General features: G+C 48.2%; 52 protein-coding genes and 3 pseudogenes (1 of these 55 running past the window's edge). 34 read left to right on the top strand and 21 right to left on the bottom strand.

Annotated features, from left to right (window positions below; translation table 11 throughout):
• From H6G00_RS33755 to H6G00_RS33715, 9 genes are all read left to right on the top strand, one after another.
• Nucleotides 1-894: the end of a BamA/TamA family outer membrane protein gene (locus H6G00_RS33755; protein WP_190800080.1), read on the top strand. The gene continues 1407 nt to the left of window position 1, outside the view; only the last 894 of its 2301 coding nucleotides appear in the window; its start codon lies off the left edge, out of view; the stop codon is at nucleotides 892-894.
• 90 nt (nucleotides 895-984) lie between these two features.
• Nucleotides 985-1875, top strand: coding sequence for a UDP-3-O-acyl-N-acetylglucosamine deacetylase (gene lpxC / locus H6G00_RS33750; protein WP_190800079.1), 891 nt, complete (start codon nucleotides 985-987; stop codon nucleotides 1873-1875).
• A gap of 82 nt (nucleotides 1876-1957) precedes the next feature.
• Nucleotides 1958-2470, top strand: a complete 513-nt coding sequence (gene fabZ / locus H6G00_RS33745; RefSeq protein ID WP_190642883.1) for a 3-hydroxyacyl-ACP dehydratase FabZ — start codon at nucleotides 1958-1960, stop codon at nucleotides 2468-2470.
• A gap of 62 nt (nucleotides 2471-2532) precedes the next feature.
• The gene (lpxA, locus tag H6G00_RS33740; RefSeq protein ID WP_190800078.1) at nucleotides 2533-3360 is read left to right on the top strand and encodes an acyl-ACP--UDP-N-acetylglucosamine O-acyltransferase; all 828 of its coding nucleotides are present in this window, start codon (nucleotides 2533-2535) and stop codon (nucleotides 3358-3360) included.
• 14 nt (nucleotides 3361-3374) lie between these two features.
• Nucleotides 3375-4529: a lipid-A-disaccharide synthase gene (gene lpxB / locus H6G00_RS33735; RefSeq protein ID WP_190800105.1), complete on the top strand. Its 1155-nt coding sequence runs from the start codon at nucleotides 3375-3377 to the stop codon at nucleotides 4527-4529.
• A 204-nt stretch (nucleotides 4530-4733) separates the two neighbouring features.
• Nucleotides 4734-5123 carry a hypothetical protein gene (locus tag H6G00_RS33730; RefSeq protein ID WP_190686482.1) on the top strand — a complete coding sequence of 130 codons (390 nt, stop codon included), beginning with the start codon at nucleotides 4734-4736 and terminating at the stop codon, nucleotides 5121-5123.
• A gap of 221 nt (nucleotides 5124-5344) precedes the next feature.
• Nucleotides 5345-5545, top strand: a complete 201-nt coding sequence (locus H6G00_RS33725; RefSeq protein ID WP_190800077.1) for a hypothetical protein — start codon at nucleotides 5345-5347, stop codon at nucleotides 5543-5545.
• 368 nt (nucleotides 5546-5913) lie between these two features.
• The gene (gene nadA, locus H6G00_RS33720; protein WP_190800076.1) at nucleotides 5914-6888 is read left to right on the top strand and encodes a quinolinate synthase NadA; all 975 of its coding nucleotides are present in this window, start codon (nucleotides 5914-5916) and stop codon (nucleotides 6886-6888) included.
• A 100-nt stretch (nucleotides 6889-6988) separates the two neighbouring features.
• Nucleotides 6989-8197, top strand: a complete 1209-nt coding sequence (locus tag H6G00_RS33715) for a 4-hydroxy-3-methylbut-2-enyl diphosphate reductase (protein WP_190800075.1) — start codon at nucleotides 6989-6991, stop codon at nucleotides 8195-8197.
• 93 nt (nucleotides 8198-8290) lie between these two features.
• Here the strand turns inward: H6G00_RS33715 and upp are convergent, their stop codons facing one another.
• Nucleotides 8291-8926 carry a uracil phosphoribosyltransferase gene (upp, locus tag H6G00_RS33710; RefSeq protein WP_190642877.1) on the bottom strand — a complete coding sequence of 212 codons (636 nt, stop codon included), beginning with the start codon at nucleotides 8924-8926 and terminating at the stop codon, nucleotides 8291-8293.
• Between the two features lie 282 nt (nucleotides 8927-9208).
• On the opposite strand from upp, the gene H6G00_RS33705 reads away from it, so the two are divergent.
• The gene (locus H6G00_RS33705) at nucleotides 9209-10111 is read left to right on the top strand and encodes a permease-like cell division protein FtsX (RefSeq protein ID WP_190642876.1); all 903 of its coding nucleotides are present in this window, start codon (nucleotides 9209-9211) and stop codon (nucleotides 10109-10111) included.
• Nucleotides 10112-10131: 20 nt separating this feature from the next.
• Here H6G00_RS33705 and H6G00_RS33700 read toward each other — a convergent pair whose 3' ends face one another.
• The gene (locus H6G00_RS33700; protein ID WP_199318867.1) at nucleotides 10132-10812 is read right to left on the bottom strand and encodes a pentapeptide repeat-containing protein; all 681 of its coding nucleotides are present in this window, start codon (nucleotides 10810-10812) and stop codon (nucleotides 10132-10134) included.
• Between the two features lie 235 nt (nucleotides 10813-11047).
• Nucleotides 11048-11626 carry a leucyl/phenylalanyl-tRNA--protein transferase gene (gene aat, locus H6G00_RS33695; protein WP_190800074.1) on the bottom strand — a complete coding sequence of 193 codons (579 nt, stop codon included), beginning with the start codon at nucleotides 11624-11626 and terminating at the stop codon, nucleotides 11048-11050.
• Nucleotides 11627-11776: 150 nt separating this feature from the next.
• Between aat and H6G00_RS33690 the strand changes: the two genes are divergently transcribed.
• Nucleotides 11777-12106, top strand: coding sequence for a hypothetical protein (locus H6G00_RS33690; protein WP_190642874.1), 330 nt, complete (start codon nucleotides 11777-11779; stop codon nucleotides 12104-12106).
• A 27-nt stretch (nucleotides 12107-12133) separates the two neighbouring features.
• On the opposite strand, the gene H6G00_RS33685 is transcribed toward H6G00_RS33690, so the two are convergent.
• The 3 genes from H6G00_RS33685 to H6G00_RS33675 all read right to left on the bottom strand — a co-directional run bounded on the left by H6G00_RS33685 (nucleotide 12134) and on the right by H6G00_RS33675 (nucleotide 16457).
• On the bottom strand, nucleotides 12134-12646 hold the full coding sequence (locus tag H6G00_RS33685) for a pentapeptide repeat-containing protein (protein WP_190642973.1): 513 nt from the start codon (nucleotides 12644-12646) through the stop codon (nucleotides 12134-12136).
• Between the two features lie 106 nt (nucleotides 12647-12752).
• Nucleotides 12753-14993 (bottom strand): polysaccharide biosynthesis tyrosine autokinase, encoded by a 2241-nt coding sequence (locus tag H6G00_RS33680; RefSeq protein ID WP_190800073.1) that lies wholly within the window; start codon nucleotides 14991-14993, stop codon nucleotides 12753-12755.
• Between the two features lie 6 nt (nucleotides 14994-14999).
• The gene (locus H6G00_RS33675) at nucleotides 15000-16457 is read right to left on the bottom strand and encodes an SLBB domain-containing protein (protein ID WP_190800072.1); all 1458 of its coding nucleotides are present in this window, start codon (nucleotides 16455-16457) and stop codon (nucleotides 15000-15002) included.
• A 473-nt stretch (nucleotides 16458-16930) separates the two neighbouring features.
• On the opposite strand from H6G00_RS33675, the gene H6G00_RS33670 reads away from it, so the two are divergent.
• From H6G00_RS33670 to H6G00_RS33595, 16 genes are all read left to right on the top strand, one after another.
• Nucleotides 16931-18133, top strand: coding sequence for a glycosyltransferase family 4 protein (locus H6G00_RS33670; RefSeq protein WP_190800071.1), 1203 nt, complete (start codon nucleotides 16931-16933; stop codon nucleotides 18131-18133).
• A gap of 413 nt (nucleotides 18134-18546) precedes the next feature.
• Nucleotides 18547-20388 (top strand): heterocyst formation ABC transporter subunit HepA, encoded by a 1842-nt coding sequence (gene hepA / locus H6G00_RS33665; RefSeq protein ID WP_190642871.1) that lies wholly within the window; start codon nucleotides 18547-18549, stop codon nucleotides 20386-20388.
• Nucleotides 20389-20545: 157 nt separating this feature from the next.
• Nucleotides 20546-21823: a polysaccharide pyruvyl transferase family protein gene (locus H6G00_RS33660; RefSeq protein WP_190800070.1), complete on the top strand. Its 1278-nt coding sequence runs from the start codon at nucleotides 20546-20548 to the stop codon at nucleotides 21821-21823.
• Nucleotides 21824-21998: 175 nt separating this feature from the next.
• Nucleotides 21999-22949, top strand: a complete 951-nt coding sequence (locus H6G00_RS33655) for a glycosyltransferase (protein ID WP_190642869.1) — start codon at nucleotides 21999-22001, stop codon at nucleotides 22947-22949.
• Between the two features lie 360 nt (nucleotides 22950-23309).
• Nucleotides 23310-24344, top strand: coding sequence for a glycosyltransferase family 2 protein (locus H6G00_RS33650; protein ID WP_190800069.1), 1035 nt, complete (start codon nucleotides 23310-23312; stop codon nucleotides 24342-24344).
• A 63-nt stretch (nucleotides 24345-24407) separates the two neighbouring features.
• The gene (locus H6G00_RS33645) at nucleotides 24408-25403 is read left to right on the top strand and encodes a glycosyltransferase (protein WP_190800068.1); all 996 of its coding nucleotides are present in this window, start codon (nucleotides 24408-24410) and stop codon (nucleotides 25401-25403) included.
• Between the two features lie 107 nt (nucleotides 25404-25510).
• Nucleotides 25511-25660: a hypothetical protein gene (locus tag H6G00_RS33640; RefSeq protein WP_190686504.1), complete on the top strand. Its 150-nt coding sequence runs from the start codon at nucleotides 25511-25513 to the stop codon at nucleotides 25658-25660.
• Nucleotides 25661-26104: 444 nt separating this feature from the next.
• Nucleotides 26105-27247: a glycosyltransferase family 4 protein gene (locus H6G00_RS33635; protein ID WP_190800067.1), complete on the top strand. Its 1143-nt coding sequence runs from the start codon at nucleotides 26105-26107 to the stop codon at nucleotides 27245-27247.
• Nucleotides 27248-27485: 238 nt separating this feature from the next.
• Complete coding sequence (locus tag H6G00_RS33630; protein WP_190800066.1) at nucleotides 27486-28448, top strand: glycosyltransferase family 2 protein; 963 nt, start codon at nucleotides 27486-27488, stop codon at nucleotides 28446-28448.
• Between the two features lie 37 nt (nucleotides 28449-28485).
• Nucleotides 28486-29541: a glycosyltransferase gene (locus tag H6G00_RS33625; RefSeq protein ID WP_190800065.1), complete on the top strand. Its 1056-nt coding sequence runs from the start codon at nucleotides 28486-28488 to the stop codon at nucleotides 29539-29541.
• Between the two features lie 12 nt (nucleotides 29542-29553).
• On the top strand, nucleotides 29554-30822 hold the full coding sequence (locus H6G00_RS33620) for a glycosyltransferase family 4 protein (protein WP_190800064.1): 1269 nt from the start codon (nucleotides 29554-29556) through the stop codon (nucleotides 30820-30822).
• Nucleotides 30823-30956: 134 nt separating this feature from the next.
• Complete coding sequence (locus H6G00_RS33615) at nucleotides 30957-32078, top strand: glycosyltransferase family 1 protein (RefSeq protein WP_190800063.1); 1122 nt, start codon at nucleotides 30957-30959, stop codon at nucleotides 32076-32078.
• A complete protein-coding gene (locus tag H6G00_RS33610) occupies nucleotides 32075-33307 on the top strand; it encodes a glycosyltransferase family 4 protein (RefSeq protein WP_190642861.1) in 1233 nt (410 codons plus the stop codon). The genes H6G00_RS33615 and H6G00_RS33610 overlap by 4 nt, the downstream gene beginning before the upstream one ends.
• Before the next feature lie 33 nt (nucleotides 33308-33340).
• Entirely contained in the window at nucleotides 33341-34510 is a 1170-nt protein-coding gene (locus tag H6G00_RS33605) for a glycosyltransferase family 4 protein (protein WP_190800103.1), read from the top strand.
• A 95-nt stretch (nucleotides 34511-34605) separates the two neighbouring features.
• A complete protein-coding gene (locus H6G00_RS33600) occupies nucleotides 34606-36000 on the top strand; it encodes a hypothetical protein (protein ID WP_190642860.1) in 1395 nt (464 codons plus the stop codon).
• A gap of 253 nt (nucleotides 36001-36253) precedes the next feature.
• On the top strand, nucleotides 36254-36643 hold the full coding sequence (locus H6G00_RS33595) for a sulfur transferase domain-containing protein (protein WP_199318866.1): 390 nt from the start codon (nucleotides 36254-36256) through the stop codon (nucleotides 36641-36643).
• A gap of 99 nt (nucleotides 36644-36742) precedes the next feature.
• Here the strand turns inward: H6G00_RS33595 and H6G00_RS33590 are convergent, their stop codons facing one another.
• From H6G00_RS33590 to H6G00_RS33545, 10 genes and pseudogenes are all read right to left on the bottom strand, one after another.
• A complete protein-coding gene (locus H6G00_RS33590) occupies nucleotides 36743-38326 on the bottom strand; it encodes an ATP-binding protein (protein ID WP_190800061.1) in 1584 nt (527 codons plus the stop codon).
• A gap of 5 nt (nucleotides 38327-38331) precedes the next feature.
• Nucleotides 38332-40188, bottom strand: a complete 1857-nt coding sequence (locus H6G00_RS33585; protein WP_190800060.1) for a PAS domain S-box protein — start codon at nucleotides 40186-40188, stop codon at nucleotides 38332-38334.
• A 476-nt stretch (nucleotides 40189-40664) separates the two neighbouring features.
• Nucleotides 40665-40928 carry a DDE-type integrase/transposase/recombinase gene (locus H6G00_RS33580; protein WP_277882029.1) on the bottom strand — a complete coding sequence of 88 codons (264 nt, stop codon included), beginning with the start codon at nucleotides 40926-40928 and terminating at the stop codon, nucleotides 40665-40667.
• A gap of 82 nt (nucleotides 40929-41010) precedes the next feature.
• Nucleotides 41011-41829, bottom strand: a pseudogene (locus tag H6G00_RS36960) (IS6 family transposase).
• A gap of 185 nt (nucleotides 41830-42014) precedes the next feature.
• The gene (locus H6G00_RS33570; RefSeq protein WP_190800058.1) at nucleotides 42015-42755 is read right to left on the bottom strand and encodes a DevA family ABC transporter ATP-binding protein; all 741 of its coding nucleotides are present in this window, start codon (nucleotides 42753-42755) and stop codon (nucleotides 42015-42017) included.
• Between the two features lie 29 nt (nucleotides 42756-42784).
• Nucleotides 42785-43450: a GAP family protein gene (locus H6G00_RS33565; RefSeq protein ID WP_190640995.1), complete on the bottom strand. Its 666-nt coding sequence runs from the start codon at nucleotides 43448-43450 to the stop codon at nucleotides 42785-42787.
• Nucleotides 43451-43470: 20 nt separating this feature from the next.
• The gene (gene devC / locus H6G00_RS33560; protein ID WP_190640996.1) at nucleotides 43471-44637 is read right to left on the bottom strand and encodes an ABC transporter permease DevC; all 1167 of its coding nucleotides are present in this window, start codon (nucleotides 44635-44637) and stop codon (nucleotides 43471-43473) included.
• A 20-nt stretch (nucleotides 44638-44657) separates the two neighbouring features.
• Nucleotides 44658-44858, bottom strand: a pseudogene (locus H6G00_RS33555) (response regulator transcription factor); the annotation flags it as partial.
• Between the two features lie 86 nt (nucleotides 44859-44944).
• Entirely contained in the window at nucleotides 44945-46117 is a 1173-nt protein-coding gene (locus H6G00_RS33550) for an ABC exporter membrane fusion protein (protein WP_190640998.1), read from the bottom strand.
• 86 nt (nucleotides 46118-46203) lie between these two features.
• Complete coding sequence (locus tag H6G00_RS33545) at nucleotides 46204-46860, bottom strand: TMEM175 family protein (RefSeq protein ID WP_190640999.1); 657 nt, start codon at nucleotides 46858-46860, stop codon at nucleotides 46204-46206.
• Nucleotides 46861-46952: 92 nt separating this feature from the next.
• On the opposite strand from H6G00_RS33545, the gene H6G00_RS33540 reads away from it, so the two are divergent.
• The 3 genes from H6G00_RS33540 to H6G00_RS33530 are packed head-to-tail and all read left to right on the top strand — an operon-like array spanning nucleotide 46953 to nucleotide 48981.
• On the top strand, nucleotides 46953-48215 hold the full coding sequence (locus tag H6G00_RS33540) for a sensor histidine kinase (protein WP_199313840.1): 1263 nt from the start codon (nucleotides 46953-46955) through the stop codon (nucleotides 48213-48215).
• Nucleotides 48193-48834, top strand: coding sequence for a response regulator transcription factor (locus H6G00_RS33535; RefSeq protein ID WP_190684219.1), 642 nt, complete (start codon nucleotides 48193-48195; stop codon nucleotides 48832-48834). Before H6G00_RS33540 ends, H6G00_RS33535 begins: the two co-directional genes overlap by 23 nt.
• A gap of 9 nt (nucleotides 48835-48843) precedes the next feature.
• Nucleotides 48844-48981 (top strand): hypothetical protein, encoded by a 138-nt coding sequence (locus tag H6G00_RS33530; RefSeq protein ID WP_190800111.1) that lies wholly within the window; start codon nucleotides 48844-48846, stop codon nucleotides 48979-48981.
• A gap of 34 nt (nucleotides 48982-49015) precedes the next feature.
• Here H6G00_RS33530 and H6G00_RS33525 read toward each other — a convergent pair whose 3' ends face one another.
• Nucleotides 49016-49177, bottom strand: coding sequence for a hypothetical protein (locus H6G00_RS33525; RefSeq protein ID WP_190800057.1), 162 nt, complete (start codon nucleotides 49175-49177; stop codon nucleotides 49016-49018).
• A gap of 185 nt (nucleotides 49178-49362) precedes the next feature.
• Here H6G00_RS33525 and H6G00_RS33520 point away from each other — a divergent pair, with 185 nt between their 5' ends.
• Complete coding sequence (locus H6G00_RS33520; RefSeq protein ID WP_347278262.1) at nucleotides 49363-51027, top strand: deoxyribodipyrimidine photo-lyase; 1665 nt, start codon at nucleotides 49363-49365, stop codon at nucleotides 51025-51027.
• Nucleotides 51028-51052: 25 nt separating this feature from the next.
• Here the strand turns inward: H6G00_RS33520 and H6G00_RS33515 are convergent, their stop codons facing one another.
• Nucleotides 51053-51388 carry a hypothetical protein gene (locus tag H6G00_RS33515; RefSeq protein ID WP_190800056.1) on the bottom strand — a complete coding sequence of 112 codons (336 nt, stop codon included), beginning with the start codon at nucleotides 51386-51388 and terminating at the stop codon, nucleotides 51053-51055.
• Nucleotides 51389-51409: 21 nt separating this feature from the next.
• Here H6G00_RS33515 and H6G00_RS33510 point away from each other — a divergent pair, with 21 nt between their 5' ends.
• Nucleotides 51410-51667, top strand: coding sequence for a hypothetical protein (locus H6G00_RS33510; RefSeq protein WP_190800055.1), 258 nt, complete (start codon nucleotides 51410-51412; stop codon nucleotides 51665-51667).
• Nucleotides 51668-51800: 133 nt separating this feature from the next.
• Here the strand turns inward: H6G00_RS33510 and H6G00_RS33505 are convergent, their stop codons facing one another.
• The gene (locus H6G00_RS33505) at nucleotides 51801-54167 is read right to left on the bottom strand and encodes a hypothetical protein (RefSeq protein WP_190800054.1); all 2367 of its coding nucleotides are present in this window, start codon (nucleotides 54165-54167) and stop codon (nucleotides 51801-51803) included.
• 246 nt (nucleotides 54168-54413) lie between these two features.
• Between H6G00_RS33505 and H6G00_RS33500 the strand changes: the two are divergent.
• A pseudogene (locus H6G00_RS33500) lies at nucleotides 54414-55101 on the top strand (IS1 family transposase).
• Between the two features lie 60 nt (nucleotides 55102-55161).
• Here H6G00_RS33500 and H6G00_RS33495 read toward each other — a convergent pair.
• Both H6G00_RS33495 and H6G00_RS33490 read right to left on the bottom strand, forming a co-directional pair.
• Nucleotides 55162-55551, bottom strand: coding sequence for a hypothetical protein (locus H6G00_RS33495; RefSeq protein WP_190678403.1), 390 nt, complete (start codon nucleotides 55549-55551; stop codon nucleotides 55162-55164).
• A gap of 503 nt (nucleotides 55552-56054) precedes the next feature.
• A complete protein-coding gene (locus H6G00_RS33490; RefSeq protein ID WP_190800053.1) occupies nucleotides 56055-56687 on the bottom strand; it encodes a TetR/AcrR family transcriptional regulator in 633 nt (210 codons plus the stop codon).
• 89 nt (nucleotides 56688-56776) lie between these two features.
• Here H6G00_RS33490 and H6G00_RS33485 point away from each other — a divergent pair, with 89 nt between their 5' ends.
• Complete coding sequence (locus H6G00_RS33485) at nucleotides 56777-57562, top strand: SDR family NAD(P)-dependent oxidoreductase (protein WP_190678407.1); 786 nt, start codon at nucleotides 56777-56779, stop codon at nucleotides 57560-57562.
• Nucleotides 57563-57671: the final 109 nt, after the last annotated feature.

The following is a 57671-nucleotide window of genomic DNA, read 5'->3' as shown; positions in this document are numbered from 1 at the left end:
ACTGACCCGTGGATTGCGGGTGATCCCTATCGCACTTCCTACACCGTGAACTTGTTTAACCGCCGATCGATCTCGCTGATTTTTGACGGAGGAGAGAACGAGGTTGAGCTAGAGAATGGCGATCGCCCCCGTGTGCAGCGTTTAGGAGGAGGCGTTAGTTTCAGCCGTCCCCTGGATGAATGGCTGGGATTAGAGAACTGGAGAGCCTCTGCGGGCTTGCAATATCAGCGTGTCTCCCTTCGCGATGGAGATGGAGAAATTACCCCACGAGACGAGCTGGGCAACTTGCTCAGCTTTAACGACGACGGCACCGATGATCTGCTGATCTTCCAGCTTGGACTTGCTCAAGATTTGCGAGACAACCCACTTCAGCCGACTAGCGGCTCTTTGCTACGCCTAAGCACCGAGCAAACCGTCCCTCTCAGTGGCATTCTGTTTAACCGCTTGCGGGCGAGCTACAGTTACTACATCCCGGTAGACTACACCAACTTTACCGAAGGACCAGAAACCTTAGCGCTTAACCTTCAGGCAGGAACTATCTTCGGAGATTTACCTCCCTATGAAGCTTTCTCTCTGGGCGGCACTGATTCTGTCCGAGGCTACGATTCAGGGGAATTGGGCAGTGGTCGTAGCTTTGTTCAAGCAACGGCTGAATACCGTTTTCCGATCTTCGCAATTGTAGGTGGAGCACTGTTTGTCGATGTTGGCTCTGATCTGGGTACCGGAGACAATGTACCGGGCGAGCCAGCCGAAATTCGAGACAAACCTGGGTTTGGTTTTGGCTATGGTGTAGGGGTTCGGGTTCAGTCTCCCCTGGGCGCGATCCGAGTTGACTACGGCTTCAATGACGAGGGTGACAGCAGGCTGCACTTCGGCATTGGGGAAAGGTTTTAGGAAGGATGAGGGATGAAGGGTAGGGTGAGGGAACCAGCAGTGTTCACACCTACTCTTCCCGGCTCCCTACCGTTCGATGAGGGATGAAGGATGAGGGAAATACGGGTGCAGCAGCTAGAACGTAATCCTGAGCGGTTAGTTGAGACTTCACTACAGCACACATTGGCGACCGGGTTTGAGCGGTCAGGGGTCGGTTTGCATTCGGGTTTGTCAACCCATGTCCGGGTCTTGCCTGCGCCAGCGGGAGAGGGGCGCTACTTCGTTCGTGTCGATCAGGCAGGGTTACCCCGCATTCCGGCAAATATCACTGCGGTGAGTCAAACTCTCCTCTCTACAGAGTTGGTCAGTGGGGAGGCTAGCGTTCGCACGGTGGAGCATTTGCTGGCAGCGCTGGCTGGGATGGGAGTTGACAATGCTCGGATTGAAATCGACGGGGCAGAAGTGCCGCTATTGGATGGGTCAGCCCGAGAGTGGGTGGAGGCGATCGCCCACTCTGGTCTAGTTGCCCAGTCTGATCCCCGTTCAGTCTATACGCTCAAGGAACCGATCTGGGTTCACCAGGGCGACGCATTTGTTGCGGCGATACCTGCTCCAGCCTTGCGTTTTACCTACGGCATTGACTTTGACTTGCCTGTGATCGGCAATCAATGGTATAGCTGGACACCAGCCCAAGAAAGTTTTGCAGAGGCGATCGCCCCTGCCCGCACTTTTGGACTGGCGCACCAAATTGAGCAGTTGCAACAAAATGGGTTAATCAAAGGCGGTAGTCTAGAAAATGCGCTGGTTTGTGGAACTGAAGGATGGTTAAACCCACCCCTAAGATTTTCAAATGAGCCAGTGCGTCATAAACTTTTAGACTTAGTAGGGGATTTAAGTTTGTTGGGAATCTTTCCCCTTGTCCATGTTCTAGCCTATAAAGCTAGCCACAGCCTGCACACCCAACTCGCTCGGCTTGTGGCCCAAAATTTTCTGCCCAGCTAGCATCGTTTTAGCGGTGTTGTGAGCAGTTTTCTTTTGCAGTTCTCTTCTAACAAAGCCCTACTTAACCGACCTAACCGAATCCATGTCTACATTAGTTGACGTTCACACACCGACTCCTCTCACAACCGACGCGGAACAAGAGGTGGTAAATCGCCAGCCTAAAAAAGTGTTTACCCTAGAAGAAATTCAGCAACTTCTGCCACACCGCTATCCGTTTTCTCTGGTTGATCGAATCATCGATTATGTGCCTGGCGAACGAGCCGTAGGCATCAAAAACGTCACTTTTAACGAACCCCACTTTCAAGGACACTTTCCTGGGCGACCGATCATGCCCGGAGTGTTAATTGTCGAAGCGATGGCCCAAGTAGGTGGCATCGTTCTCACTCAGCTTCCGGATGTACCCGAAGGCTTACTGATGTTTGCTGGCATCGATAAAGTCCGCTTTCGCCGTCCCGTTGTGCCTGGAGATCAGCTGATCATGACGGTCGATTTGCTTGTCGTGAAGCGACGACGGTTTGGCAAAATGCAGGGACGGGCTGAAGTTGACGGTCAGTTGGTTGCAGAAGGCGAACTGATGTTTTCTCTAGTGGATTAATTGACATAGAAAGTGAATAAAAAGCTGAAAGCGATAGGCTGAAAGCGACTGGAGACCAGCCCTTGACTACTTTGATTCATCCAACTGCTGTAATTCATCCTGGTGCCGAGCTGCACCCCACTGTCAAAGTGGGGCCGTACAGTGTGATTGGGGAAAAGGTAATCGTTGGTGCGGAAACCGTGATTGGGGCACATGTTGTCCTGGATGGCTGGACAGAAATTGGGGAGCACAATCAGATTTTTCCTGGAGCTGTCATTGGGACTGAGCCGCAGGATTTGAAATATGACGGCTCCCTGAGTCTGGTCAAGATTGGCGATCGCAACCGAATTCGAGAATATGTCACCATCAATCGGGCAACTGGAGCGGGGGAAGCTACCATTATCGGCAGCGATACCCTGCTGATGGCCTATGTCCATGTTGGTCACAACTGCATCATCGAAGACCAGGTGATCATTGCCAACGCAGTTGCCTTGGCTGGTCACATTTACATTGAGTCTAAAGCCAGAATTAGCGGCGTACTGGGGATTCACCAGTTTGTCCGCATCGGTCGTCTCGCTATGGTTGGCGGCATGAGCCGAGTTGACCGAGACGTGCCTCCCTACATGCTGGTCGAGGGAAACCCCTCGCGTGTGCGATCGCTTAACCAGGTCGGCTTACGGCGGGCAGGACTAGCCGAGGCAGATGACGGTAAAGTCTTGCAGTCGCTCAAAAAAGCCTTTCGCATGATCTACCGCTCTGGACTCACCCTTAATCAAGCGATCGAACAATTTGACCTGCTGCCCGACAACGAACACCTCCAACACCTGCGCCAATTTCTGATCGCAGCCCAAGTGAAAGGACGACGCGGACTGACTCCAGGGCGAGGGGGAAAGGGCAAGGATGAAGGATGAGAGATGACAGGCAAATCCGTATCTTTATCAGTACGGGTGAGGTCTCTGGCGATCTCCAGGGCGCATTGCTGGTAAAAGCTTTGCGAGATCGGGCTAAGCAAAGTGGGCTAAACCTGGAGATTCTCGCATTGGGCGGAAAACGTATGGCAGCGGCAGGGGCAACTCTGCTAGGCGACACTAGCGCCATTGGCTCGATCGGAATTTTTGAATCTTTACCCTACGTCCTGCCCACCCTGCAAATGCAGCGGCGAGTGAAGCGCTATTTGCGCCAAAATCCGCCTGACCTGGTGGTCATGATTGACTATCTCGCCCCTAATTTGGGAATTGGCAGCTACGTAAAGCGGCATTTTCCCCAGATTCCTGTGGTTTACTACATTGCGCCGCAGGAGTGGGTCTGGTCGTTGGGCGCAAACAAAACAAAACGCGTGGTAGAACTTGTTGATCGGCTACTGGCAATTTTTCCAGAAGAAGCCTGCTACTACGAAAAGTGGGGAGCCGATGTCACCTGGGTAGGGCATCCTCTGGTTGACCGGATGCAGTCAACACCCAGCCGATCGCAGGCGCGAGAAGCTTTGGGAATAGCGCCCGATCAGGTGGCGATCGCCCTCCTCCCTGCCTCTCGCCACCAGGAAGTGAAGTATCTGCTGCCTGTCATCTTTGAAGCCGCTCGTCGCATTCAGGCACAACTGCCGCACGTAGAGTTCTGGGTGCCGCTGTCGCTTGAGGCATATCGCCGTCCGGTTGAGCAAGCGATTCAGACTTACGGTTTACGAGCAACTCTAGTGACTGAACAGGTGCAAACCGTCTTTGCTGCAATGGATCTGGCGATCGCCAAGTCGGGAACGGTCAACCTGGAGCTTGCCCTGCTCGACATTCCGCAGGTCGTGCTGTATCGGGTTAGTCCTCTCACCGCCTGGATTGCCCAAAACATTCTAAAATTCAAAATCCCGTTCATGTCGCCGCCTAACCTAGTCGAGATGCAGCCTATCGTGCCAGAGTTACTTCAGGACGATGCGACCCCAGAGAGCGTCACCCACACCGCCCTGAAACTGCTGCAGCCAGAAGCCAGGCAGCAAATGCTAGCAGACTATCAGAAGATGCGTCAGGCTTTAGGGGAACCGGGAGTGTGCGATCGCGCTGCCCACGAAATTCTCAGCCTTGTACTTTAGTCATTAGCTGCACATCGCGCCACTGCAACCTATTCAGAAGGCGATCGTCAGATTTACTCTGTAGCCTCTTTTTAGAGAAACGTTATTACGCGACAAAACGTAAAATCAAGCAAGCTCTGCGCCAGTGAGTGACTGATTGTTCTACTGGTGAGTGCGATCTTGACAGATACCAACCGTCACAGCACTTAGGGTGCTGATTAAGCCATGAAATCTATCCTCTTCTCTACCACTTTAATTGCATCCCTTGCGTTGATTCCTGCGGGAGAAGCCGCTGCTCAACTCATTCCTCAACCCTGGGTGTCGGTCGGTAGCCGCAATGACGAAACTACCTTTTCAATTGGTGCAAGAGCCTTAAACCTGGGAGTCGAGTTTGGGCTGGGAACTGAGGACTCAACCGGAGTTGATGCCCTGGCATTTGTGAATCTGCCCCTGATCGATCAGGTTTCTCCCTACGTCGGTTTAGGACTTTACTCAGAAGACCAGGGAGTTGCTGTTTCTGGTGGAGTCCAGATTAACCCCACCGACAATCTTATCTTAGGTGCAGGCTACCACTCCATTCGAGGAGTGAATGGGCAAGTCGGCTTTAGATTTTGAGCGCTGACCTATTGCGCTCCCTCAGCAGCGTGAGTTGCTACAGCGGATGTTTAACTTCTATCACTGAGTCTTTGCAAAAACTTGAATTTTGAAAACAAGGCTTTATGCAGTGATATAGATCACCTCTGTAGAAGGAAATAATCACACAAAAGCTGCACCTCAATCACGTCTGATTTGTTCCGAATGACCGATAGTTTTAACATCGCTTAATCTCTAGCCAGATGCAGACTCAAGCCTCCGTTTACCAGATCCCTTTGGAAGATTTGGTTGAACAAATTTTGTTTTCCCGCAAAATCACTCGCGTTGAAGAGAGCCGTCTTGTCTCTGCTTTATCTCAAAATGCTTTAGCAGAAGAGCAGCGAGCGTTAATTCATCGAGTGCTATATGGCTTGCGTCACGATCTCCTGCAAGTCGTAGATTGAACCCGCAAAAAGTTTAGAGGGCTGATTCCTCTTGCAATTCATGCTCCTGAGGCCACGCCATGTGCGTGGCTGTTTTGTTGAATGGAGCACTCGAATATTGGTATTTCAAGACAAAACTCCCACCCTTCACTCTTCCTGCACCTAAGCTGCGTGTAGAAGGATAAGGAATGCGAACTGGTGCCTATTTACTGGACTTTGGGCAATGAAATGGGTAAAGCAGTCCTGTCCATCCTGCGGCTGGTGTGTGGGCTGGGATCTCTGCGGATTCACTTCAGGATTTTGGAGCAGGAATAGTCATGTTGTTTTTGGTAAAAACAACTATAATCAGGAGGCTTCCGAGTTCACTCTACTAACAGCGTTTTTTTACTGTGTTCACTACTGCACCGTCTAAACTCGACCAAAACCAATTGTCTGCCTTGCCTCGTGACTTGTTTCAGGCAATTCAAACCTTAAAGCGAGAATTAAATGCTGTGGTCTTGGCTCACTACTATCAAGACCCCGATATTCAGGACATCGCAGACTACATTGGAGATTCATTAGGGCTGTCTCAACAAGCGGCTAACACCAACGCCGAGGTAATTGTTTTTGCCGGAGTTCACTTCATGGCAGAAACCGCCAAAATTCTCAACCCCAACAAGCTTGTGCTGTTGCCTGACCTGGATGCAGGATGTTCCCTAGCAGATAGCTGTCCGCCCGAGTCCTTTGCCGCCTTCAAAGCAGCCCATCCTGATCATCTTGTAGTTTCCTATATCAACTGCACGGCTGAGATCAAGGCAATGAGTGACATCATTTGCACTAGCTCGAATGCCGTCCAGATCGTTAACCAGATTCCCAAAGATCAGCCGATTATTTTTGCGCCCGATCGCAACCTGGGACGCTACGTCATGGCAGAAACAGGGCGCGACCTGGTGCTCTGGGACGGGGCTTGCATGGTACACGAAAACTTTTCTGAAAAGAAAATGGTGCAGCTTCAAGTTGCTCACCCGTCCGCCGAGGTAATCGCTCACCCTGAATGTGAACCTGCTGTTTTGCGCCATGCTTCCTACATTGGCTCGACGACTGCGCTGTTGAAGTACGCTCAAAAAAGCTCCAAGCAGGCATTTATTGTGGTGACAGAATCGGGGATCATTCACCAGATGCAGAAACAGGCTCCCGATAAGCAGTTCATCCCTGCCCCGCCAATGAATAGCTGCGCTTGCAACGAGTGTCCTCACATGCGACTGAATACTCTGGAGAAGCTCTATCTGTGCATGAAAAATCGCACACCCGAAATTACTCTTCCAGGCGATATTCAGGCTGCAGCACTGCGTCCAATTCAGCGAATGCTGGAAATGAGTGTGTAGGAACTGTGAGTTGCTAGGCATTCTGCCTTGTGTCAGGTGGACAATGCCCACTAAAGTTGAGGTAGCTTTATTCGTTAGGTGTAGTTTGTAGGGAGATGGTATGGATACAAAAGCTTTTAAGCGATCGCTCAATGCGTCGGAGCAGTACCATCGCAAAGGATTTGGTCACGAAGCCGAAGTCTCTGGTCAAATGCAGACCGAGTATCAGAGCGATCTGATTCAGCAAATTCGCGACAACAACTACACCTTAAATCGGGGTGATGTGACGATTCGGTTGGCCGAGGCGTTTGGCTTTTGCTGGGGTGTGGAGCGAGCTGTGGCAATGGCTTACGAAACGCGCCAGCACTTTCCTACGGAGCGGCTCTGGATCACTAACGAGATTATTCACAATCCTTCTGTGAATCAGCGCTTGCGAGATATGCAGGTGGGCTTCATTGCGGTGAACGCAGGTCAAAAAGACTTCTCGGTGGTTGATCGGGGAGATGTGGTGATTTTGCCTGCTTTTGGCGCTAGCGTTCAGGAAATGCAGCTGCTCAATGACAAAGGTTGCACCATCGTCGATACGACCTGCCCCTGGGTATCAAAGGTCTGGAATACGGTTGAGAAGCACAAAAAAAGTAGCCACACCTCGATCATTCACGGTAAGTACAACCACGAAGAAACGATCGCCACTAGCTCTTTTGCCAGCACTTACCTGATTGTCTTGAACTTGGCAGAAGCCCAGTATGTCTGTGATTACATCCTGAACGGGGGCGATCGCCAGGAATTCATGGAAAAGTTTAACCGCGCCTGCTCCGTTGGATTTGACCCCGACAAAGATTTGGAGCGAGTTGGCATTGCTAATCAGACCACTATGTTGAAGGGAGAAACCGAGCAAATCGGCAAGCTGTTTGAACACACCATGCTGAAAAAATATGGCCCTACGGCACTCAACCAGCATTTTCTCAGCTTTAACACGATCTGTGACGCAACCCAGGAACGGCAAGATGCCATGTTTGAGCTGGTGGAGGAACCGCTCGACCTGATGTTAGTCATTGGCGGCTACAACTCGTCTAACACGACTCACCTCCAGGAAATCGCAGTCGAGCGGGGCATTCCCTCGTACCACATTGACAGCGCCGAGCGGATTGGCCCGGGCAATCGGGTTGAACACAAGCCGCTGCATCAAGATCTGGAGGTCTACGAAAACTGGCTGCCAGAGGGCAAAATTGTGGTCGGCGTTACATCTGGGGCTTCGACTCCCGACCGCGTTGTGGCAAACGCGATCGAGAGGATTTTTGAACTAAAGTCGGTTGGGGCGATCGCTTAAATTGGGGGATTTGTGAGAGGTTTAACCCCCTGTAGGGGCAGGTTTTGCCAGAGTTTTTGCACCAAGGCGATCGCTTTAGGGCTAAACCTGCCCCTACTTGGTGCCAAAGAGTCGATCGCCTGCATCCCCCAGCCCAGGCAAAATGTAGCCATGCTCGTCTAGTTTGTTGTCGATTGCTGCCGTGTAGATCGGCACATCTGGGTGCTGGCTATGGAAATGGCGAATTCCCTCTGGGGCAGCCAACAGACAGACAAACTTGATGGAGTTGGGATTCGTCTCCTTTAAGCGATGCACGGCTGCGACTGCTGAGTTTCCAGTCGCCAGCATCGGATCGACGACGAGAATGTCTCGTTCTTCAATGTCTTGCGGCACCTTAAAGTAGTACTCAATCACCACCAAAGTTCGAGGATCGCGATATAAGCCAATGTGCCCCACTCTTGCCGACGGCATCAACTCCAACATGCCGTCCAAAATTCCTTGCCCTGCCCGCATAATTGAGACGAGCACCATTTTCTTTTCTGGAGCTAAAATCGGGGCATCCATCGGTGACATGGGTGTTTGAATGCGCTCGGTCTTCAGCGGCAAATCACGGGTGACTTCATACGCCAGTAGCATACTAATTTCTTTTAGCAGCGCTCGAAATTTGGCTGTACTGGTTTCAACCCGTCGCATTAAAGTCAGCTTATGCTGGATCAGTGGATGGTTAATTACAGTCACTTCAGCAGCCATAAATGCACTCCTCGACAGACGGATTCAATCACACTACCTGAATCTAATCCTGTTTCTACAGAAGGCTGAATATTTTGGAATATGCAACCTTCAAGAGAATTGGTACAACCAATTTACGGGTACTGCTAGGAGACAATTTTTGACCGTTTTACGAAAAGGTCAAGTTGGTTTACTCTATGAATTTGTTCAATAGGTACGAATCCTAAGTTGTGAATTTTGAAGACCCTTTAAACTCACAATTTCTGAATTTAAACCTCATAACTCTCAAGCGGAGGCTATTGCGTGCTGCAATTTCTCACTAAATCAGATTACCTGCTGCGTGAAACCCTACTGGGGTTGAAACGGGGCGGCTGGATGAACTGGGCAGCGATTAGCACGGTTACGGTGCTGCTGTTTCTGTTTGGTGTGAGTCTTCAATCTTCCTGGCAGCTTGAGAGTTTGCTCAACCAGTTTGGTAGTCAGCTTGAGGTGTCGGTTTATTTAGAAACCGGAGTTCAGGCAGACACATTAAAACCTCTGATCGAGGCTATGCCAGAAGTTTCTGGAGTGGCAACAACCTCCAAAGAGCAAGCCTGGGAAGCACTGGTCAAAGATATGGGAGTTTCAGACATCCAAGGAGCTACCCAGCAGCTAAACGGCAACCCGCTTGTGGATGAAATCAAAGTCAAAGCTAGGGATTCAGAACAAGTGCCTGCTCTGGCTGAAAAGCTGGCTGTGATGCAGGGAGTCGATGAAGTGCAGTATGTGGATGAGGCAGTCAAGCGCATTGCCCAACTCAACCAGGGGCTAAACTGGGTCAGCCTTGGCGTGACCGCCATCCTGACGATGACGGCGATCGCTGTCATCACCACAACCATTCGCCTAATCGTGATGGCGCGTCGGCGTGAGATTGAGGTGATGCAATTAGTGGGTGCAACCACAACCTGGATTTATCTGCCGTTCATTCTCCAGGGAATTGCCTTTGGAATTGCTGGAGCCATCATTTCGTGGGGCTTAATTGCGGGTGTACAGCAATTTATCAACCATTTGCTAGCCCAACAGCCAGAGTTTATTCAATTTTTGACCAACAGCTTAGATTTAAGCCGTCAGCAGACTATCCTACTGCCCCTAGCACTACTACTTTTGGGAAGCACCGTAGGGTTGATGGGTAGCTTGTTCGCAGTGCGTCGCTTTGCCTTACGTTAGAACGCCCCTTGTCCTGTGAACTATTTTTTGGTGGATTGTTGATTGACTTTTCCATCAGGCATCACAGCACCTTCTAAGTTTGCACCACTCAGGTTTGCACCACTCAGGTTTGCACCACTCAGGTTTGCACCGCTCAGATTTGCGCCAATCAGACTAGCTCCAGCCAAGTTAGTTTTGATTAGACTAGCTCGACTGAGATTTGCGCCACTCAAGTCAGCGTGGCTAAGGTTAGCTTTAACTAGACTGGCGCCTTCTAAGTTTGCGCCAATCAAGTCAGCGTTACTCAAATTTGCGCCAATGACATTTGCGCCAGCCAAGTCGGTGCCAATCAGATTTGCTTCTTTGAGGTTTGCCCCGCTCAGGTCAGATTCTCGGGTACCTGACTCACTCAAGTCAGCGTTGGACAGGTCAGCGTTGCTAAAGTCAGTTTTGATGAGGTCACTGTTGCTGAGGTCAGCTTCATCTAGAATGGCTTCGCTAAAGTCAGCTTTGATTAAGTCGCCGCCCCGGAAATTAGCATCGGTTAAGTCAACGCCGCTGAAATTGTGTCCTCTGAGGTCAAGACCACTAAAGTCAACGCCAACAAAATCGGGCCTGACCTGGGGATTCTCCTCTCGCCAGCGATTCCACAGAATGGTGTCTTCTTGAAATAAGGCAAGCTGCTCTAGATTTGCCATTGCGATCGCCCTTTCCTCACTCAAAGTTGATGGCTAATAGCGTCTTAAGCCAAATGGATTTAAACACAAAAATTCCTTGTGCTCATCATCACAAGAGTGCTATGCAATTCACATCTCCCGCTGGAGTGATCGGAAAATGGCTCTCAGGGCTGGAGTAAGGAATTTCAGATTAGAAAATCTGCTGCATGCATGGTAGCGCGGCTCAGCCGCGCTACCATGCATGCTTGGAAAAGTGATTCGTGCAGAAGGTCTAGAGAATTCAGACCAGAGAGCAGTGATGGGGGAGGGCTTGCTTGAGCAGATTTTTGTACTCTCGATTGCCGATGTAGTAGGCTCCAAATCTCTCCAGGTGAGGGTTCATCATTTGAGCGTCAAACAAGTGAAAATGACGCGATCGCAATCTCTCTACCAGCTTCACCATTGCCACCTTAGAGCCTTCGGGAATAGCGAAAAACATAGACTCTCCAATAAAAGCCGCACCGATCACAATGCCGAGAATACCCCCTGCCAGGCGATCGCCCTGCCAGGTTTCAAAACTGTAGGCGTAGCCAGCTTTGTAGAGCGCGAAGTAAATTTCTCGCAGCTCTGGTGAAATCCAGGTTGTTTCCCGATTGGCACAACCGTCAACCACCGACTCAAAGTCCTGATTGACAGCAATAGTAAAGCGATTTTGGTTAAGCACACGCTGGAGCGATCGCGGATATCGAAATCGTTCATCCAGTGGAATCAGTGCTCGCTCTCGACTGGAATACCAGCTCAAGTTTCTGCCCGTCTCATCGGCCATCAAAAAGCAGCCCTGAGCATATCCTTGAACAATGGCAGAAAGGTCAAAATGCATGGTTTATTCCTCACTCATGCCAAACTGCTGCTAGACGCCGTTGATTGTCGATGGAGTGATGAATGCATCCCCGGGATTGTTATATAGTGATCACAAATCCTGACTGGTCATTCTAACTCAGCAGGAAAGCCCTCCACTACTTGCTTGACTATGGCTGAGCCAATTTCACCCATTACCCTGCCGCCGCCTCAAGATGCTCAACAAGAGGGACAGTGGCTCCAGGAAACTTTGCACCAATGGCTAGACCACGAGTTTATTCCAGAACCCGTCAATCAAGACATTGCTAAACGCGCTGCCCAAGTGTTTGTGCGTCAGCGGATGGAAGGAGAAAACGATGTCGGCTCCTTGGTGATCGCCATCCTGACGGAGATGCAGGCATTTGACTTTTCTAAAAGTTTTTATAGCGAATTCGCCGTTGCCAACGCAGTCAGCGATCTGCTGCTAGACAGCCTAGGAATCGATCGCTGCTGCGGACAATAAAAATCTTGCTCAGACCTGACAATCGACTTAGCGACAGCCCAAAGACTCTCGCGTGTCCACGCCCGTTACTGGATTAGAGCCACGAGCCGTTTCACAGAGGGCCATCGCCTGCTCTCGGTCAAGTAGCGCAAAGCTAAAGTCAGCCCCCGTGACCTTCGCGCCGCGAAAGTTTGACTTGAGCATCATCGCAGAATCAAAAATTGCATCACTCAAATCTGCCTCTGCAAAATCGGTAATGTAGGCAATGCCATCGCTGAAGTTTGCGCCATGAAAATTAGCATGATTTAGTGCAGACCCGTTAAACACTGCGCCTCGTAAATCGGCATTGCTAAAGTTGGCTTCCTTTAAGTTGGCGTTGCTGAATTCTGCTTGCAGCAAGCTCTGCCCCGAATAGTCTTTGGTGGTTGCATCGGCATCATCATAAGCCCGAATCGCTGCAGAACTGGCAGCTAGAGCTGGCATCGGCGACAGAGCAACTAGTGTGACTGCAACCAATGTTAATAGGGTTAGAACAAGTCTAGGAAGATGCTGTAAACGCATGGCAGGTAGATAACGCGGTCGAGTGACTTCATTAAAGTTAACATTTTGATGCGTCACCTGTTGCAGGTTCTACAACAACTTTTCCAGTGCAGCGTCATAGTTTCCCCTAATTTTGCTGTCCGGGATGGGATGGTTCAAGGATTTCACCAACCCCTTCCTGAGGAACGTAGGACACTGGTGAGTAGGGTGTTTTGACTCGATCTTTAGAACCGTTTGCCACTGCGCCTAAAACCGATACGCCAGCAATTCTCAAGTCTTCTAAAGCCTGCTCTAGCGAAGAACGCTTGAGCTTGCCGAGGCGCGAGACGAGCACCATACCGTCAGCCCGAGCGGTCAACAGCAGCGCGTCCGAGTAGCCTAATAGCGGCGGTGTGTCATAAATGACTAGGTCAAATGTTTTATGAAATTCTTCCATTAGGCTTTGCATTCGGCGGGAAGCAAAGAACTTGGGTGGGTCGGGTGGAGCCGAACCTGCCGTCAGGACAAACAGGTAGTCTTCTTTGGACAATCGCTGAATCGCCTGATAGGGAGTAACGCTAGCAGAAATCAAATCGGTTAGCCCTCGTGTGTTGGCTACGCCCAGTTGCTCATGTAGGCTGGGACGGCGCAGGTCGGTGTCAACCAGGAGAACTCGCTGCCCCATTGCGGCAGCAGCTTGAGCCAAAAAGACGGCGATTGTGGATTTGCCGCTATTAGAAACGGCAGACCCGATGACGAGCGATCGCACTGGAGCATCAGGATTGAGCAGGCGAATGTTAGTCCACAGCGAGCGAAACGCTTCCACAAAAGCTGGGTCAATCGGACGATGCCCATTGCCATTACTCAACGCACCTCGGCTCATCTGCAACGACTGAGCGATGACATGAGTTGCGCTAATTGAGTCTTCCAAATCTTCGTAGTGAGGGATGACCCCCAAAATGGGCAGTTTGGTGACATCCTTGATTTGCTTAGGTGTGTAGAGGAAGTCACTCAGTTTGTCGAGCAGTAAAGCCGTGCCGATGCCGATCAGTAAACCTAAAACGATACCCAGAGCCGCGTTCCGAGTAACACTTGCCGATACGGGGCTGGGTTCACCAGGTGGAGTCAATATCTGCCAGGGAATCTCTTCCTGAGCGGCATCAATCCGTAGAGCTTCTCGCTGCGCTAAAAATAAACTTAGGTTGTCTGTGGCGATCTGCAGTTCGCGCTGAATGTCTGTGTACTGGCGACTCACTTCAGACAGTTGGTCAATTCTCACATTAATATTGCCGATCGACTCGCTCAAAGCCTGATCGCGGGCTTCGAGTTCCTGAATTCGGCTTCCAACCTGCTCTAAAACTCGCTGTCCTTCCTGGCGCAGTAGCGGATAAAGGCTCTCTCGCTGATCTGCAAGTACCTGCATTTCCTGGCTATTTTCTCGGAACAAGGCTGAACCTTGAGCCATCTGGCTATTAACATCCAAAATCAGGTCTAGCAGCTTTTGGTAGCGAGCATTTTGAGTTAGAGCAGATGAGGCATTTGCGTCAGCTGACTCTGCCAGTTCGCGCTCTAAGTCTGCATAGAGCGATCGCGCCTGCTGTAACTCTAATCGAGTCTCCAACTGTTGGTTCGTGAATGCGCTCGTCTGACCAGACAGCTCACCTCCCCTAGATTCAGGGTCAATCAGATTGTTCTCCTGCCGCAAAACCTGTAACCGTTGCTGCTGCTGATTTACCTGTTCCTGCAATGGATCAAGCTGTGCTTCGATAAAGTCCAGTCCTGTGCGAATTTCTGCCTGCCGTTCTTCAAGGCTGTAGTCTAAATAAGCTTCAGAAACTTCAGTAAGCGCGGCTCGCACTAGCTCAGGATCAGGATGCTGATAGCCAATTACCAGAATGTTTTCTGCCGTCACCGAGATGCTGAGACTATTGATGAAGGCACCGTAGTTTAGTCCAGGAAACTGTCCTTCAAGGTCTTCAACAATCGGAGCGATGACTTTAGGGCTTTGCAGAACTTTGAGTTGAGTGTCGGTTATTGCAGGTTGGTCAGAGTTTGGCCGCGTTCTGCGACGGCTCAAAGAGTCAGGATTATTAGAGAGAACTTCTGTCTCTACACTCACAGGCTTGACTAGAATCTCCATACCCGCTTGGTAGACGGGGGTATCGGTTAAAGCCTTGAACACGGCTGCGGCTGTAATTGCGGCTGCGATACCCAAAATTAGCAGTGCTTTACGCCGGAGAGCGCCTACAGTCTGAGTGAGATCTAACCCGCCTTCATCCCCACCATCAGCTTGAATCGCGTCAGCCGGAAGTATCCGTTGAGAATATTGGTCAGCCTTCATCTTTGCCCCCGCAAATGAGTAAATCGTGTCGCCAGCAGTGAGTTCCAAACCGCATCAATCGAAGATCCTGAAAGGAGCACCAAGGATAGAGAAAAATCGATCCAGAGGTGTCAAGATCGTGCCTAACGTATCCGAAATGCTGGCTAAGTTAGAGCGCCCAACAATAACAACATCGTTGTTTTGCAAAATCGGGTTTTCTTCGCTAATTCCCTGAGCAAAATCGACGGGAATTCGCTCTTCCCTCACCGTGCCATCGGGGTTGAGTCGCACGAGTCGCACGGTGCCTCTGCGGGCACGAGTATTAAATCCGCCAGCCGAGAGGATAGCTTGATTCATCGGGGTATTTGGTGGAATCTCGACCACTCCTGCCTCAGTAACCTCACCCACAACCGTTACCCTGATGCTGTCTGGTGAGAAGCTAGCGCTACCGTAAAGCGCTGCATCTTCTGGGCTTACGACAGTCGCTACGGGCACGACGATAGTGTCCCCCTCCTGCAAAACAGCATCTTGCCGCAAATCCCCTTCGAGCAACAGCGCTCGCAGGTCGATTTCAAACACCTGTTCTTCACCTGCGCTGGTGGGTCTGCGAACTTCGATGCGTCCGATGTCAGCCATCGATTTGATGCCGCCCGCAACCTGAATGGCGCGGGTCACGGTGGGAGGGCGACCTGTGACGTTTAGCCCACCCGGAACGCCCGCTTCAGAGGTTCTAGCAGTACCCGTGACGGTGTAGGTACCGGGGCGAAACACTTCGCCAACAACTGCAATATTGACGGCAGGGCTTTCTTCTGGGGCAAAGCTAGCAGAGGCGAGGCGAGAGGTTTCTTGTAGATCGATTTGATCGGCGGTAGGGATGTAGATGGTGTCGCCGTCACGCAGTGCTAGGTCATAACGCAGATCGCCTGTTGCCAATAGCTGTCGCAAATCTACGCTGATAATCTGCTCGGTGCCAGAGCGTTGGGGGCGGCGAATTTCAACCCGTCCAATGTCGGCAGCGAGGGTAGGTCCTCCAGCTGTTTGTAAAGCCTGGGTGACCGTTGGAAACTGGGTATCTTGACGCGGAACGGTGTAAGAACCGGGACGGTTGACTTCACCAGCAATGCCAATTTGGAAGGGACGGGGCACTAGCAGGGTAAGTGTGACGAGGGGGCGTCTGAGAAATTCGCTATAGGCTGCTGAAACCACATCGGCTGCCTGACTGACAGTTAGCCCTTGAACTGAAACGAGTCCTGAAACGGGAAGGTTAATCGATCCATCGATTAAAACTTCAAATTCGCCGCTATATTGGGGAAGCTGAAAGGTGTCAATGCGGATGCGATCGCCTGGACCTAAGGTGTAGCCCTGGTCTGTTTGAGCGGGGTTGGGAGGCAGAGCAGAACGGTTGGTGTTGTTTAGAGATGGTAGCTGAGCAGCAGCAGGAGCAATGGGGGCGATCGCCATCAAGGCAAACAACATCAGCCCTGCTGTAGACTTTGTCCACCTGAGTAAATCTGTAGAGCGCGTATACAACATAAATCTTGTGTAGGTCCAGTGTGCAGAAGCTGTTGCAATAGTCATGCTGCTGTGATAGTCGTATGGGCTAGCCTTAGTGTTTCCGATAGACTCACAACTCGATTTAGGACAGGCGAACGTATCTGAATACCTTCTAATCTTTACAGTGATACACACTGGTATCCGGTTGATTCCCCCCGCTTTGCCAAGGAATTTGATAGATTCCTCAAAGAAAAAAGCTAGATGTTAAATATTAGTGAATTCACAGAAAAAACGTTCTTTTAGAAAGAATCTTCATCTAAAAGTTATTCGTAGGTATTGTCTAATTTGAAAATAAAATTAGGTGCAGATGTAAAGCGTTTGCGTCTAGTAGTTCAACCCTAGTCATAAGTAAATGAAAAAATTAAAAACCAAAGGAATGCTTCAGTTAATAGCTTCCTGGTTTTTATTAAAGATATTTAACTGTGGCTGCTTATTTAGTTATCGTGCCATCAATGGTAAAACCTAATATCCTTGTCGTTTGCCGTAGTTTCTTACCCCAAGCAGGTGGAATCGAGGAATATGCTTATAACCGTTGTTTACAAGACCCTGAACGGGTTGTTGTAGCAACGATGGCTTGTGATGGAGACCAGGCATTCGATCGTCTCCAGCCTTTCCCAATTCATCGCTGGCTTGTTCCAAAGTGGGTGCAGTCACCCCGTGGTTTAGGCAGCGTTCGTCTGACTAATTTCTGCCGACAGGTTGTGAGAATGACTTATTCCTGTTGGTTTGCAGTCAAGCTATTTCGTCGCTATCGCTATGACTACATCGAGTGGTGTCATGGATATGAATTCTCGGTGCTTTTGTTTCTAAGCTATCTGCTGCCGATTCAATTTTTTGTATATTTGCATGGAGATGATGTTCTCGAAATTGCTCAAAAACCACTGTCTAAACTACTCTTTAATTTATTACTCAAACGGGCTAAAGGAGTAGTTTGTAATAGCTCTTTCACGCAAGCCTTTCTTAAATCAAATTTTCATTGTGATGCATCCATTCACGTGATACATCCCACCGTTAGACCTGAGAAGTTTGGCTGTATAAACGCAGATCAACTTCACGCTTTGCGTTGCCAAATGCGGAAGAATTGCAATATTCCTGAAACAGCAGTTGTCATTTTGTCAGTAGGACGATTAGTGCGCCGCAAAGGTTTCGATCGCATCATCAAAAACTTACCCAACCTGCTGGCAAATCAGCTAGATGTTCATTATTTAATCTGTGGACAGGGATGGATGGAGGAAGAGCTAAAAGCCCTCGCCACAGAACTAAATGTGCAGGATCGCGTTCACTTTTTGGGATATGTAACTGACCAGCAGCTAGCAGGTTACTACGCCGCCTGCGATTTCTTTTCGATGCTTACCTTCTTTGATGAACAAGCCCACAGTATTGAAGGTTTTGGCATTGTTTACCTGGAAGCCGCTTATTTTGGTAAACCTGTTCTCGCTTCGAAGGCGGGTGGTGTAGAAGATGCTGTCATTCACGGTGTTACAGGTTTGTTGGTAAATCCCAACTCTACGGCTGAAATTTCTAAAACATTAAGTCAGTTGTGCCAGGATCAACGGTTGCGGGAACAACTCGGACAAAGCGCAAAGGCGCAGCCAGCAGCTAAAAACCTACATCGTTTGCTCTATGCAACGGATACCGTTTCTACAGGAAGCTGAATATTCTGGCTAATTTGACCTTTTATCTTGAGTGCGATCGCCTCCTCCGGACGAATCTCACAAAATTCACAAAGATCTAACAGAGAGCTGAGCAGCTCTCCTTAGGGGTTGCTTTGTCTAAAGCCAGCTACAGGCTGAAACATAAGGTTTTCTAGAGCAGAAACCCACCAGGTTGCACTCTTCCTCCGTAAAGATATCCGGAAAAGCCTGTAACATCTCGAAAACTTGATTCAGGATTACCATCTGGAACAAACGTCAAACGCTTCTGTTCATCAGATAAGAATTCAGGTCGGTTTTCCCTGTTACTTCTAATCAACTAGTGCTGCAAATAAACCAATGCTGCAAGGCTTCTAGTCTCTCCCAATCCCCAGCGCCAGCCAATCTTCAGTGCAGTCAAGTAGATAGTTTTCTCCATGAAATACCAACTTCCTCCAACTTTGCGTCGGATCATCAAAACAACCGGTTTTTGGAAAGATAACAAGTTGATTTTGCGAGAAATCAAGAAATTTCCGCATCTGATTTTTCTGGTTCTTATTTTTTCCTTACTAACGGCCGTTTTTGAAGGATTTGGTATTAGCTTTCTACTCACGTTCTTGCAAAACTTGGTAGAGCCGAATTCAGAACCTTTGCAAACTGGAATTCAGTGGATTGATGTCTGGATCTTGGGCGTTAATGCATCGCCGTTAAGCCGTCTTTATCGCATATCAGGCTTAATCTTGCTCTCGACTCTGTTTCGTGTCCTGTTTGGCTATCTTAGTGCCATCTATGGAGATTTTGGCAGAATCAAGCTAATCAATAACTTGTATAAACAGGTTTTTGAGCAGCTACAGGCAGTCAGCTTACGTTTCTATGGACAAACAAAGGCTGGTGAACTGTTGAACACTATGACTGCTGAGGTTTCTCAGCTTCAAGAAGCTGTTTCAACATTCACTGCTATATTCGTTAGATCGATGGTTGTGGTTGCCTACAGCATACTGGCTGTGGGCATTTCCTGGGAACTCACTGTAATGGCAGTCCTACTTTTCGGTTTAGCAGCAGCGGGAATAGCATCTCTAAACGGCTGGGTGCGAGAGTCTAGTTTCCCAGAGTCTAGAGCTAGAGGCAGACTAACTTCCACCGCAGCGGAGTTTATCAACGGAATTCGGACGGTACACGCCTTTGGAACTCAAGAGTTTGAACGGCGACGGTTTTACGAGGCGAGTGACAATGTAGCGGCGGCGGCGAAGGTCGCCACGACTCGCTACGCAGTTGTGAAGCCGATCGCAGAAGCCATTGCCAGTGTTGTTTTAATCGGAATTCTAGTTTTAGGAATCAGCGTTTTTGTCAACAATGGAACCCTGACAGTCGCCTCACTCCTCACCTTCATCTTTATTGTGATTCGAGCTGCTCCCGCAATTCAAGAAATTAGCGGGCGGTTTTCTGCAATCAGCCGCTTCCAAGGTCCGATTCAAAGTATCGAGAATCTGTTAAGCACTGAAAACAAGCCTTACCTACAGGCTGGACACATTCAGTTTAGAGGGCTGCAACAGGCAATTGAGTTTGTTGGGGTTGATTTTGGCTATGATGCTGAATCGTCTGTGTTGAAAGATATCACGCTAACCATTCCTAAAGGTCAAACAGTTGCTCTGGTTGGTGCATCGGGTGCCGGAAAATCAACGCTGGCAGACTTGGTCATCCGATTCTATGACCCCACGCGAGGCAAAATTCTATTTGATGGAATTGACCTACGAGAGCTAGAGATTAATTCGGTTCGTCATCGGATGGCAACGGTGAGTCAAGACACTTTTATCTTTAACTCAACCGTTCACAGTAATATTGCCTACGGTTTAGATAACATCAGTGAAGCAGAGGTGCTAGAAGCAGCCCGACTAGCGAATGCTGTGGAGTTTATCCAAAAGATGCCGGAAGGATTGGATACAGTGTTGGGCGATCGCGGTGTGCGGCTCTCTGGTGGACAAAGACAACGGATTGCGATTGCCCGTGCCTTGCTGAGAAACCCTGAAATCTTGATCCTCGACGAAGCAACAAGTGCTTTGGACTCAGTTTCTGAACGACTCATTCAAAAGTCTCTGGAAGAGTTATCTGTGGGACGGACTGTGATAGCGATCGCCCACCGCTTATCAACCATCATGAGAGCGGACCAAATCATTGTCTTAGAACAAGGTCGTATTGTTGAGCAGGGAACTTATCAAGAGCTTCTGAGCTTGCAAGGCAAATTGTGGAAATATCACCAGATGCAGCACGAAGCGAGTTAGCTAGAATCTGTTGATTTTACACAATCTGTTGATTTCGATAAATAGCAGAGACAATTAGCATTCTGCTGGTGGTAATTGAGCTAGAGAAGAGCTAGCCAAATACAACTAATCCAGATTTGAGCGCGGTTACCTTGTAGTTTCACCACGTTAATTCATCATGAGAATTCTTGTAGAGCAGAGCGGTTATGAATTGAAGAATATGGGTGATTTAGCCATGCTACAAGTTCTGGTTGCACGGCTACATAAAATCTTCCCCGGTGCCCTAATCCACGTATTTACAACTGCTCCAGAAATTCTTCATGAGTATATTCCCAACGCACAACCCGTATCACCATTTGGTCGTGAAATGCGGTTTTCCCCGTTGATTCATCAAGTTCATGGAGTGTTGCCCAAGGGGGTTGCTAAGAAGTGGCTTGCGTTAGAAGACCTGATCTGGAGCCTCTTCCCTTCGTTATCACGTTCATACGTCAAATTCAAACTACGCAAGGTTCCAGACAAAGTAAAGGATGTCGAAACCTTTCTGGATGTAATTTCTAAGGCTGATTTAGTTGTTGCATCAGGAGGAGGATACATCAATGATGAGTTTGGGAATCATGCAAATTTTGCTCTGGAAACTCTAAAACTCGCCACGAAGCTAGGCAAACCCACTGCTATGTTGGGGCAAGGATTTGGACCACTTCAGAACCGCGAGTTATACGCTACGGCTAAAGCTACTCTCCCGGCCATAGATCTGTTGACCCTAAGAGAAAAACGTGTCGGAATGCCACTACTCAAATCTCTTGGAGTTCCACAAGAAGGGATTGTTGTAACAGGTGACGATGCAATTGAGTTAGCTTACTCATCTCGGAAGCCCGAACTTGGGGATAGTATCGGAATAAACCTCAGAGTTGCTGCATATTCAGGTGTAAATGCAGCTCTGCTCGAAGTAGTCAAATCAGCCCTGCAAACGTTTGCTCGACAAAAAGAAGTTTCCCTTCTTCCTATCCCAATTGCTCATGGTTTCTATAAAGGGTTTATGGAAACCGATAGTGCATCAATTCAACAATTGCTTGCTGGTTATGACGACACCTCGGATGGTGGAGAATCGCTTGATACTCCATTGAAGGTGATTGAGCAAGTAGGAAAATGTCGTGTCGTGATTACTGGAAGTTACCATGCAGGCGTTTTCTCGCTGTCTCAAGGTGTACCAGTTGTTTGCCTTGCCAAGTCTCAATACTATGTTGATAAATTCCGTGGTCTGGCAGATCAGTTTGGTGTTGGCTGTGAGGTATTGCTTTTAGATGATAAGGACATTGGTGAAAAATTGCTGAATAGCATTCAATCTGCCTGGCATACGGCTGCACAAATCAAACCTCAGTTGTTAGAGGCTGCACAAAAGCAAATAGAGTCAGGGCATGCAGCATACAAGCGTGTTTACGAAATAGCAAAATTCTAAGGAACTATTCATGTAGATAGTGTGTCTTTGTAACAGAGTATGACTTACTCACAAATTGACTGAGACTACCAGGGGTGCCCCCGCAGCTATGCCTAGAAGTACGCGCTTAAAGCGGCTTGAGCAAGCTACAAAACTGGTGCATCTAGCTAGTCAATCCGAAATTTGAGGAGTAACCATGAGTCAGTTTCTATCTGTTATTATTTGCACTCACAATCCCCGCCCGAACTACCTTCAAAAAGTTCTCAATGCGTTGCGTTCTCAAACATTATCAACGGATAACTGGGAGTTGTTATTGGTAGATAATGCAAGCGACAAATTACTTGCATCAGAAATAGACTTGAGTTGGCATCCCCAATCACGCCATATTCGGGAAGAAGAACTTGGTTTGACCCCTGCAAGACTGCGCGGAATGGCTGAAGCAACTGGGGAGACTCTAGTTTTTGTTGATGATGACAACGTCTTAGCGCCAGACTACCTGGAAGTTACGCTACAGATTAGTCAAAATCATCCTTCAATTGGTGCTTGGGGTGGTCAGACCCTGCCCGAATTTGAAGTCTCTCCTCCAGAGTGGACAAAGCCTTTTTGGGGATATTTGGCTCTTCGTGAAGTAGACAGAGATCAATGGTCAAATCTGTTGCATCAGTTAGAAACTACCCCTTACGGGGCCGGGTTATGTGTCCGTAAGACCGTAACAGATCAATATGCTGCCGATGTTCAGAATCATCCGGTACGGTCAAAGCTTGGACGTAGAGGAGCGTCTAGCACAGATGAAATACCGCTCTCCTGTGAAGATATTGACCTAGCATATACCGCTTGCGATCTTGGCTTAGGCACGGGGTTATTTACTGCTCTCAAACTTACACATCTCATCCCAGCTAATCGTCTGACCCAGGAGTATTTTTCTCGCTTGATTAAAGGAACTACTTATTCTCGAATTGTTCTAGAGGCGATGCGTAATAAGTTGCCTTCTCCACCCGATAGATCGCTAAAAGCCAAAGTTTCTGAACTATATCGTTTGTGGAAAATGCATCCTGAACAGCGACCTTTGCACAAGGCTGTTCAGCAAGGAGCAACATTAGCAATTGAGAAGATTTTGAACTCAAAGGAATTTGCTTCCAACCTGTAGCTTTTGTCTCAGGCAAGAAATTTGGATAGAGTCAAGCTTAATTCACTCCGAATTAAGCTTGACTCTATAGGAACGCTCTGCATCTCAAATGGATAAAGTCGAGTCAAGAGGATGTTTGAAAAGTGACGAATGTCTGCTGTAAGAGCGTAGCATTTGGCGGATAGCTCTGGAATAAACCTAGAATGCTATGCTTTCGCCTATCACTAAGTAACAAGTTAGACCCTTCAAATATTCTCTTAACTCGAATAAATGAGGAGCCTATGAAATTTGAAGAAATATCCTGATTGGTGCGAATTAGTTGAGTAAATTTTAGTAAATAAATAGCTTTTTGATTTGCTAATACCTTCATCGAGTCCTATCATGAAAAGCTCTCCGCTTGTAAGTGTACTTATTAACAACTACAACTATGGACGCTTTTTACGAGAGGCGATCGATAGTGCCCTAAATCAAACTTACCCTCACGTTGAAGTTGTTGTAGTTGATGATGGTTCAACAGATGGCTCGCAGGAGATTATTAAGAGCTATGGCGATCGCATCATCCCCATCCTTAAAGAAAATGGTGGTCAAGCTTCTGCATTTAATGTAGGGGTTGAACAAAGCAAGGGAGATTTCCTTTTCTTCTTAGACTCTGACGACACATTTTCTCCTGAAAAAATCAGTAGGCTCGTTAATTTGTTTCAGCAGGTTACTTCAGACAATGCAAATGTAGCTATCTGTAATGGGCTTGAGATCATCAATGATAGAAGTGAACATTTGAGGACTGAATTAATTAACCATAGCTGTGAGTGGAAAAGCTTGCACAGGGTTAAACGTCTTAAGGAATTCCAAGGTCAAGCGTTGACCCAAATTAGTACAGCAACAGAAGTGTACAGCTATGCTAAGAAATATCGTTATGTTCCTTTTTTAGGTGCGCCAACCAGTGGCGTAGCATTAACTCGCTCATTGGCAGAGCAAGTCTTTCCTTTAACTTGTCACCTCATCAAGGTTCGTGCCGATGACTTTGTAGTGAAGGCAGCTTCCTTGCTGGGCGATATGTATTTTGCGGAGGATGCCTTAACTCAATATCGTGTTCATGGCAGTAATAATTGGTTTGGTAACAAGAAGGCGGATTCACAAGACTTTCTCCATGCAATGGATACGTTCCTAAACGCTAAACTAGAGAGCAGCCAGAGAGAGCCTATATTAGATTACTTCAATTCCATCCATGCACAGGTTTATTATCGCAATCACTTTGGTACTTTCAGTGCTTGCAGTAAGGAACTGTTGATGTTAGCTACCAAGGTAATGACCTGGTCTCCTAATCAGAGAACGATTAAGTTCTTTGCCAAGGTAATGATGTTATTTGTACTCAACAAAACTGGATTTGATAGGCATTTTTCTGCGTTAAAGCTTTAAGTTCAACGCGATCGCACATTTTTCTACTGGTTAAATTCACAGACTCGAATAGGATTGGATAGAATGGCAAAACTTGTTTCGGTTATCATTCCCTGCTTCAACGCTGAGAAATGGATTGCAGAAGCAATTGATAGCTGTCTCAACCAAACCTATTCGACCGTAGAGGTAATTGTCATTGACGATGGCTCAACCGATGACAGCTTAGATGTAATCAAACGCTATGGCGACAGAGTGATTTGGGAGAGTGGTCCTAACCGAGGCGGTAATTATGCCCGCAATCGAGGGTTTGCTCTATCCAAAGGGGACTATATCCAATACCTGGACGCTGATGATTACTTGCTGCCTGAGAAGCTAGAGCGGCAGGTTCATTTTCTGGAAGAAACGGCGTTTGATGTTGTTTATGGCGATTGGCGACATCAATATCATTTGCCCAACGGAGACTCTTACCTAGAAGATATAAAAGTCACTGGCAACCAGCCAGATTTGCTGGAGTCGCTGCTAGCAGATTGGTGGGTTTCGCCTGCCTGTTTGTTATTTAAGCGATCGCCCATTGCCCAAGTTGGCGGCTGGGATGAATCGCTAAAAGCCGGACAAGATCGGGACTTCTTCCTCTCCATCGTCATGAGTGGTGCCAAAGTGGGCTACCAGTCTGGTTGCTATTCCATCTATAGACGCCATGGCAATGTCACAGTTTCTACATCTTCTAAGACTCGATACCTCGAAAGCCACCAGATAATTTTGGAGAAGGCGGAGAAAATGCTTTTGGCAGAGGGGAAGCTATCCCAAAGCTACCGAGATGCAATGGCTCAGTCTTACTTCATGTTGGCTAGAGGATATTTAGAATTTGACCCGCCTCAATATTTCAAACTGCTAGAGAAAACTTTAACGTTATCTCCCAAGTTTCAGGCAAACAGCACAGATAGAACCGCCGCTTACACGTTGGCTCAAAGGCTTTTCGGCTTCCGCAACCTTGAAAGAATTGTCTTTCTAATTAAACAAACTAGATTATTTCTTTTCTATTGGCTCGGAAAATTCCGGTTTTCCTCTGACTCTCCCTGAATGATGGAGGAGAAATAGCTGATTGCCTTTAAAGTCACTTGGACTAAGGAGGATGTAAGCGTGTAAATTTAGCTGCTAGTTAGCAGCATCAAGAACTATAGCTACAAATGGTTTTTGGCAGAGGCGATCGCAGCGCTCTGTCCAAAAACCGTTTTAATACAGAAATGATTGTGGTGGGTGATGGCTCTACCGACAATTCAGAAGATGTAATTGTGTATGACAATTACATTATATTCCCTTTGCTGCTTCTTTGCTAGGGAGTATTTACTTTGTAGACGGCTCGCTAATCCAGTATTCAGTGCATCGAGGTAAAAACTGGTATAGACATAAAAGATTTGTCAGAAAAGGAGTTTTTCAAAAACCTAATGCATTCTCAAATCTAGAGTTAGAGCAAAGCACCGAAGCAGAAGCTTTCTCCTATTTCGACTCAACTCATTTTTGAGCCTGCCGTTATGAAAACTATAGTGACCAACATAGCTACAGTCAAGAGCTACTAAGACTCGCAGCCAGAACGATAAGACTTTAAGGCGGTAGATTGACCAAAGAGTCATCAAATTATTGATCAAAGCAATGTGTTCGACAGTGAATTCAGAATTCACTGTTGAGACTTTAAAGATTGAATCAGTTCGATTTGTTTGAAACGCTCGAAACGCTCTCAATGTCCTTAGTTCTTAATCACTTGAAAATGTTGGAGAAACATCATGAAAGTAGCTTATGTCACCACCTATAATGCACAAGATGTTCATCAGTGGTCAGGTCTAGGGTACTATATTGCCCAGTCTCTCACGGGTCAGGCTATTTCCCTCGATTACATTGGTCCATTAAAGGACAAGTTAATTCACAAGGTTATTCGTAAATCAAAGCGTCACTATCATGAATTGTTTGGTGAACGATATTTGCGAGATCCAGAACCACTCATTTTGAAAGATTACGCTCATCAGGTTTCTCAAAAATTGGCAAGAAGCCAATCTGACCTCATATTTAGTGTTACTAGCAATTCGATTGCTTATCTGGAAACTTCAAAGCCAGTTGCTTTTTATGCAGATGCAACCTTCGCTGGATTAAACAGCTCTTACCCACACTATAGCCAACTTTGCCAAGAAACCGTCCGGGACTGGCACCGTATGGAGCAGTTAGCTTTGCACAAATCTAGTTTAGCAATTTATGCTTCAGATTGGGCTGCACAAACGGCTGTCAATCACTACAAAGCTGACCCAGATAAAGTGAAAGTTGTCCCTTTTGGAGCCAATCTTGAAAATAGTTGGGCTCTAGATGAGGTTCAAAGTGTAATTAAAGCACGTCCTAGTGACGTGTGCAAATTTCTGTTTTTGGGCGTTGACTGGTTTCGCAAAGGAGGAGATATCGCCTTCAATGTTGTTAAGATGCTGAACGCTTCAGGTCTTAAAGCGGAACTGACTGTAGTGGGTTGTCAGCCTGTTCTAGATGAACCTTTGCCTGATTTTGTGCGTCCTCTTGGTTTTATCAGTAAATCAACTCAAGCAGGCAAAGAAGAAATTTTACGTCTTTTAGCGGAGTCTCACTTTTTGATTTTACCGACCAGAGCCGAATGTTACGGCTTAGTGTTTTGTGAAGCAAACGCTTTAGGAGTGCCCTGCATCGCTACTCATGTAGGTGGTGTTCCTACCATTATTAAAGAAGATATAAACGGACGGTTGTTTGATCCAGCGGCAGAAGTATCTGAATACTGTCAATATATTACGGATATTTTCACCAACTACTCTCGGTACCAGCAATTGGCGTTATCTGCCTTTCATGAATATCAAACGCGTTTGAACTGGTCTGTTGCAGGTAAAACCCTTAAAGGACTGTTAATGGATTTGTGAGTGAACCTGCATCAATGTCTTAGCTGACTTCAATTATTATACTAATTCCAAAAGTTAGGGCTACAGATGAAAGGGCACCTCGCTTCGCGGGGTGCCCTTTCATCTGAGTTTGTTTTTGTGGCAACGGATTACTCCCTACTTCTGAAAAGTTCCGGTTTTCTTCCAATTTCTTCAGAATAAGTTGGGAGAGATAGCTTGCTCCCTCGGAAATCACGTGAATTGTAAAGAGGATATAAACGTGGAGACTCAGCCGCTAGTGAGCATCATCATCAATAACTATAACTACGGTCGCTTTATTGCAGAGGCGATCGATAGTGCATTAAATCAGACTTACAGCTCGGTAGAAGTCGTTGTAGTAGATGATGGTTCTACAGATACCTCTCGCTCAATCATTGATGGTTATGGTAATCAAGTCGTCAAGGTTTTTAAGGCGAATGGAGGACAAGCTTCTGCTCTAAATGCCGGTTTTGCAGCAAGTACAGGAGAGATAGTTTGCATACTTGACGCGGATGATATCTTTTTACCTCAAAAAGTATCTGAGGTCGTTGATTTATTTAGGGCAAACTCTGGGATTGGTTGGGTCTTCACTGAATCTGCTCCAGTGAAAACAAAAGCACTAGTCAATATAGAACGCACAGAGTTCTACAAAAATATATTTGTCGATAATTCTAGTGAACCTCCAAAGCTGGTTGATTTTAGGTCAGAACTAAAAAAAGCAAAGTTGCCAAATTTCACACCATCTACATCTAATTTGTGCTTCCGCAGAACCTTTCTAGAAAAAATCTTTCCACTGCCAGAGTGTAAAGGATCTTCGGGTCTTGCAATCTGCGACACATACTTGAATCTCTTGGCAGTAGGACTGGGGGCAGGATATGTGACAACTAGAAATTTGGGAATTTTTAGAGTTCACGAGAACAATCTCTACAGTACACAGTCATTTGATAATAAGCGGAGAATTTATGCTGAAATTCGTATCGCAACAGCATACTGGATGCGTATTCGCTTCTTGGAATTCAACAAGCTCAGTAAGAAACTATTTTCGCAAGGGTTGAGCGCCTACTTAGCTAGTGGAAGTAATCTCAAGGATTGTAAGGAGTTGATAGAGAAGTATTTTGCCAATCTCCGGTTTTATGAAAGGTTAGAAGTCAATTGCGTGACGTTTTACTACCTCCTTAAATCGCGCTTAAGCAAGCCAGTTTAGGAGAGAATCTTTCGTTCAAAACATCTAACAGACAGCTATGGAAACTCAACCGTTGGTCAGCATCATCATCAATAACTACAACTACGAGCGGTTTTTGGGTGAGGCGATCGACAGTGCTTTAGCGCAAACCTATCCCAATACAGAAGTAATTGTGGTGGATGATGGCTCCACCGATAATTCACGCGATGTGATTGCAAAGTATGGCGATCGCATTATTCCCGTTTTGCAGCCCAACGGTAAGCAGGCAGCAGCCTTCAACAGCGGTTTTGCCAGAAGCAAGGGCGATATCATCATCTTCCTGGATTCCGACGATTATCTTTTCCCCGATGTAGCTAAGCGAGTCGTTGAAGCTTGGGAGCCAGGGATGTCGAAAATCCATTATCGGCTGTCTGTGGTCGATTCATCTGGACAACCTCGCGGATTTTCTTACCCTCAAGGGACACAGCCCTTGTCTAGTGGAGAGGTTTGGCGCACTCTGCTTGATGTAGGCACCTATAACAGTACGCCGACCAGCGGCAATGCCCTTAGCCGGGAGGCGATGAAACATGTTTTCCCAATTCCTGATGAGTTTAAGCTGACGGCGGATGACTATTTGTCCGTTCTGATTCCGCTGTATGGCGATGTCGGAGCAATTGAGGAACCTCTGGGAGCTTACCGGATTCATGACAGCAACCAGTGGGCGGTGACGGAGGTGGCAAGCGATCGCTTCCGTCGGTTTGTGCGCCACGATTTACAGCGATGTGAGCTGCTAGAGCAGCGAGCAAGTGAGTTGGGCTATGAAGTGCCAGCTGATTTAGGACTACGCTTCTTTGGAAGGGTTTGGTCACGCATGGCGTCGTTACGGCTAGATCCTGACCAACATCTGGTGCCCTCCGATCGCCCACTGGAACTTGCTTATTGGGGTGTTCGCGCTCTGTGGAAATATTCAGACTACAACTGGCAGAAGCGGGTGATTTTCAGCCTGTGGTTTGTCTGGGTGGGTGTGATGCCGCTGCCGCTGGCAAAACCTGCGATTAGCTGGCTATTTGCTCCCCAGTTTCGCCCAAAGCCAATTAGCTGGACGTTAAGCAAACTTCGTTTGTTAATGAGTTGAGTGAGTTAAACCATGCAAGACACATTTCGCTTAGGGGTTGTATTTACCCACCCCACTCAGCACCACGCCCCGCTGTGGAAAAAGTTAAATGAACAGCCCGGAGTCTCAGTTTCCGCTTTTTATCTCTGCAATGAAAACCAGGTAAGTGGCGATCGCCACCTTGGCAGCACTCAACCCTGGGATGTTGACCTCACAGGCGGCTATCACAATGAGTTTCTAAAAACTTGGGATGGCAAGATAGCCGACAAGATCGAAAAAGGATTGCTCAACCCAGGATTGCTCAGCCGCTTGACGCGTCAAAACGTCGATGCGGTGTTTTTGCCTAGCTTTTACACCTACTCCTATCGACTGGCAATTTTGCTCTGCAAGCTACGGGACATTCCCATCATCATGCAGAATGACGCAACCATCATTACTGACAATCACTACAGTCGGTTGCGAAAGATTGTGATGTCAATGCTGTATCCCTGGATGTACAGTTTGGCGGATCACTGGGTTTCTAGCGGTGACCACAATGCGATTTACCTGAGGCACTATGGCGTACCTGATGAAAAGATGGTGCGGGGCTGCTATCCGGTTGACCGCGATCGCTACGAACAAACGATCGTTCACAATCAGGACGAAATTCAGCAAATTCGCGAAAAGCTAAGCTGGGACAAAGACACCATCCTGTATTGCTTTACGGGCAAATACATTGAGCGTAAGAATCCGTTTGAGTTTATTGAGGCGATCGCCAAAGCGCACCAAATTGACCCTCGCGTTAGAGGCATCATGATTGGCGGCGGTGAGTTGACTGACGCAATTAATCAACGCTTGGAATCCCTCAATGGTGAAGTGTTGAATGTGGGCTTTGTGAACCAGAGCAAACTACCGCTGTATTACGCAGCGACCGATGTGTTTATCTCAACGTCTCACAATGACCCTCATCCACTGGTGATTTCTGAAGCAATGGCGGCAGGATGCCCGCCAATTTTGAGCGATCGCTGCGGCAACTGGGGTTACAGTGACACGGTTCAGCATCGTTACAACGGGCTGGTTTATCCCTGCGGCAATGTTGAGGCGCTGGTCAAGGCAGTGTTGGCACTAACGGATTATGAAACTCGTCGAGTGTATAGCGATCGCGCCAGAGAAGTGTTCTGCGGGCAAGACCTCAACTGTGAGCTAAATGCCCTGATGGAAACCATCGGCAGAATCAAAAGTGAGCGGCAGCGATCGCCAAATCAGGCAAAACACACATCACCACAGCTTGCAGAAGGTACTACCCCGGTGAAAACGCCCTAACGTCGTTCATTTCTGGTAGCACCAGTAGGGTGCGTTAGCGCCAGCATAACGCACCGAAAGAGCTTGAGTGATGCGTTAGCACTGCGTAACGCATCCTACGACCCAAAACTAAGAATTGATATCAAAGGGGAGCGATGCGGATTGTAATTGCGCGAACCATGCCCAACTTCAGTATGGATGTCTACGCCGACGGACTGGCGGCAGGACTAAGAGCCGTTCGCCCCGATTGGGAAGTGGTTGAACTAGCTCCTGTGCCCCTCGATCGCACCAGCCGTTCCCTACTCCTGAGAGCAAAAAAATTCTACGAACGGTTTTGGAACTTTCCTCGCACCGTGCGGCGGCAAAAGGCAGACATCTTTCACGTCATTGACCATAGCGAAGCCCACATTGTGTATGGACTAAAAAAGGCAGGCAAGCCCGTGATGGTGACGTGTCACGACCTGATCAACTTCTTCTATAAGGACAACCTGCGCGGTTCAGTCAAGGTGCCCTTTGTCAGTAATGGGATGTGGATGTATTCGGTACGCGGGCTTCAGGACTGTGATCATGTGGTTACAGTTTCGGCGGTCACAGCCAAGGATACCTCCCAAATTCTCAACGTTGAGCCAGCCCGAATTTCCGTGGTGCCCAATGCGGTGGAATCTGGGTTTCGACCCTTATCCAAGCATGAAAGTGAGTTGTTTCGGCAACAGCAGGGCATTTCCCCAGAAACGGTTTGCCTGCTAAATGTGGGTTCAAATCATCCTCGTAAAAACATCTCAGCCATTCTCAGGTCCTTGGCAATTTTGCGCCAAAAGGAGTTCCCTTTCTTGTTTTGGAAAGCAGGAGCGGACTTTGACGACGAACAGAAGGCTTTCATTCATGCGGAAGGACTTGGACCCCATATTACTTATCTGGGAAATCCTGATAAATCCACGCTGGTTCAGCTTTACAATGCGGCGAATATTCTGGTTGCCCCTTCCCTGCATGAGGGATTTGGTATGACGCTGTTAGAAGCAATGGCTTGTGGCACGCCTGCAATTACCTCCAATGTTTCAGCGATGCCCGAAGTGGTGGGAGATGCAGGGGTTTTGGTTGACCCGCAAGATTGGGAGGCGATCGCCGCTGCCATTTGCCGCTTACACAGCGATCCAGTTTTTTATCAGGAATTGGTTAACCAAGGACTGCAAAGAGTCAAAGCATTTACCTGGGAAAAAACAGCAGAACAGATCGCTGAAATTTACGAGAAGCTGCTAAAGGAGCCGTCCCGCGTATGAAAATTTTGATGTCTGCCTACTCCTGTGAACCCGGCAAAGGGTCAGAACCAGGAATCGGCTGGAACACGGTACGAGAAGCCGCCCGATATCATGAAGTTTGGGTACTGACCCGTCCCGATGAAAGCCGAGAGGCGATCGAGGCAGAGCTAGCCCGCAACCCAGTGCCCAATCTCCACTTTGTCTACTTCACGCTGCCGTTTTGGAAGGATAGTTTGCGCTGGGGGCAAGCAGGCGCGATGCAGCTTCACCACTATCTCTGGCAAATCCAAGCCTACTTCGAGGCGCGACGGTTGCACCAGGAAATTGGCTTTGACCTGGTTCACCATGTTACCTTTGCCAAACATTCTAGTCCCAGTTTCCTCTCTTTGCTGCCCATTCCCTTTGTCTGGGGTCCCGTTGCGGGTGGAGAAGTGGCACCCAAAGCATTTTGGCAAGACTTTAGCCCTCGCGCCAAGCTATACGAAATTGCTCGCGACCTATTTCGGGTTGCGGGTGAGCTTGATCCGTTTGTCCGGCTCACAGCTAGACGCAGCGCTATCATTCAAGCCACCACTGAAGACACCGCCCAGCAGCTTTACAAGATGGGTGTTGATCACGTGCAAATCATGCCTGCGATCGGTTTGCCCGAAGCTGACATTGCCCGCCTAGCGCAATGCAAACCAGCCAGTGACTCCCCTGTTCGGTTTATCAGCATGGGCAGGCTGCTGCACTGGAAAGGCTTTCACCTGGGGCTACGTGCCTTCGCCAAAGCAAACCTACCCGACGCGGAATATTGGGTAATTGGCGACGGACCTGAACGACAATCTCTGGAAACTCTTGCCCAAGAGCTAGGCATTGCTCAGCGAATGAAATTTTGGGGCGGACTTCCCCGTGAACAAACCCTCGGCAAGCTAGAAGACTGTCATGCACTGGTACATCCCAGCCTACATGACTCTGGTGGCTGGGTTTGTCTAGAGTCAATGGCCGCAGGTCGTCCGGTGATTTGCCTGGATCTGTCGGGGCCAGCCGTATTGGTTTCTAAAGATGCGGGTCTAAGAATTCCAGCACACAATCCTGATCAGGCAGTGAATGATTTGGCTGTGGCAATGACCCAGATTGCTCAGGATGCAGAACTTCGCAACCGGATGGCGCAGGTGGGGCAACAGCTAGTCCGCGAAACTCTAAGTTGGCGAGCCAGAGGCGAACACATGGCTCAAATTTACGCGGAGACGGTATCCAAAGGCGCGTAGTTGATGACATTCATACCAAGAGAGACGGCGCTCATGCGAATCATGACTGTTCACAATCGCTATCAGATTCGCGGTGGCGAAGATGAGTGTTACGAAGCCGAAGTGAGTTTGCTGCAACAGATGGGGCATCCCGTAGAGGTCTATGAGGAGAACAACGATCGCGTTGCAGCAATTGGCAAACTCCGCATGATGGCAGCCACCATCTGGTCAGGAGAAACCTATCAAGCCGTGAGAAAAAAACTGGCAGAAACGGACTGTGATGTGGTTCACGTACAGAACTTTTTCCCTCTGATCTCTCCATCGGTTTACTACGCTGCCAGAGCCGAGGGGGTTCCGGTGATCCAAACTTTGCACAACTATCGCCTACTTTGCCCCAACGCTCTGTTTTTCCGAGAAGGGAAAGTGTGTGAAGACTGTTTAGGAAAACCCATTCCCTATGCAGGCGTGATGCATGGCTGCTACCGAGGCAGTGTGGTTGCGAGTGGTGGTGTTGCTACCATGCTAACGACTCACCGGGCGATGAAAACCTGGACGCAAGCGGTAGATCTGTACATTGCGCTGACAGAGTTTGCCCGCCAGAAATTCATTGAGGGTGGTCTTCCGGCTGAGAAGATTGTGGTGAAGCCCAATTTTGTCAATCCCGATCCGGGCGTTGGGTCGGGTCAGGGAAACTATGCGCTGTTTGTTGGACGGCTCTCGGTTGAGAAGGGGCTAGATACGCTTTTGGAAGCCTGGGAACGACTTGGGACAAAGCTGCCGCTCAAAATTGTGGGAGATGGTCCGCTGGTTGATCAGGTCGTGGAAGCAACAAAGCGCTTGCCCCAGGTGGAATGGCTGGGACGCAAACCAATGGCAGAGGTTCACGCCCTGATGGGAGAAGCAACCGTGTTGGTGTTTCCCTCGAAGTGGTATGAGACGTTTGGGCGAGTTGCAGTTGAGGCATTTGCGAAGGGAACTCCAGTGATCGCGGCAAAGATTGGAGCGATCGCCGAACTAGTCGATTCAGGACGCACAGGTTTACACTTCCGTCCTGGTGATGCTGCCGATCTAGCGGCTCAGATCGAATGGGTTTTGGCAAATTCAGCCCAGCTTGCTCAAATGCGGCAGGAGGCACGCGCCGAATTTGAGGCAAAGTATACTGCTCAAAAAAATTACGAGACACTGCTGGAAATTTACTCTAAAGCTCAGGCGATCGCTGCCTAAACCTTGAAAGTCCGGAGCAAGGTTGAGAATTATGAATTGCTGAATAGGGGCGATCGCGTCATCGCTTGCAACAATCTGTGTGCAGAGGAAGATAGATGACTGTAGAAGCAGGGATTTACCAGAAAAGAAAAGGGTATGTGCAAAATTCCGTTTTACTGCTGATTGCCTTTGCGACTGCCTTTTTTCCTCGAATTCTTGAAGCAGTGGGTGCGCCTGCACCAGTTAACTTCCTTCACTTTGCAGTTGTTCCACCGGCCTGCATTTACGTGATTATCACAGCCCGAGCAAAAGATCGGAGGCAGGTTGCAGCTACGGTAGCGCTTTTAGTCGGACTGCTCATTTTTCTGGCTATTATGACTGCCAGCGCTCTGCTAAACGAGGCTGGGCTAATTAATGTATTTGTCGGCTACCTATTGCTGGTTGAAGGGTATATCCTGCTGCTAGCAATTATTTCTGTCCCATTTTCGGCAGAGAGCTTTCAGCGCTTTCGACGCTGGATGTTGGGGTTTGCTCTGACTCATTTGATATTAGCAATGGGGCAAAAGATTCTGCTGGATCTCAGAATTCTTGAGCTTCAAGCTGACTTAACCCGAGAAGACAACATTCAAGGAGTCTTCTATGTTTCAGGAGGCGGACATGTTGTCTCTGCTTTCGTTTACATGTCCTTCGGTCTGTATTACTTTATCAGCGCCAAGTCTGTTCCAATTTGGCTTCGGTCTGCGATTGTTTTGGTTGCCTTTTTTCTGCTGGTATCTGCCGATGCAAAGCAAGTATTGATGGTCTTTCTACTGGCCTGGGTTATCCTGATTTTGTTGAGTGTAAAAGACATCAGAGTTACGCTCCAGTATGTGATCGCTGCTGCTGTAATTGGCTATATCCTATACTGGTGTATCCAAAACCTATACGAGTTTAGAGCCTTCAAAACCTGGATTAGACCCGAAATTTACGGTCCAGACGGAGATGCAACGGTACTCAAGTCAGGACCATTTCGGATCATTCCATCCTATTACACCTCATTCCTGAACTGGTTTTTTGGACTTGGACCAGGGCACACTATCGGGCGGTTGGGCGGCTGGATGTTGATAGACTATGGATATCTGTTAATGCCACTAGGTGGCACTATTCATCCAGCTAGCCAAGCCGTCTGGGCAACTTGGCGCGGATATTATCTGGATTCCAGCTTCTTCTCGCCACTGTGGGGTTGGGCAGGTATTTGGGGAGATACAGGTTTTCTAGGACTGGCTGCCTATCTCTACATCGTTTCAATCATTTGGCAGCGAATTTGCATCGATGATTTCTGTAAGTTTATTTTGCTTACTGTGCTAATCAATGGTTTCATTTTTACTCAGCTAGAAGAGCCTGGGTATATGTTAACGATGATGGCTGTGATTGGCTTACGCTGGCAGGAACACCGAATTGAACGGCGATCGCGCCAAATCTCGGCTCGTCAGATCATGTACAGCACAGATGGACCGATCGAAGCAATTTGACGCTCAAACTATAGTCGTAGCCATCCAGGTTGCGATAGTAAAAGGGAGAAAAGCAAAGCTTTTCTCCCTTTTGTCTTGATTTCAACGTCTAGCACAATGTATCTTCACAAGTTCCCCAAATTCTTCTTCTAGCATCAAGGTATTCAGCCTTATTAAAAACAATTAATTGGTGAGAAGCCAAAGTGAAATCTCTGCTGGGATGGTGGGGTTGCTTTGAATCCATCATTGATGTCTGGGAGAAAAGCGGATGAACATGGTCAGGAAGATTACAAATGATTTGGCGATCGCCGGACAACCTGCACCCGATAAGCTACCCCAGTTAGTTGAAGAAGGTTATCGCTCGGTCGTCAATCTGCGATCGCCTGATGAGGCAGGGTTTTGGAATGACGAACAGACTCAAATAGAGCAATTAGGATTACGCTACGTTAATTATCCAATTCAGTCGAGTCATTTAACTCCTGAGACAGCGTTGCGGCTCATTCAACAAATTTCTGACCTGCCCAAACCGATGCTTGTCCACTGCGATACCGGCATCCGATCATCGGTTATCGCGCTTATGCAGGTTGCAATGAAGCAAGGGATGAGGACGGAAGATGCATTCCAGAAAGTGACAAAATTGGGCTTACTCAATGATGGCTCGTGAGTTGTCGGAACGCCATATTTTGCTTCCTTGAATTCCTAAATTTTCAGCCTTTTATGCAAAAGTCGGTCGGACTGCTGCTGTTTCTAGGTGGGACTGATACTAATTAGCATTAGAAGGTAGCTCAATCACAAAGCGCACTTCATTAGCGCTACTCTCTGCTCGAATTGAGCCGCCCAAATACGTTACTTGTTTTTTGATCAGTGCCAGTCCTAAACCCGTACCGCCTTGGTTCCAGCGATCGCTTCCCGATACCCGGTAGAACTTGTCAAAAATGCGAGGCAGTTCTTCTGCTGGAATTTCGACGCCAGAATTGCTCACTATCAATTGCAGTTGCTCGCCGACCTGCTGGGCGTTGATCCCGATCGCTTCTCCGGGTGGTGTATATTTGCAAGCATTAGTCAGTAGCTCTCGCACAATGTGCGTCAAAATTGCGATATCTGAAACGAGCGGTGGCAGTGTAGAAGGTAGAAAGACTTGTAGCCTTTGCTGCCGCTCTTGGGCGCGCTCTTGATACACGGCTGCAATGTTAGAAAGCCATTCCACCACCTCAATTGGGACTAAATCAATGGGAGCCCTATCTGCTTCTAAACGCTGTAGTTCCAGCAGGTCGTTGACCAAATCGAGTTCCTGATCACACTGCTCCCGTAGGATGTTCAGGTATTGTCCAACTCGTTGTGATTGGGCATCTACTTCTGCTTCTGAGGTTAAAAGATTGCGTCGATCTAAGTTCATCTCCAATAGATGAATCGACATTTTGATATTGGCTAAGGGCGATCGCAACTCATGGGAAACCGTGCTCAAAAAGTCATCTTTATATTGAGATAAGCGCTGAAGTTCCTCTATTTGCTGTTCTAACAATTGTGCTCGCAGTAGCGAGAAGGATCTTTCTTCGGAGGGCTTTTGCTCCATCACCTCCCGGAAAACCATAACGGCCCCTGTGATGTTTCCTGCACTATCTCTGATTGGGGCAGCACTGTCTGCGATTGGCACTTGTCTGCCGTCTTTGGTGACCAACAAAATCGGGTTCACCAGGTAGGTAACCGTCCCCGTCTGCAACACCTCCATCAGCGGATCGCTTAGGGGAACCTGCGTCTGGTGATGTATCAGGGGAAGCACCTCTGTTAAGGGGCGATCGATCGCTTCCTGAAACTGCCATCCCGTCAGTGATTCTGCGACGAGGTTAAGGAACTTCACTCGTCCTTCAGCATCGGTGACAATGACTCCGTCTCCGATCGCTTTTAGAATTGTGGCTGCCCATTCTTGCTGTTCCCTGAGTTGGGCTTCCCGTCCATACCGTTGCAGTGCAGTTTTAATGGCAATATACAGATCACGTTCTTTAATCGGCTTGATAATATAACCAAACGGTTCGGTCTCGGTGGCGCGATCAACGGTGGCGCGATCTGAATACCCGGTGGCGTAGATGATGGGAATTTGGAGTTCTTGCCAGATTACTTGGGCTGCCTGAGTTCCATCCATCTCTCCCTCTAGACGGATGTCCATCAGTACAACATCTGGACGCAGCTCTCTGGCTTTGATAATGGCTTCCTCACCCGAAGCGGCGATCGCCACTACTGTGTAGCCCAATCCTTCGAGGCAATCTCTCACATCGATCGCCACAACCCATTCATCCTCAACAATGAGTACCCGCGCCGAAGCCGAGGGTACATTTGCATCATTCATCATTGCACCTATCCTGGAAATAGAACCCGGAACTCCGTACCACCCTGCCGCTGCATTTCCAGGGTTCCCTTCAACTGACCTACAAAACCTTGAACAAGCTGTAAACCTAACGTTTCAGGTCGAGAAAAATCGATATGATCTGGAATCCCTACCCCATTGTCTTTCATATTCAACTGAATGGTTGATTTTTCTGCTCCTGTAGAAATTGTAAAAAGCTGTAAGTGTATCGATAGATTGTTCTGGTTCCTGTCAGGAAACGCATATTTAAGAGAGTTGCTCAACAGCTCATTGATAATTAATCCGCAGCGAATTGCTTTATCAATATCTAGGAAAATGGATTCAATTTCGGTCCGCACTGCAATCTGCGTGTGGCTGAGGTTATAAGTACTAAAAAGGTTTGTAACTAGACTGGGAATGTACTCTGCTAAGTTGATGTGGGACAGGTCTTCAGACTGATAAAGCTTTTCATGGATCAGGGCAATCGACTCAATCCGACTTTGGCTTTCAAGTAAAGCATTGGCGGCTAGCTGATCCTTTAGTTTTCGGCGCTGCAACCGTAGCAAGCTATAGACAATTTGCAAATTATTCTTAACTCGATGGTGAATTTCTTTTAGTAGCACCTCTTTCTCTTTTAGAGACGCTTGAAGGCGCTCTTCGGTGTGTTTGAGGTTAGTCACGTCTCGCCCAACGGATTGAAACTCAACAAATTTTCCCTGCTCGTCAAACAGCATTCGATTGTTCCATTGCGTCCAGCGAATTTCACCATCGATAACTACCCGATTTTCAATCATCACCACAGGATTTTCTGGGCTGATTGAAGCAATGAGTTGGACAACGGCTTCTCGATCCTCTTCAAAAATCACTGGTTCATAGCTTCTGCCAATCACTTTCTCTGACTGGACTCCAAAGTAGCGACAGTAGGATTCATTCACAAACACAATGTCACCGTTTGCTAGAAAACGAGCAATCAATTCTGTCTGGTCTTCTACAATGCCACGATAACGGGCTTCGCTAATTTTTAGGGCTTGTTCGGCTTGCTCACGCTCAGCTTCGATGTGCTTACGTTCAGTAATGTCTGTGACTCGCACTAAATTAAAGGTGCGTTCAGCAACGGCAATCGGTTTGGCTGCAATATTGCCCCAAAAAAAGTTTCCTTTGCAGGTTACATACTCAAGTTCCTGGCTCCAAAACCCTGCTGACTGAATTTGGGAGACGATCGCCTCTAACTCATCAGTAGAAAATTGGTATCGCTGCAAAGTATGCCCCTCGATACCAATTAGCTCGGCTTTGTCAGTTGCTTGAAAAAGTTCTACTGCCCGTCGATTGCAATCTACGGTGTGTAGCGTCTGCGGATCAACTAAGAATAAAGCGTCTGCAGATTCGTTAAAAACTGCCTCTCGCAAATCTTTGGTATAGGTGAGTTCTCTTTCAACTTTTTGACGCTCTATAATTTCTTGTTGCAGCGCCCAGTTTGCCACTTCAAGATCTAGCGAACTGGGAATCGCTAATGCTTTGGGCACCAATGAAAAAAGTGCGATCGCGGTACCTAGAGACACAACGGCTGTGATTGCTTTGACCCCACCCGAGAGCCAGTAGGTTGGATGCCAAAGCGTCCAAACCGACATCAAATGAGAAGTGCCGCAGGCAGTAATGAATGCTGCAAATAAAACAAAGACCCAGTTGAAGGGTAAATCCTTTCGCCGTTGAATGAAACTAGCCAGCGTTAAGGAAATGGAATAGTAAGCGAGGGTGATCGTTGTGTCGGATACGATGTGAAGCCAAACTAACCCAGGTCGCCACAAAAAACAATGCCCGTGAGGAATGAAGCTTCCTGAACTAAAAAGCTCTTTGAGCAGGTCAAGCATAAGTATGTTTCTATGAGGGAGAGCTCATCTCCACACTATAGACTTTACGGGTGAAACTGGACGAGCGTGTTGTCTTTGCAGAAGATTAGAAGGTTTTAGTCACTCTTACCCATCATCAGAGTGTTGCTACAACACTATTTTTGCCAGGAAAATTTTGGGGCGGGAAGGCAATTACAGCAATTTCTACTTGGATAAACCCCACGTCTCTGTGGGGGCAGTTCGCGAACTGCCCCTACGCTATGGCTTACCCAGTCGAAAATGGCTGTAAATTCTTTCTTTCGACCGAAGTTTATCCCAGTCACCAAAACTACCGTGTTGCTAGTTGTGACTTTAAAGATATGGCTGAAGCAGTCTTCAAGCCTTGCGGGCAGAGGAGAAAATTGTGAATCAAATGAAATCCCTACCAAAACCCCTGCGGGTAGGGTTGTGTCGCAAGAACTTGTTAAGGGCAAACGATCGGTATCGTCTACATTCCCTTAAGCAACAACTCCAAAGATTGCTTCAAGAAACCGGGCTTGAGAGACACTATCTCCTTGTTTGATTCCTTTCACTTGCCCTTTACAGATCATCTTCATTGCCTCGATTCCGCTCAACGTTTTTCTAGCGCTATTAAACGTCTTGAACCCCATCATTGGTTTTACAATTCGCTTGATATTTCTATGGTCTTGCTCAATGACGTTATTCAAATACTTGCTCTGCCGTAACTCGGTCTCTTCTGCGACTGTCTCATCTCCTTGCAGGAAACTGTCAGAACTGAGTACTCAAATCACCGCTTTTTTTATCACTTTTTTGTATTGTAAGCTTCCTCTTCATTGCCTTCGATTAAATCGCTTGAAATAACTCTTCTAACTCACTCACTCGTTCAATAAAACGTTCTCGTTGCTTTGAAAAAGACACTAATTCTGTCATTTTTGCTCTGGGTCTCAAAAATTGCTTTACTTCATCAAATGCTTGACAAAATCGTTTCGCACTCTCAATCGCTCCCAACCCGAGCATTGGATAGTAACGTTGCTTAATCCCTCGATGGCTCTGTTCGATCGGATTTCCCAAGCAACCTCTCACTTCATGCTCAACATCCGTTCCCAATTCCTCATCAATCGCTCTGGGATACGAACTCAGCCCATCTGTCACCACTTGTTGTGGCGATTGTTCCGCCACCTCATGTGCCCCAGCAAAGAAAGCTTTTGCTGCTGCCATGTCTCGTTTCTCGCTCAACCTCACATCGACTAAATTGCCATCCTCATCGATCGTTCGCTACAGATAGCACCATTTGCCTTTCACACGGATGTATGTCTCGTCCACAAACCAAATCTTGCCCACCTTCCCCTTGCGTTTGGCTCTCAGCTGTTGGGTAAAAATCGGAGTAAAGCGTTCTTCCCAATCTCGTACTGTTTCATGCGTGAACTCCAACCCGCGCAGTAGGAAGAATTCGGCAATGTCTCTAAAGCTCAGCTTGTAACGGAACCGACAGAGCAGCACTTGGAACACGATATCGGTGGGCACCTCGATGAAATTGAAAGGGGTACCGGTGCGTTCATTGCAGGTGCGATCGCACGCCTTGCAGCGAAACATTGCGTAACCTAAATCAGTGGTGCGTTGCAATCGAGTGGTGTGAGTCGAGCTGCAGTGAGGACAGTTCATCGAAGGCGGACTGAACGGAAGTTGAGGGCAGAAGCTAGTTTATCAGGCAGGGGCTTCTACCCTCAATTTGAGTACTCAGTTCTGACAGTTTCGACATCGGAGGGCAAGGAGGAAAGTTTGAGTCTGCTTACTTTACCATTGACTGGTTTTTGCGACACAACCGAAAATTGAGCCTTCCTACCTTCTCATTTTTGCAACACAACCTCTGGGTTAGCCGCCAAGCGACCATCTTCCATGTAGACAATGCGATCGGCGATGTCTAAAATTCGGTTGTCGTGCGTGACTAATAAGATGGTGCAGCTCTGCTCTTTAGCAAGTTTTTGCATAATTTCTACAGCATCGCGACCTGATTTTTTATCAAGTGCTGCTGTCGGTTCGTCGGCTAGGACGATCTTGGGTTGACTCACCAAGGCACGGGCGATCGCCACTCGCTGTTTTTGCCCGCCCGACAGGCTATCAGCATAATAGTCTACCCGTTGTTGTAGCCCTACTGCTTCTAGCATGGCAACGCTCATTCCATCAACGTCGCGATCGAACATTTTCTCATGCAGTTCCAGTGACATCCGCACATTTTGTTTAGCCGTTAGAAAGGTCAATAGATTATGTGCCTGAAAAATATAGCCAATGTTGCGACGAAGTTGAGTCAACTGTTGTTTGCTGGCATCGTGCAATTCTTGACCGAGAATCTTGAGGCTGCCTTCTTGAGCCGAGCGCAATCCACCCATCAGTGTTAGCAGCGTTGTTTTGCCAGAGCCAGAGGGACCCGTCATGATAATGATTTCACCTGCATAAATATCTAAATTGATGTTAAACAAGGCTTGTTTGCGGAGTTCGCCGCTGCCAAAGTAGTGATTAAGCTGCCGGGCAGAAATAACTGGTTCTGCTACTGTCGAGTAAGATTGATCGAACTGCCAAGTTTGAATCATTGCTTTTGTTCTTATATGTGTGTAAGCGATCAAAAAAATGGACGACCTAAAGCAAAAGCAATGCAGTCTACAATCAGGAGGATACCTAAGCCAATGAGTAGGAATCGCAATATTTTGTGTCCCCATTTCTGCACTGATCGATTAATCGCCTGGATCAAATTAAGACTATGTTCGCCCAGTCCGATATAGAGTCCTAAGAGAGCAATGAGCGGGAAGACAAAGATCGCGTTGTAGATTGCCAGAATACTCATTGTGGTTAAGAGATCAAACTGCGATCGCACAATGCGCTCGATCGCCGCTAAGTAAGGCAGTGCAGTTGGGAAATCCCAAAGCGTTGCAGCGCTACCAAATAGGAAGGTTTGAGCGATCGTTAATTGAGCAGGGCGTTTAGCTTTTTGGGAATCAGCAGCATTTCTAAGGTTCCAGCCCACCAGGAGTAGAACGATGCCAATGATCAGTTGCAACGTGTACATTAGTGAAGGTGGCAAACCTGGTAAATTGATGGTCAACCGACTTGCTCCAAACGCCACTACCAATCCAGCTGTCCAATAAGTGATAAATACTCCCGCAATAAATGAAACTGAGCGAGGAGCTGGGTTAGGAGTACTGAGCAGATACATTTGGACCGCTGTAGTAGTAGGGTTGAGGCTGTCTAGTGCCGCGATTGCAACAAGATAAGCAAGTAAGGATGGCATCTAATTACACCAGGTAAGAACTAGAAAATATCAGCCGGATCAGCAGACTGCAGTTTACGCATTGCAATTCCTCCTGATGCTGCACACATAACAATCGTCAAGGTCAACACAAGCATCGCGCGGCTGAGTGTCATACCAATCGGTAGAAAAGTGGCAGCGGCCGCGACCGAATACAGCCCGACCGAAATGATAAATCCTGGAATAAATCCTAGAACTGCCATAATCAGCGCTTCCTGGATGAGTACGCCAATCAAGTAACCGTCGCTATAGCCCATTGCTTTCAACGTGGCATATTCTGGCAAATGGTCTGATACATCAGAGTAGAGAATTTGATAGACGATAATGGTGCCAACGATAAAACCAATGATTGCGCCAAATCCAAACAAAATCCCGATCGGACTAGTGGTTTCCCAATATTTCTTTTCGTGTGCAATAAACTCTTCATGCGTCAGAATTAGAACACCTTTAAGCTCCGATTGCATTGCAGCCTTAAATTGCTCAACATCGGTGCCCGGTTTCAACTGGATGGCTCCAATATCAATTTCATCGGGCTGGCGGGCTGGAAAGAGCCGAAGGAAAGTTGAATGACTCGTAATGACATTCCCATTGGCAGCGAATGATGCTCCCATGACAAACGTTCCAACGACCTCGACTTGAAAGTTATTAAATTGAATTGGCACCGAGCCGGACTGCTGAAGTTCTTCAACTACATTGCCAAAAAACTGTTCCGCACCAGCGCGATCGTAGAGCATTCGGTTCAGCAACTTCAATTCATTCTGGTGTGCTTGTACATCTGGCAGGGTGATCGCTGAGTTATGAGGATTAATCGCAAACACCATGGTGGGCTGATTCTTTCGAGTTTGAGCATTGCGCCACTCGCCCTGACCAATATAGAGATAGTTAATCGATTCAACTTCTTTAGCTCCTGCTGCCTGATATAGTTGCTGTCTGGGAAAGCTTCTGACTACATTTAGGCTCTCAAACAACGGATTAATCAGAAACAGATCTCCTTGCAGCGAGGTGTAGGGTTTCACGACAGACTCAAACAGGGCATCGAGCAATCCCAATTGAAAAAACATCAAAATATCGGCGAAGGCAATTCCCGCTAAAGCCACCGCAAGACGGGTTTTTTCCCGTTTTAGCTGAAACCATGCCAGAGGTGTTTTACGAAATAGGTTACGCAACATAGGTGACTCTTTTCTACGCTTTAGACCAAACCATGACGGAGAGCAAAAACAACTGCTTGAACGCGATTATCGACTCCAAATTTGTTGAAAATACCTCTGACATGCGTTTTGACAGTATTAGGACTGACATACAACACCTCAGCAATTTCAGTATTACTTTGTCCTTCAATGAGTAACTTGAGAACTTCCATTTCACAGGTTGAAAGTCCCTCTAGATTGGTTGTGTACAATGTCTGCATCATCTTCTTTGCCCAGTTAGGGTAAGGTGTGAATCAACCGATGAGTTGCCAACGAGAATATGAGCGCTTTAGGGTTGAATGGCAACCTGCACTTGCAAATTCGTTAGCCCTGAGACTTGATCGCTGCCGGCTGCATTCAAACGAATTCTGACTTTCACCACCCGCTGATCCAGGTTCTCTCCCGGCTGATTGTTGAAGATCTCCTGCTGACTCACTTGCAGCCCAATTTCCTCGACTGTGCCACGCAATTCTCCAGAGAAAGGTTCACCTGTAATCACTGCCTGTTGCCCGATGCGAATTTCTTTGATGTCACTTTGATAAACTTCGGCAACTACTCGCATTTGGCGGGTTTGCCCCAGATCGGCAATGCCTTTTTCATTAACCACTTCCCCCGCCTTGGCATAGATTTCCAGAATTTGTCCTGCTTGGGGCGATCGCACCTCTGCTTGTCTCAAATCCGCTTTTGCTCGTTGAGCTACGGCGATCGCTTGCTCCACTTTTGCCTGTGCAGTCTGCACATCGATTGGGCGCACTTCGGCAATGCGATTCAGGTTAGCTCTAGCTGACTCAATCTGCGCTTGCAATGTATCAGTCGTTCGGCTTTGATTTGCTTTGCCCTCATTGAACTGCGCTTGCGCTTTTTGGAAAGCTAATCGCCTCTGGTCAAATTGAGATGCAGAGATGGCTCCTTCCTGATAGAGCGATTGATAGCGGTTGTATTCAGAGCGGGCATTATTAACCTCAGCCTCTAAACTTGCTAAGGTCGCTTGCTGTCGCCGAGTTTCACCTGCTAATTCCGCTTGCAAACGCCCAATCTCTGCTTGTTGTGCTTCAATTTCACCCGATTTTGCCCCAGCTCTAACCTGAGCAAGCTCTGCTTGGGCAACGGCAACTTGTTGTTCGGCTTCTAGGAGAGCGCCTTGTAACCGATCGTAGCTGTCTAGAATCGCAATTACTTGATTAGCTTGGACTCGATCGCCCCGTTTGACAAGCAGTTGAGCCACGCGATCGTTACTCAGCGTGGCTGGAACTGACACTTTTGTCACCTCAGTTTCAGGCTCCAACCGACCCAGCGCCACAATAGATTGAATCGTTGGGGTAATCTGAGTGTTCTCTGCTGGCTTCTCTACAACAAATTGCGAAATGCCATAGTAAGCAATTCCTGCTGTAGCAGTAGATGCAACAACGATCAAGGCAAGCATCCAATGATTAGATGGTTTGGATAGTAACTGTAAATTCATGGTGATCACGCAAGTGGTATCGGATAGCGGAGACGATGAAATTTGACATTTCAAATTAAGCAACAAGCTTGAGGCAATTACTCAACTCATTGAGTGGAAACTGGTATTGCACCAGGTTCAAAAGTTTTCTTGAGAGCCTTATTCACAACTAGAAAGACAACTGGAATTAACAACCAGACCAAATCTGACAAATCTGGGCTAACCAGTGCAACTGGAATTGACACCAAGGCACAGATAGGTTCGATCAATGCTTTCACTTGAATTGATCGAATGATTCGATGATCTAAGTCTCTATCCACTAAACGACGTTGGTGAGTTGCATAGATCCAGCTTGTGAATGAGAGAAAACCAATCAGGCAAATATTGGCACTAAACCAGATCTTGGCGAACGGATTGCTGGATAGCCTAAAGACCAAATCATTTGAGAACGGAATCACCAATAAACTCATCAAGTACAAGGTATAGATCAATGAGTGAGTTTCATTAGTCCGCTTGAAGTAATTAAACTGTTGAGTGTGGTTGATCCAGTAAAAAGCAACCAGAATAAAAGTGATGACGTAGATGCCAAGAGACTTAAGCTGTCCAATCAGAAATTGGTTGACTTCCAAACTTGACAGTAATTGAACGGTTTCTGGCAGTCTAAACTCCATGAAGGTGATTGCCATCGCCAGGGCATAAACACAATCGCTCAGCCTTGCTAAAGAGTGAATGGCAGTTTGAGAATTTGAGTAGTCTGGCTGCATGGCTGGTTAGGATGATTCATCTACAGACCATCTAAATCCATCCGTAGCGTTTCTGATACCTATAGCTATCATTGAAACGGATGACACTTGTCATGTCTAACCTTGATAGGTGTCATACCCAGATTGGCAGGCGATCGCGCAAACTAGATAGAACAGGATGGTTAATCTATTCAATGAATCTAGACGCTGGCTCCTCTCCATCACTCCGTCGGACACTGCGCTTTGGCGAATGGCTCCTGCTACTGATGACAATCTTGATTTATGTGCTTGATGAAGCCTCCACACCTGAGCTAATCGTCAAATGTATCGCGTTTAGCACGCTCTTTTTCTGTCTCAGCTTTATCTTGCCGCTCGATCGCCCGCTTGGGCCGCGCCGCGCTTATGTTGCGCTGGAAGTGGGGTTAACGGGCGTTGCGATCGCCTCTGGAGTCGAACTTAGTTTTGTACTTTATCTACTACTGATCAAGGCGTGTTTCTTATTGAGCCGCCGCGAAGTTATTTTGACCAATATTATGGGTGGAGTGGTCTGGTTGGCTAGTTTTGCCTGGCTATATCCGTCACTAATTCAACGAAAACTCCCAGAGTTTGATAGTGTCACTTTGCAGTCTAGTTTGTCCATCACACTGCTACATGCGTTGCTTTACTACGCCAGCGCCAGCATTTTTGTTGTTCTCCTTGGCTTTGTCATCGTGGCAGAACGCGAAAGCCGCCAGCAGGCAGAAGCATTATCCCAGGAGGTTGAAGTGTTGGGTGCCAAACTAGAACGTCTGCGGATTGCGCGTGAAATTCATGATTCCTTAGGGCATACTCTCACCTCATTGGGAGTACAACTGGAAGTTGCTCAGAAATTGCGCGATCGTGATTTAGCCAAGTCCTTTCACTCGGTAGACAATGCCGCCTTATTAGCAAGCCAATGCCTCGAAGATGTGCGGCAACTGGTACAAACGATGCGCTGGCAGTCAGGCTTCAATCTAGATGAGGCGCTACGTGAGCAAGTTGAGCAGATACGCCAGCAGGGAATTGCGACTCAGATTAATTTAAGTTTGCCTGCCCTCTCCCTGCAATCGAGTTACCAGCTTTACTGCATTTTGAAAGAAGGCTTGATTAACATTCAAAAGCACGCCAAGGCAGCTCAAGTGAAGTTGCGGGGAATGGTTGACTTAAACACGATTGTTGTGACGCTGCAAGATGACGGTCAGGGATTTGATCCGGAACAGCCATTAACCGGCTGTGGTTTACCAGGAATGCAGGAACGGGTAGAACTCTTGGGTGGAACCCTTAAAATTAGTACAAGTTCCGAACAGGGAACGCAAATCAAAATTGTTATTCCTTATGATTCGAGTGCTCGTCGTTGATGATCAATCCTTTTTTCGAGAAGGGTTAGTTGCGTTGTTGTCGCTAGAGGCAGACATCGAAGTTGTCGGGCAGGCAATGGATGGGAGAGTGGCGATCGATCTGACCGGAAAGCTTCAGCCGGATGTGATTCTGATGGATATTCGGATGCCCAATTGCGATGGAGTCACGGCAACCCATGAAATTCTCCGCAGCTATCCCTGGATTCGCATTCTTGTGCTAACCACGTTTGACGAAGATGACTATGTGTGGAAATTATTGCAGGCAGGGGCGACTGGATATTTGCTTAAAAACACCCCCTCTGGGCAGGTGGCAGATGCCATCCGCACGATTCACAGAGGACACAGTCAGCTCGGACCAACGATCGCAGCCAAAGTCCTTGCCCAACTGCAACCGCCTGTTAGTGCCACCCCAGTTAATCTAACGCTGAGTGATCGAGAGTTGGATGTCTTGAAACTGTTGGGGCAGGGAAAGACGAATCGTGAAATTGCTAAAACCTTACATATCACTGAGGGAACGGTCAGAAATTACATTAGTCGGATTCTTAGCGAGTTGAACGTAAGCGATCGCACTCAAGCCGCACTTTGGGCAAGCGAAAATTTAGACCCGCGATCGCCTTAGCTAGTGCAGATGGTTCCTTCGCCAAAGCCGATTCGAGACCACTTCCACCCAAAGCAACATCAGCTGACTGCTCATCGCTATCGTGAACAGCTGCGCCAACGAATTGAAGATTGGCAAGAGATTGTTGGCTTGAAATCTACCGCATAATCCTGCCATTCCAACTTGCCAAGAATTATCGTGCTTATTCTTTAATTTCTTTGATTAAGTTGATGATATCGTCTGTAGCTGTGAAACCCTTGCTACCGTCGATAGCAGACTGGTCTTTGTCGTAGTTGCCACTGACGCACCAATGATTGTGACGAGTCCACGGCAGACTCAGGAGCAGACTTGATTGGGTAGTCATCCTCATCCTGCGCTGACTGGCACAGATCCAATCGGATCGCAGCGCCCCCTCGATCGCCGTGCCAGTTGTTACGGCGCTAACGAAACGAAGTAGCCAGATCTAGGCTGCCTTGGGTGAGGGTACTTCAGATACAACCAGCGCTCCTACTCGAGTCCGTCACTTGCTAGGCTGAAGCAAGTGTACTAGTGACAAAGACTGTGAGCAACTGCACGATCGTCTGGTTTCGCCGCGACCTGCGCCTGTCTGACCATGCTCCCTTAGCGCGAGCCGCCCGCCGAGGAAGGGTGATTCCTGTCTTCGTGTTCGATCGTGCCCTGCTGCACCACCCCGAAACTGCACCCGCACGTGTCGCCTTCATGCTGAAGTGCTTGCAATCGCTTGACCAAGATTTGCGCGATCGCGGCGGGCGGTTGATCCTGCGCTTTGGCGATCCAGTTAAGGTGCTGCCGCAACTGATTCACGACACGCAAGCAGACGGCATCTATGCTCACATCGACTTCGAGCGCCTGTACGGTCGGGTGCGCGATGCTCGCCTCAATCATGCTCTTGCTGAACAAAACCTGAAGATTCGTTGGTTTGAGCCAGTGGGTACAACCGCAGAACTCGTGACCACTGGTCAATATCGGCAGTTGTGGTCCGAGCAGATGAGCGAGGCGCTCGTCTCCACACCGACTTGTGTGAATGTGCCGCCCGATGTGCCCAGTGAACCACTCCCTACACTGACCGACTTGGGACTGGTCGATGACGGCAAGCCCATCCCCCCCGCGGGTACACAGGCTGCATCCAAGCTGCTCGCTCGCTTCCTGGAGCAGAAGACACAGCGTTACTACTGGCAGCTATCCTACCCCAGCGCCCATGCCACCAGCGGACTCAGCCCGCACCTTAAGTTTGGCGTCATCTCCTTGCGCGAATGCTATCAAGCCGCCCAACAACTGCAAGCATCACCGGATGAGCGAGTCCAGCGCAGCCGCCAGCAGTTTGTTTCACGGCTGCGTTGGAACAGTGGTTTTGCTCAGCGCTTTCGCTACCTGCCGCAGATGGAGGTCAGGTCGCTCTACCATCACTTCGACGAAGAGGGCTTCGCCTTCGATGAAAATTTGTACCAAGCGTGGCAGCAGGGGCAAACGGGTTTTCCAATCGTCGATGCTGCCGCTCGCTGCCTATTAGCGACTGGAGGCTGGCAAGCGTTCAACTTTCGCACTCGTGCCTGCTATGCCAGCTTCTTGAGCAACCTGCTGGGCATGGACTGGCGCTACGGGGCATTGCACTTTATGCGACATCTCATCGACGGTGATTGTCCAATCGATCATTACCAGTGGGCGATGCAGGCTGGAATTACCTCAGCGGTCGACAAGAGTTGGACGCGCATCTACAATCCCGGTCAAGCTGCGGTGGATCGCTTTGACCCACAAGGACAGTTCATCAAGCGCTGGGTGCCCGAACTGCGGCATCTGCGCCCGAATCAGCTTGGCTCACCCCCAACCACCAAGGGTTATCCTGCTCCTATCCTTGACTACAAGCAGGCACGAGCGCAGCGCGTTAAGCAACTTCAGCGCCAGCGACAGGTGTTCGTTGAGCAGTCCGATATCATGCCGCATCTTGCGCCTCTCCCCGCTAGCTTGGTGCCGTTTGGCAGCGATGGCCTCGCCTCCTCTGGGCGGGTTGTTTGTGATGTAGTTTGGGCAAGCGGAGATAATCATCACCTATTTCCGCTTGCGATCGACTTAACCACCCTTAATGGGGAGCAAGCCGCGATTTTGAGAAGCTGGTTTGTTGCACCAGTTACCTCGTCTCCAGTCGAGCGTGCCAGCCAGCAGACGACAGGAGTGATGCAGTTTAATCTCCTGTAGTGTGCTCTGGATGATGTGATGCTCACTACGGTGGGTGATGCGTGTCAATCTTGAGGAGAGCTTCGATGTTCTGACACGCATCACCACTCAACCGGTTCTGTCGATTGCAGATACGAACGGACGAGCGATGCAGACAAGTCCAAGCGAATTGACCCACAACGCCTTGTGTACGGGGTGGCTTTGTTTGCGGTGCTGTCGTTTCACGGGCGATCGCCATGACAAAAATGGTCATTCTAGGCAACACCTCATAATCAGGTTTTGGACTGATGCGAGCGTCATTAGAACCTTCACCTCCTGGCGATCGCCTGTGGGTTGAAAAGTATGGGCAATGATGCAGCGATGCAGTAGAATCTTGGGTCAATTACTGCACGGAGGTTGAATCATGTCAGAACCAATATCCAAATCCGTTAACCAGACCGTCATTAACCTGCTGACTCTGTTGGCACAGCAGGACGACCCAGAGACGCTCGCTGCCCTTGAGCGGGGCAATAGTTCTGATGGTGAATTAGAGTCAGTTCATGGTGCTGAGGCTAGCTCGGTAAGGATCATGCTCGATACGGCAGATACCGATTACCTCATTACCGAGCATGGTGCAACCGCAGTGCCGAAGTCAGACCAACGGGAGTCGGACATCCTCTAAACCCTCGTTTGCGTCAAACTCTGTACTACCGCTTATCCAACGTGGCTTTGATTCTTCGCACTACGCCTGCTTCGGCAGCGGTTTGACGTAGCGCCGTTTTATCAGACATAGACAGTATGGGTCAAACAGATTACTACTCATTCTGTCCCTGTACTGGCGTAGTACCATAACAACGCAATTGCAGAATTAGGGCATTACGGCTAACCGGATCTTGCAAGGTTTGAGCGACTTGCAGAGACTGCTGTTCCTGACCAATCTGAGCATATTTCAGCGCGATCGCCTCCAAAAAGCTGCCCCGATCTTGCTCATCTTCGACCAATAACGGATTGTCACCGCCTCGAAGGTCAACAATCTGCGATTCCTCACCAGGAATGGTTTGCGCGATTTCGAAGGCTTGAGCCAGGGAACTTGCCGCTTGCGATTGGTGACCCAACTGGGTATAGCGATCGGCAATTTTAAGCAGCAGGGTGGTTGTTGTGGTTGGGTTGTCCAAACGGTCCAGCGTGGCGAGTGCAGTGGATAGGTCTCCGCCCTCGATTGCTGCAGCGATCGCATCGGCAATTGCGGCAGAACGACGCACTGGTGCGTCAAGGATAGCGTCTGTCACTCCAATTGCAGCCTGGTGTTGATTTGCAGCGGAAAATTGGGCAGAAATTGACTGCAGCGCAGAAAGACGACTTTCCTCATCTTCGATCGTTTTCACCAGCTCAACCGCTTGATTCAAGAGTTGTGTCGCTGCTTCGGGCTGATTGGCTCTAAAGTGTTCCGTTGCGATCGCTCTGAGTACTTCGGCTTTTACAGCGGCAGAATCAATTGTGTTAGCCAACTGAACGGATTGATTAAACAGTTCAGTTGCCGAATCAATTTGTTGAGCAACAAGCTGAATTTGGGCAGCAACAACCGCAAAATGTTGAGCCTGAAAGCCAGGATCAACATTTTGCTGGGCAATGGCTTGAGCGCGATCAAAGTCTCCAGCCTCTGCAAAACCGCGAGCAATTTGCAGAAACAGGCGATCGCGCCACCCGACATAGTTCGGTGGAATCGCCTGCGTAATTTTTACGGCATCATCATATTGGTTAGCGGCGATCGCTTGATTGGCAAGCTGGGTTAGATCTTGGGCGCGATTATACGATATAGATGTTTCTTCTGTTTCTTCTGCAAGATTGACCGTTTGCACCACCTGCAACGCCAGATCGTAATGTCCGCTCTGCACGGCTTGATCAATCAACTGCCGGCTAACAAGGTTGCGGCTACTAAAGTCGGCGATCGCGGCAATGTTTTGAGATGCCTGAGTTAAGGTGGCTTGAGCACGGTCGGTCTGCCCAGCTTCAGCATAAAGCAAGGCGATCGCGCCGTACCCGGTTGCTTTCACCGTTGGGTCGTCAAAATCTCCAAGGACACGTAGGGCAGTGTCAAGTTGTCCTGCGGCAGCATATTGCACAAGGATCGGAACGGCTGCCTGCTCCCGGTCGGGAACTGTGGTGCGAGTCCGAGCGCTAGTTTCTAGGGCTTGACCCAAAAATTCGGCGGCGCGATCAGACTGTCCCGCTTCAGCATAGCCAGCGGCGATCGCCCCGAGAATGAGCGCTCTCTGGTCGTCCGCAGGTACGTCTGAGGCAAGCGACACAGCGCGATCGAGTTCGCCAGCTTGTAAGTATTGATTGATCACAGCGCTCATTGCAGCGGACTGGTAGTAAGGGGCATTCTCAATTTGCTGCGCGACTTGTAGGGCGCGATCGAGTTCGCCAATCTGAGCGTAGAGTTGAGCGATTGGCTCTAGCGACCATGCTTTGCGGTAGGCATTAGGATAGGTGGCAGTTTGGGCAAACTGGAGCGACTGCGCCAGGATAGGAGCAGCGGCTTGGGGTTGACCAATCGCCACATAAACTTGAGCGATGCTGGTCAGCGCTTTGGTTTGAAATTCTGCACCGCGAATCGATTGACTTGCTTCCAATGCCTCAGCCAAAACAGTTTGAGTTTGCTGCGGCTGCTCCAAGATGCCGTAGGAGCGAGCGATCGAGGTGAGCGTTCGAGTTTTTGCGGCACTGTAGCCGCTGTCTAAGCTCTGCGTCACCTGCACTGCCTGCGGCAAAACGGCGGCAACCTGCTGGCGCTGCGGTGGATTAGCCTGATTGACCAGTTGCTCTAACAGGCTACGTTCGGAGCTGCCTTCATAACTGTTGATAATCTGATCAAGCAACGTAACTTTGGCTGAAACATCCTCCACCTGCCCGATCGCTTCAAACACCTGAATTAGGGCGATCGCTGCTGCCTCAGTCTGCCCATCATTGACATGCTGCCGCGCCTGCTCAACCAGCTCATTTAAGGCAAACTGCTCCAACTGAGCAAGCTCAGTTGCACAATCGCTCGCACTGCTCCCGGTCGGCATTACCGCTGGATTAGTAGCTTGACTAATTTGAACGGCCAAAGCAGGCGGACAAAGCGCCGCTAAACACACGACGGCACTTAGCGTTTTCAATCCTTGAGCAAACAGAAACATTAGAAAAACCTGCGATCGAATATATAAAGGGAATCTCGAAAGATTCAAAACCTATTGAGAACAAGCACAAAGAATCAAGGGTTTCAGATTACATAATTTGCAATAAGACTAATGAATTGAAGTGCCCTAAATACATTGACGTATTTTCGCCCGCACCAGTGTCTATGTTTGTGCCAGTTGTTTAGTTGGAATGATAGATTTAGGGCGTTGCTGAAAGGGTAATGCTAGATTTGGTACGATTCAGGCATGAAATGCTCTCAATGTAACTCCACTCAAACGTTAAAAACGGACATCGACGAGGCAGACAGTGCTACAAATGCAAGCAGTGCGGTCGTCAATTCCTCGAATCTTACCGTCCTTGGGCGTACTCCGATGACGTTAAACAACTCTGCATCAAAATGTACCCCAATGGGATGAGGTTGCGTGGGATCGAACGAGTCACCGAGATTTACCACACCACGGTCATGCACTGGATTCGAGAAGCAGGACATCAACTTCCAGATGCTCCTGAATCTGAAGAAATCCCAGAAATAACAGACTTAGATGAACTGTAAACCTTTGTGGGCAACAAGACCAACAAACTCTGGATTTGGACTGCTGTTAATCACAAGCAAGCGAGAATTCTGGCATGGGTGATTGGAGATCGCAGTGCAGAAACCTTCAAGTTTTTATGGCTCATCGTCAAGTGCTGGCACTACTTCTTCTATGTCACCGACGGATGGAAGGTGTATCCAATGTTCATTGAGGAAGGCGACCAGATTATCAGCAAGACCTACATGACTCGGGTTGAGGGAGAGAACACTCGTCTGCGACATTACTTGGCGCGACTGCACCGGAAGACCTTGTGTTATCCAAATCCATTGAGATGTTGAAGTGCTCGCTGCGTTTGCTCCTTCATTACCTGAAGTATCGAACTGTTCCTCTGTTCGCTTAGCTCATTACAGCTTCAGCAATGCCTTGAGTATTAAGCAGCACAAATTGGTTAAAGTTCGTCTCACACTGAAGGGGAGCGCCGAAATATAACAGCAGCGATAAGCAAGAGAACTATCGACACTGTGTCAAAGTAGATGATCCGTTGAATTCCCGGCGTTAAATCTGGTGTAGTTATACATAATCCAATAAAAGCAAGTTTGCTGACTACAGCAGCAATAATAACCATCATTCGTAGATGATAGAAGAATGCTCCATAAACTAAGGCAGCACCGAGCACCCCTAGCATTACTTGGCGATGCCTGACTAGCAGCAGGACGGCATCATCTTCAAAAGCAACATTGTATAAAGATGTAATTCCATTTGAATTTAGTGCAGTGATGACCGGAGAAGCTGTAATCACACCAATAACCACTAAGATTGCCACTGCTGCATTTCGGCTTAGTTTAGACATTGAAGTTTCTACTGAAAGTAATTACATAGAAGATATTTATGCTTAATGCCCCAGTTCACCTGTGGCAAATGACTCTTGATTCTAATCTACAAGTTTTGCTCCATGAGGGAGTGGGCACATAACCCTTCCAAACGGCAAAGTAGCTGTCGTCTAATAGTAGTGAGATTATCGGCGTTGTTGAGTAGCGGTATGAATTGCCTGCGATCGCGGGTTTGGTTGCTGTTGAATAACAAATTATTTTGGCTCTTCCCAAGTTTTGATTTTGCTGACAAAACACGGCTTAACATCCGAAAGTCTTACAAATTCATTGCAATCAGAAGCTCGATGTTTGAGTTTTGTAGCTCAGGAAACGGCGAAATTAGGGTTTCGGGTATGAAGAAACAATTCGCCAGCAGCCCTCATGATCGCATCGCTCACCAGCATCCATGAAAATCGAAGCAATTTACAAGTCAGTATCAAAAGCTGGGAAGAGCCCAGATCTTTTGCTCATTCACAACTACCGTTTACCTGCCGCCTAGACCCTCGTAAAGCATTTGGGTACACATATGAATCATACGCTCGACTCCAATGGGCGTATCGGTGTACGGGCGTGTTTGGTTTTCAATAATCAAGGTCGCCATCCCGTGCAGCATGGACCAAATAACGCTGGCGAGTTCGCCTGGGTCGCCTTCACGAATGCGTGCTTGTGCTTGTCCCGCCCGTACCACATCAACAAACAGTTGGTACACCCCTTTCGCAGTCTGATGCACTGCTGGAAATGCTTCACGTTCAATTGTTAGTCCACTGAACATTTCTCGCATGAGCCACGGATTGGACTGGGCGAAGGAAACGTATCCTTGTGCTAACCCTTGGAGTTGCGCTTCAACGTTCGTGGGCATGTTGTGCAAAGTCGATCTCATGTGTTCCGTTAGGCGCTGGAAGCCGATCTCAATAATCGCTGCAATCAACGTTTGTTTGTCGGCAAAGTGGCGATACGGGGCAGCATGACTGACCCCAGCTTTCCGGGCCACTTTGCGTAGGTCAAGGGCGGCGGCACCCCCTTCTGCTAACATCTCTAAACCTGCCCGAATCAACGCATTGCGTAAATCACCGTGATGATACGCTTTTGGTTGATCGTTATCAAAGGAGTTATTCATCCATGCTCCACATAGATGTTGACACTGTCAACATCCCAGCGTACACTAGCCTTACCACCATACTGCATGAAATGCACAAGGAGGAGGCGATGTACACTCAGGGTAATACCATCCTTATTACTGGAGGTGGCTCAGGGATTGGTTTGGCACTTGCGCGGCGGTTCGTGCGCCACAACAATCGAGTCATTATCTGTGGACGGGACGAAGCTAAGCTTGCCGCTGCACGGCAGACCATGCCCAACTTGGAAACGAAGCGATGTGATGTGAGCATTCAATGCGACCGCGACGAACTGGTGCAGTGGACTCTCGATCACTTTCCGAGCCTCAATATCGTGATCAACAATGCAGGTATCTTAAACGTGATCGATGTCGCGACTGAATCATTCGATTTCACGGCTATCGAGCAAGAGCTGAGGACGAACCTATACGCGCCAATCGACTTAACACTTCGCTTCCTGCCCCACCTGCGACAGCAATTATCCGCCGCGATTGTCAATATCAGTTCTGGATTGGTTTATAGTCCCGCCGCCATTGCGCCGATTTATGCAACGACCAAAGCAGGCGTACACGCCTTCACACAAACGATACGCTATCAGTTGCGCGATACAAGGTTAAAAGTGTTTGAAGTGTTTCCGCCAACCGTGGATACCAAGCTTAATGCAGATATTCAAGTCAACAAAATATCGCCGCATGCTGCTGCCGAGGCAATTGTGCAGGGGATTGCCAAAGACACACAAGATATTCGGGTTGGGCAAGTTAAGGCACTCTATATCGCGACGCGGATTGCACCGACGTTCATCAATAACAAGATAAATGAAGTCATTGCACAAGGTCAACAGCAATCGCGCAACGGAAATGCTGGTAAAGATAGCTAATACCAATTCTCTAAAGTCCGGCTACAGATAGAGCATCTAAAATAGACTGCCGCCCCACAATTGAGGCAACCACTTCTGGTGTTAGTGCGCCGAGTTGTTCTTTCACCTG

It is taken from the genome of Leptolyngbya sp. FACHB-541 (assembly GCF_014695875.1).
Classification (GTDB): domain Bacteria; phylum Cyanobacteriota; class Cyanobacteriia; order Elainellales; family Elainellaceae; genus JAAUTN01.
This window is presented reverse-complemented; position numbering and strand designations above follow the sequence as displayed.

Excerpts from the sequence above, each read along its gene's own strand:
- H6G00_RS33625 (WP_190800065.1), top strand. The coding sequence starts at position 28,486 with ATGGAAACTCAACCGTTGGTCAGCATCATCATCAATAACTACAACTAC.
- H6G00_RS33610 (WP_190642861.1), top strand. The coding sequence starts at position 32,075 with ATGAAAATTTTGATGTCTGCCTACTCCTGTGAACCCGGCAAAGGGTCA.
- devC (WP_190640996.1), bottom strand. The coding sequence starts at position 44,637 with ATGTTGCGTAACCTATTTCGTAAAACACCTCTGGCATGGTTTCAGCTA.
- H6G00_RS33715 (WP_190800075.1), top strand. The coding sequence starts at position 6,989 with ATGGATACAAAAGCTTTTAAGCGATCGCTCAATGCGTCGGAGCAGTAC.
- H6G00_RS33525 (WP_190800057.1), bottom strand. The coding sequence starts at position 49,177 with ATGACTACCCAATCAAGTCTGCTCCTGAGTCTGCCGTGGACTCGTCAC.
- upp (WP_190642877.1), bottom strand. The coding sequence starts at position 8,926 with ATGGCTGCTGAAGTGACTGTAATTAACCATCCACTGATCCAGCATAAG.
- H6G00_RS33605 (WP_190800103.1), top strand. The coding sequence starts at position 33,341 with ATGCGAATCATGACTGTTCACAATCGCTATCAGATTCGCGGTGGCGAA.
- H6G00_RS33620 (WP_190800064.1), top strand. The coding sequence starts at position 29,554 with ATGCAAGACACATTTCGCTTAGGGGTTGTATTTACCCACCCCACTCAG.
- H6G00_RS33495 (WP_190678403.1), bottom strand. The coding sequence starts at position 55,551 with ATGTCTAAACTAAGCCGAAATGCAGCAGTGGCAATCTTAGTGGTTATT.
- H6G00_RS33545 (WP_190640999.1), bottom strand. The coding sequence starts at position 46,860 with ATGCAGCCAGACTACTCAAATTCTCAAACTGCCATTCACTCTTTAGCA.
- H6G00_RS33690 (WP_190642874.1), top strand. The coding sequence starts at position 11,777 with ATGGCTGAGCCAATTTCACCCATTACCCTGCCGCCGCCTCAAGATGCT.
- H6G00_RS33730 (WP_190686482.1), top strand. The coding sequence starts at position 4,734 with ATGAAATCTATCCTCTTCTCTACCACTTTAATTGCATCCCTTGCGTTG.
- H6G00_RS33530 (WP_190800111.1), top strand. The coding sequence starts at position 48,844 with ATGGTTCCTTCGCCAAAGCCGATTCGAGACCACTTCCACCCAAAGCAA.
- H6G00_RS33725 (WP_190800077.1), top strand. The coding sequence starts at position 5,345 with ATGCAGACTCAAGCCTCCGTTTACCAGATCCCTTTGGAAGATTTGGTT.
- aat (WP_190800074.1), bottom strand. The coding sequence starts at position 11,626 with ATGCATTTTGACCTTTCTGCCATTGTTCAAGGATATGCTCAGGGCTGC.
- H6G00_RS33685 (WP_190642973.1), bottom strand. The coding sequence starts at position 12,646 with ATGCGTTTACAGCATCTTCCTAGACTTGTTCTAACCCTATTAACATTG.
- H6G00_RS33540 (WP_199313840.1), top strand. The coding sequence starts at position 46,953 with ATGTCTAACCTTGATAGGTGTCATACCCAGATTGGCAGGCGATCGCGC.
- H6G00_RS33490 (WP_190800053.1), bottom strand. The coding sequence starts at position 56,687 with ATGAATAACTCCTTTGATAACGATCAACCAAAAGCGTATCATCACGGT.
- H6G00_RS33645 (WP_190800068.1), top strand. The coding sequence starts at position 24,408 with ATGGCAAAACTTGTTTCGGTTATCATTCCCTGCTTCAACGCTGAGAAA.
- H6G00_RS33550 (WP_190640998.1), bottom strand. The coding sequence starts at position 46,117 with ATGAATTTACAGTTACTATCCAAACCATCTAATCATTGGATGCTTGCC.
- H6G00_RS33670 (WP_190800071.1), top strand. The coding sequence starts at position 16,931 with ATGGTAAAACCTAATATCCTTGTCGTTTGCCGTAGTTTCTTACCCCAA.
- H6G00_RS33675 (WP_190800072.1), bottom strand. The coding sequence starts at position 16,457 with ATGTTGTATACGCGCTCTACAGATTTACTCAGGTGGACAAAGTCTACA.
- H6G00_RS33590 (WP_190800061.1), bottom strand. The coding sequence starts at position 38,326 with ATGATGAATGATGCAAATGTACCCTCGGCTTCGGCGCGGGTACTCATT.
- H6G00_RS33535 (WP_190684219.1), top strand. The coding sequence starts at position 48,193 with ATGATTCGAGTGCTCGTCGTTGATGATCAATCCTTTTTTCGAGAAGGG.
- H6G00_RS33615 (WP_190800063.1), top strand. The coding sequence starts at position 30,957 with ATGCGGATTGTAATTGCGCGAACCATGCCCAACTTCAGTATGGATGTC.
- H6G00_RS33510 (WP_190800055.1), top strand. The coding sequence starts at position 51,410 with ATGTCAGAACCAATATCCAAATCCGTTAACCAGACCGTCATTAACCTG.
- H6G00_RS33640 (WP_190686504.1), top strand. The coding sequence starts at position 25,511 with ATGGTTTTTGGCAGAGGCGATCGCAGCGCTCTGTCCAAAAACCGTTTT.
- H6G00_RS33650 (WP_190800069.1), top strand. The coding sequence starts at position 23,310 with ATGAAAAGCTCTCCGCTTGTAAGTGTACTTATTAACAACTACAACTAT.
- H6G00_RS33485 (WP_190678407.1), top strand. The coding sequence starts at position 56,777 with ATGTACACTCAGGGTAATACCATCCTTATTACTGGAGGTGGCTCAGGG.
- H6G00_RS33585 (WP_190800060.1), bottom strand. The coding sequence starts at position 40,188 with ATGCTTGACCTGCTCAAAGAGCTTTTTAGTTCAGGAAGCTTCATTCCT.
- H6G00_RS33660 (WP_190800070.1), top strand. The coding sequence starts at position 20,546 with ATGAGAATTCTTGTAGAGCAGAGCGGTTATGAATTGAAGAATATGGGT.
- H6G00_RS33600 (WP_190642860.1), top strand. The coding sequence starts at position 34,606 with ATGACTGTAGAAGCAGGGATTTACCAGAAAAGAAAAGGGTATGTGCAA.
- lpxC (WP_190800079.1), top strand. The coding sequence starts at position 985 with ATGAGGGAAATACGGGTGCAGCAGCTAGAACGTAATCCTGAGCGGTTA.
- H6G00_RS33635 (WP_190800067.1), top strand. The coding sequence starts at position 26,105 with ATGAAAGTAGCTTATGTCACCACCTATAATGCACAAGATGTTCATCAG.
- H6G00_RS33565 (WP_190640995.1), bottom strand. The coding sequence starts at position 43,450 with ATGCCATCCTTACTTGCTTATCTTGTTGCAATCGCGGCACTAGACAGC.
- H6G00_RS33655 (WP_190642869.1), top strand. The coding sequence starts at position 21,999 with ATGAGTCAGTTTCTATCTGTTATTATTTGCACTCACAATCCCCGCCCG.
- H6G00_RS33570 (WP_190800058.1), bottom strand. The coding sequence starts at position 42,755 with ATGATTCAAACTTGGCAGTTCGATCAATCTTACTCGACAGTAGCAGAA.
- H6G00_RS33505 (WP_190800054.1), bottom strand. The coding sequence starts at position 54,167 with ATGTTTCTGTTTGCTCAAGGATTGAAAACGCTAAGTGCCGTCGTGTGT.
- hepA (WP_190642871.1), top strand. The coding sequence starts at position 18,547 with ATGAAATACCAACTTCCTCCAACTTTGCGTCGGATCATCAAAACAACC.
- H6G00_RS33595 (WP_199318866.1), top strand. The coding sequence starts at position 36,254 with ATGGTCAGGAAGATTACAAATGATTTGGCGATCGCCGGACAACCTGCA.
- fabZ (WP_190642883.1), top strand. The coding sequence starts at position 1,958 with ATGTCTACATTAGTTGACGTTCACACACCGACTCCTCTCACAACCGAC.